The 56,242-nt window shown below is 44.5% G+C and carries 59 protein-coding genes and 1 tRNA gene (2 of these 60 running past the window's edge); 39 read left to right on the top strand and 21 right to left on the bottom strand.

Annotation, left to right across the window (positions count from 1 at the left end; genetic code table 11):
• The 4 genes from rpsD to mreB all read left to right on the top strand — a co-directional run.
• On the top strand, positions 1–75 hold the 3' end of the coding sequence (gene rpsD / locus AAIR98_RS09660) for a 30S ribosomal protein S4 (RefSeq protein ID WP_423971988.1). Its footprint begins 531 nt before the window's first position; 75 of the gene's 606 nt are visible here — the last part of the coding sequence; the start codon falls outside the window, past its left edge; it ends in the stop codon at positions 73–75.
• A 14-nt stretch (positions 76–89) separates the two neighbouring features.
• Positions 90–1,085 carry a DNA-directed RNA polymerase subunit alpha gene (locus tag AAIR98_RS09655; RefSeq protein WP_423971987.1) on the top strand — a complete coding sequence of 332 codons (996 nt, stop codon included), beginning with the start codon at positions 90–92 and terminating at the stop codon, positions 1,083–1,085.
• A gap of 80 nt (positions 1,086–1,165) precedes the next feature.
• A complete protein-coding gene (rplQ, locus tag AAIR98_RS09650; RefSeq protein WP_423971986.1) occupies positions 1,166–1,510 on the top strand; it encodes a 50S ribosomal protein L17 in 345 nt (114 codons plus the stop codon).
• Positions 1,511–1,597: 87 nt separating this feature from the next.
• On the top strand, positions 1,598–2,629 hold the full coding sequence (gene mreB, locus AAIR98_RS09645) for a rod shape-determining protein (protein ID WP_423971985.1): 1,032 nt from the start codon (positions 1,598–1,600) through the stop codon (positions 2,627–2,629).
• 64 nt (positions 2,630–2,693) lie between these two features.
• Here mreB and AAIR98_RS09640 read toward each other — a convergent pair whose 3' ends face one another.
• Complete coding sequence (locus AAIR98_RS09640) at positions 2,694–3,215, bottom strand: type IV pilin protein (RefSeq protein ID WP_423971984.1); 522 nt, start codon at positions 3,213–3,215, stop codon at positions 2,694–2,696.
• A gap of 60 nt (positions 3,216–3,275) precedes the next feature.
• The gene (locus tag AAIR98_RS09635; RefSeq protein WP_423971983.1) at positions 3,276–3,785 is read right to left on the bottom strand and encodes a type IV pilin protein; all 510 of its coding nucleotides are present in this window, start codon (positions 3,783–3,785) and stop codon (positions 3,276–3,278) included.
• 70 nt (positions 3,786–3,855) lie between these two features.
• Here AAIR98_RS09635 and AAIR98_RS09630 point away from each other — a divergent pair, with 70 nt between their 5' ends.
• From AAIR98_RS09630 to AAIR98_RS09590, 9 genes are all read left to right on the top strand, one after another.
• Positions 3,856–4,968 (top strand): DNA glycosylase AlkZ-like family protein, encoded by a 1,113-nt coding sequence (locus AAIR98_RS09630; protein WP_423971982.1) that lies wholly within the window; start codon positions 3,856–3,858, stop codon positions 4,966–4,968.
• Positions 4,969–5,035: 67 nt separating this feature from the next.
• Entirely contained in the window at positions 5,036–6,025 is a 990-nt protein-coding gene (msrA, locus tag AAIR98_RS09625) for a peptide-methionine (S)-S-oxide reductase MsrA (RefSeq protein ID WP_423971981.1), read from the top strand.
• A gap of 99 nt (positions 6,026–6,124) precedes the next feature.
• Positions 6,125–6,967 carry a rod shape-determining protein MreC gene (mreC, locus tag AAIR98_RS09620; protein ID WP_423971980.1) on the top strand — a complete coding sequence of 281 codons (843 nt, stop codon included), beginning with the start codon at positions 6,125–6,127 and terminating at the stop codon, positions 6,965–6,967.
• A complete protein-coding gene (gene mreD / locus AAIR98_RS09615; RefSeq protein WP_423971979.1) occupies positions 6,964–7,455 on the top strand; it encodes a rod shape-determining protein MreD in 492 nt (163 codons plus the stop codon). The genes mreC and mreD overlap by 4 nt, the downstream gene beginning before the upstream one ends.
• A complete protein-coding gene (mrdA, locus tag AAIR98_RS09610; protein ID WP_423971978.1) occupies positions 7,455–9,209 on the top strand; it encodes a penicillin-binding protein 2 in 1,755 nt (584 codons plus the stop codon). The genes mreD and mrdA overlap by 1 nt, the downstream gene beginning before the upstream one ends.
• Before the next feature lie 14 nt (positions 9,210–9,223).
• On the top strand, positions 9,224–10,576 hold the full coding sequence (locus AAIR98_RS09605; protein ID WP_423971977.1) for an FtsW/RodA/SpoVE family cell cycle protein: 1,353 nt from the start codon (positions 9,224–9,226) through the stop codon (positions 10,574–10,576).
• A gap of 11 nt (positions 10,577–10,587) precedes the next feature.
• Positions 10,588–11,262 carry a TIGR03936 family radical SAM-associated protein gene (locus AAIR98_RS09600; protein WP_423971976.1) on the top strand — a complete coding sequence of 225 codons (675 nt, stop codon included), beginning with the start codon at positions 10,588–10,590 and terminating at the stop codon, positions 11,260–11,262.
• A 13-nt stretch (positions 11,263–11,275) separates the two neighbouring features.
• Complete coding sequence (locus AAIR98_RS09595; RefSeq protein ID WP_423971975.1) at positions 11,276–12,727, top strand: Rne/Rng family ribonuclease; 1,452 nt, start codon at positions 11,276–11,278, stop codon at positions 12,725–12,727.
• A gap of 22 nt (positions 12,728–12,749) precedes the next feature.
• On the top strand, positions 12,750–14,366 hold the full coding sequence (locus AAIR98_RS09590; protein WP_423971974.1) for an N-acetylmuramoyl-L-alanine amidase: 1,617 nt from the start codon (positions 12,750–12,752) through the stop codon (positions 14,364–14,366).
• Positions 14,367–14,637: 271 nt separating this feature from the next.
• Here the strand turns inward: AAIR98_RS09590 and AAIR98_RS09585 are convergent, their stop codons facing one another.
• The gene (locus AAIR98_RS09585) at positions 14,638–14,793 is read right to left on the bottom strand and encodes a hypothetical protein (RefSeq protein ID WP_423971973.1); all 156 of its coding nucleotides are present in this window, start codon (positions 14,791–14,793) and stop codon (positions 14,638–14,640) included.
• A 241-nt stretch (positions 14,794–15,034) separates the two neighbouring features.
• Between AAIR98_RS09585 and AAIR98_RS09580 the strand changes: the two genes are divergently transcribed.
• A complete protein-coding gene (locus tag AAIR98_RS09580) occupies positions 15,035–16,072 on the top strand; it encodes a HEAT repeat domain-containing protein (protein ID WP_423971972.1) in 1,038 nt (345 codons plus the stop codon).
• A 419-nt stretch (positions 16,073–16,491) separates the two neighbouring features.
• Here AAIR98_RS09580 and AAIR98_RS09575 read toward each other — a convergent pair whose 3' ends face one another.
• From AAIR98_RS09575 to lpdA, 8 genes are read right to left on the bottom strand one after another with little or no spacing between them, the layout of a single operon-like run.
• Positions 16,492–16,695 (bottom strand): SEC-C metal-binding domain-containing protein, encoded by a 204-nt coding sequence (locus AAIR98_RS09575; RefSeq protein WP_423971971.1) that lies wholly within the window; start codon positions 16,693–16,695, stop codon positions 16,492–16,494.
• Entirely contained in the window at positions 16,685–16,882 is a 198-nt protein-coding gene (locus tag AAIR98_RS09570; protein ID WP_423971970.1) for a hypothetical protein, read from the bottom strand. The genes AAIR98_RS09575 and AAIR98_RS09570 overlap by 11 nt, the downstream gene beginning before the upstream one ends.
• Entirely contained in the window at positions 16,882–17,457 is a 576-nt protein-coding gene (locus AAIR98_RS09565; protein WP_423971969.1) for an ATP/GTP-binding protein, read from the bottom strand. Before AAIR98_RS09565 ends, AAIR98_RS09570 begins: the two co-directional genes overlap by 1 nt.
• The gene (locus tag AAIR98_RS09560; protein ID WP_423971968.1) at positions 17,457–18,701 is read right to left on the bottom strand and encodes a M23 family metallopeptidase; all 1,245 of its coding nucleotides are present in this window, start codon (positions 18,699–18,701) and stop codon (positions 17,457–17,459) included. The genes AAIR98_RS09565 and AAIR98_RS09560 overlap by 1 nt, the downstream gene beginning before the upstream one ends.
• Positions 18,702–18,745: 44 nt before the next feature.
• The gene (locus tag AAIR98_RS09555) at positions 18,746–19,663 is read right to left on the bottom strand and encodes a phosphate acyltransferase (RefSeq protein ID WP_423971967.1); all 918 of its coding nucleotides are present in this window, start codon (positions 19,661–19,663) and stop codon (positions 18,746–18,748) included.
• 14 nt (positions 19,664–19,677) lie between these two features.
• Entirely contained in the window at positions 19,678–20,790 is a 1,113-nt protein-coding gene (gene buk, locus AAIR98_RS09550; protein ID WP_423971966.1) for a butyrate kinase, read from the bottom strand.
• Between the two features lie 26 nt (positions 20,791–20,816).
• Positions 20,817–21,497, bottom strand: coding sequence for an RNA methyltransferase (locus AAIR98_RS09545; RefSeq protein WP_423971965.1), 681 nt, complete (start codon positions 21,495–21,497; stop codon positions 20,817–20,819).
• Complete coding sequence (gene lpdA, locus AAIR98_RS09540) at positions 21,497–22,849, bottom strand: dihydrolipoyl dehydrogenase (protein WP_423971964.1); 1,353 nt, start codon at positions 22,847–22,849, stop codon at positions 21,497–21,499. The genes AAIR98_RS09545 and lpdA overlap by 1 nt, the downstream gene beginning before the upstream one ends.
• A gap of 94 nt (positions 22,850–22,943) precedes the next feature.
• Between lpdA and radC the strand changes: the two genes are divergently transcribed.
• Positions 22,944–23,630 (top strand): RadC family protein, encoded by a 687-nt coding sequence (gene radC / locus AAIR98_RS09535; protein ID WP_423971963.1) that lies wholly within the window; start codon positions 22,944–22,946, stop codon positions 23,628–23,630.
• On the opposite strand, the gene AAIR98_RS09530 is transcribed toward radC, so the two are convergent.
• Positions 23,578–24,471 carry a D-alanyl-D-alanine carboxypeptidase family protein gene (locus AAIR98_RS09530; protein WP_423971962.1) on the bottom strand — a complete coding sequence of 298 codons (894 nt, stop codon included), beginning with the start codon at positions 24,469–24,471 and terminating at the stop codon, positions 23,578–23,580. The genes radC and AAIR98_RS09530 overlap by 53 nt on opposite strands.
• Before the next feature lie 140 nt (positions 24,472–24,611).
• On the opposite strand from AAIR98_RS09530, the gene AAIR98_RS09525 reads away from it, so the two are divergent.
• The 4 genes from AAIR98_RS09525 to AAIR98_RS09510 all read left to right on the top strand — a co-directional run bounded on the left by AAIR98_RS09525 (position 24,612) and on the right by AAIR98_RS09510 (position 29,149).
• Complete coding sequence (locus AAIR98_RS09525) at positions 24,612–25,628, top strand: hypothetical protein (RefSeq protein ID WP_423971961.1); 1,017 nt, start codon at positions 24,612–24,614, stop codon at positions 25,626–25,628.
• A 10-nt stretch (positions 25,629–25,638) separates the two neighbouring features.
• Entirely contained in the window at positions 25,639–26,625 is a 987-nt protein-coding gene (locus AAIR98_RS09520; RefSeq protein ID WP_423971960.1) for a hypothetical protein, read from the top strand.
• 106 nt (positions 26,626–26,731) lie between these two features.
• Entirely contained in the window at positions 26,732–28,123 is a 1,392-nt protein-coding gene (gene purB, locus AAIR98_RS09515) for an adenylosuccinate lyase (RefSeq protein ID WP_423971959.1), read from the top strand.
• A gap of 9 nt (positions 28,124–28,132) precedes the next feature.
• Entirely contained in the window at positions 28,133–29,149 is a 1,017-nt protein-coding gene (locus AAIR98_RS09510; protein ID WP_423971958.1) for an adenylosuccinate synthetase, read from the top strand.
• Between the two features lie 62 nt (positions 29,150–29,211).
• Here the strand turns inward: AAIR98_RS09510 and AAIR98_RS09505 are convergent, their stop codons facing one another.
• Positions 29,212–29,736 carry an ORF6N domain-containing protein gene (locus AAIR98_RS09505; RefSeq protein ID WP_423971957.1) on the bottom strand — a complete coding sequence of 175 codons (525 nt, stop codon included), beginning with the start codon at positions 29,734–29,736 and terminating at the stop codon, positions 29,212–29,214.
• Between the two features lie 258 nt (positions 29,737–29,994).
• Between AAIR98_RS09505 and rpsF the strand changes: the two genes are divergently transcribed.
• The 4 genes from rpsF to rplI all read left to right on the top strand — a co-directional run bounded on the left by rpsF (position 29,995) and on the right by rplI (position 31,648).
• A complete protein-coding gene (rpsF, locus tag AAIR98_RS09500) occupies positions 29,995–30,309 on the top strand; it encodes a 30S ribosomal protein S6 (RefSeq protein WP_423971956.1) in 315 nt (104 codons plus the stop codon).
• 7 nt (positions 30,310–30,316) lie between these two features.
• Positions 30,317–30,760 (top strand): single-stranded DNA-binding protein, encoded by a 444-nt coding sequence (locus tag AAIR98_RS09495; protein WP_423971955.1) that lies wholly within the window; start codon positions 30,317–30,319, stop codon positions 30,758–30,760.
• 29 nt (positions 30,761–30,789) lie between these two features.
• Complete coding sequence (gene rpsR, locus AAIR98_RS09490) at positions 30,790–31,119, top strand: 30S ribosomal protein S18 (protein ID WP_423971954.1); 330 nt, start codon at positions 30,790–30,792, stop codon at positions 31,117–31,119.
• A gap of 70 nt (positions 31,120–31,189) precedes the next feature.
• Positions 31,190–31,648 (top strand): 50S ribosomal protein L9, encoded by a 459-nt coding sequence (rplI, locus tag AAIR98_RS09485; RefSeq protein WP_423971953.1) that lies wholly within the window; start codon positions 31,190–31,192, stop codon positions 31,646–31,648.
• A 280-nt stretch (positions 31,649–31,928) separates the two neighbouring features.
• Here rplI and AAIR98_RS09480 read toward each other — a convergent pair whose 3' ends face one another.
• Positions 31,929–32,411, bottom strand: coding sequence for a type IV pilin protein (locus AAIR98_RS09480; protein WP_423971952.1), 483 nt, complete (start codon positions 32,409–32,411; stop codon positions 31,929–31,931).
• Positions 32,412–32,545: 134 nt separating this feature from the next.
• Between AAIR98_RS09480 and gcvT the strand changes: the two genes are divergently transcribed.
• The 14 genes from gcvT to AAIR98_RS09410 all read left to right on the top strand — a co-directional run bounded on the left by gcvT (position 32,546) and on the right by AAIR98_RS09410 (position 48,790).
• Positions 32,546–33,625 carry a glycine cleavage system aminomethyltransferase GcvT gene (gene gcvT, locus AAIR98_RS09475; protein ID WP_423971951.1) on the top strand — a complete coding sequence of 360 codons (1,080 nt, stop codon included), beginning with the start codon at positions 32,546–32,548 and terminating at the stop codon, positions 33,623–33,625.
• Between the two features lie 28 nt (positions 33,626–33,653).
• Positions 33,654–34,031 carry a glycine cleavage system protein GcvH gene (gene gcvH / locus AAIR98_RS09470; RefSeq protein WP_423971950.1) on the top strand — a complete coding sequence of 126 codons (378 nt, stop codon included), beginning with the start codon at positions 33,654–33,656 and terminating at the stop codon, positions 34,029–34,031.
• Between the two features lie 66 nt (positions 34,032–34,097).
• A complete protein-coding gene (gene gcvPA, locus AAIR98_RS09465) occupies positions 34,098–35,420 on the top strand; it encodes an aminomethyl-transferring glycine dehydrogenase subunit GcvPA (protein WP_423971949.1) in 1,323 nt (440 codons plus the stop codon).
• A 2-nt stretch (positions 35,421–35,422) separates the two neighbouring features.
• The gene (gene gcvPB, locus AAIR98_RS09460) at positions 35,423–36,865 is read left to right on the top strand and encodes an aminomethyl-transferring glycine dehydrogenase subunit GcvPB (protein ID WP_423971948.1); all 1,443 of its coding nucleotides are present in this window, start codon (positions 35,423–35,425) and stop codon (positions 36,863–36,865) included.
• A 35-nt stretch (positions 36,866–36,900) separates the two neighbouring features.
• Complete coding sequence (ptsP, locus tag AAIR98_RS09455) at positions 36,901–39,402, top strand: phosphoenolpyruvate--protein phosphotransferase (protein WP_423971947.1); 2,502 nt, start codon at positions 36,901–36,903, stop codon at positions 39,400–39,402.
• 10 nt (positions 39,403–39,412) lie between these two features.
• Positions 39,413–40,825 (top strand): N-acetylglucosamine-specific PTS transporter subunit IIBC, encoded by a 1,413-nt coding sequence (gene nagE, locus AAIR98_RS09450; protein ID WP_423971946.1) that lies wholly within the window; start codon positions 39,413–39,415, stop codon positions 40,823–40,825.
• Position 40,826: 1 nt separating this feature from the next.
• Positions 40,827–41,624 carry a glucosamine-6-phosphate deaminase gene (gene nagB / locus AAIR98_RS09445; protein ID WP_423971945.1) on the top strand — a complete coding sequence of 266 codons (798 nt, stop codon included), beginning with the start codon at positions 40,827–40,829 and terminating at the stop codon, positions 41,622–41,624.
• Positions 41,618–42,748, top strand: coding sequence for an N-acetylglucosamine-6-phosphate deacetylase (nagA, locus tag AAIR98_RS09440; protein ID WP_423971944.1), 1,131 nt, complete (start codon positions 41,618–41,620; stop codon positions 42,746–42,748). Before nagB ends, nagA begins: the two co-directional genes overlap by 7 nt.
• A 56-nt stretch (positions 42,749–42,804) precedes the next feature.
• Positions 42,805–42,876: transfer RNA gene (locus AAIR98_RS09435), tRNA-Phe, on the top strand.
• A gap of 441 nt (positions 42,877–43,317) precedes the next feature.
• Entirely contained in the window at positions 43,318–44,013 is a 696-nt protein-coding gene (locus tag AAIR98_RS09430) for a lipoate--protein ligase family protein (protein ID WP_423971943.1), read from the top strand.
• Positions 44,013–44,708 carry a hypothetical protein gene (locus AAIR98_RS09425; RefSeq protein WP_423971942.1) on the top strand — a complete coding sequence of 232 codons (696 nt, stop codon included), beginning with the start codon at positions 44,013–44,015 and terminating at the stop codon, positions 44,706–44,708. The genes AAIR98_RS09430 and AAIR98_RS09425 overlap by 1 nt, the downstream gene beginning before the upstream one ends.
• Complete coding sequence (locus AAIR98_RS09420) at positions 44,705–47,026, top strand: DUF748 domain-containing protein (protein WP_423971941.1); 2,322 nt, start codon at positions 44,705–44,707, stop codon at positions 47,024–47,026. The genes AAIR98_RS09425 and AAIR98_RS09420 overlap by 4 nt, the downstream gene beginning before the upstream one ends.
• A gap of 9 nt (positions 47,027–47,035) precedes the next feature.
• The gene (locus AAIR98_RS09415) at positions 47,036–47,617 is read left to right on the top strand and encodes a phosphoribosyltransferase family protein (protein WP_423971940.1); all 582 of its coding nucleotides are present in this window, start codon (positions 47,036–47,038) and stop codon (positions 47,615–47,617) included.
• Positions 47,618–48,790 carry a class I SAM-dependent rRNA methyltransferase gene (locus AAIR98_RS09410; RefSeq protein WP_423971939.1) on the top strand — a complete coding sequence of 391 codons (1,173 nt, stop codon included), beginning with the start codon at positions 47,618–47,620 and terminating at the stop codon, positions 48,788–48,790.
• Positions 48,791–48,861: 71 nt separating this feature from the next.
• On the opposite strand, the gene AAIR98_RS09405 is transcribed toward AAIR98_RS09410, so the two are convergent.
• Genes AAIR98_RS09405 through AAIR98_RS09385 form a run of 5 tightly spaced genes read right to left on the bottom strand, consistent with a single transcriptional unit; the run spans position 48,862 to position 53,752 of the window.
• On the bottom strand, positions 48,862–49,077 hold the full coding sequence (locus AAIR98_RS09405) for a DUF167 domain-containing protein (RefSeq protein ID WP_423971938.1): 216 nt from the start codon (positions 49,075–49,077) through the stop codon (positions 48,862–48,864).
• A 49-nt stretch (positions 49,078–49,126) separates the two neighbouring features.
• Positions 49,127–50,680, bottom strand: coding sequence for a 2,3-bisphosphoglycerate-independent phosphoglycerate mutase (gpmI, locus tag AAIR98_RS09400; protein ID WP_423971937.1), 1,554 nt, complete (start codon positions 50,678–50,680; stop codon positions 49,127–49,129).
• A gap of 34 nt (positions 50,681–50,714) precedes the next feature.
• The gene (locus tag AAIR98_RS09395) at positions 50,715–51,320 is read right to left on the bottom strand and encodes a 3'-5' exonuclease (RefSeq protein ID WP_423971936.1); all 606 of its coding nucleotides are present in this window, start codon (positions 51,318–51,320) and stop codon (positions 50,715–50,717) included.
• Positions 51,311–52,027: a DUF3307 domain-containing protein gene (locus AAIR98_RS09390; RefSeq protein WP_423971935.1), complete on the bottom strand. Its 717-nt coding sequence runs from the start codon at positions 52,025–52,027 to the stop codon at positions 51,311–51,313. The genes AAIR98_RS09395 and AAIR98_RS09390 overlap by 10 nt, the downstream gene beginning before the upstream one ends.
• A 9-nt stretch (positions 52,028–52,036) precedes the next feature.
• Positions 52,037–53,752, bottom strand: coding sequence for a sensor histidine kinase (locus AAIR98_RS09385; protein ID WP_423971934.1), 1,716 nt, complete (start codon positions 53,750–53,752; stop codon positions 52,037–52,039).
• Between the two features lie 151 nt (positions 53,753–53,903).
• Here AAIR98_RS09385 and AAIR98_RS09380 point away from each other — a divergent pair, with 151 nt between their 5' ends.
• Complete coding sequence (locus tag AAIR98_RS09380) at positions 53,904–54,215, top strand: hypothetical protein (RefSeq protein ID WP_423971933.1); 312 nt, start codon at positions 53,904–53,906, stop codon at positions 54,213–54,215.
• Positions 54,216–54,348: 133 nt separating this feature from the next.
• On the opposite strand, the gene AAIR98_RS09375 is transcribed toward AAIR98_RS09380, so the two are convergent.
• On the bottom strand, positions 54,349–54,942 hold the full coding sequence (locus tag AAIR98_RS09375) for a CYTH domain-containing protein (RefSeq protein WP_423971932.1): 594 nt from the start codon (positions 54,940–54,942) through the stop codon (positions 54,349–54,351).
• Positions 54,943–54,986: 44 nt separating this feature from the next.
• Between AAIR98_RS09375 and AAIR98_RS09370 the strand changes: the two genes are divergently transcribed.
• Positions 54,987–55,457 (top strand): PaaI family thioesterase, encoded by a 471-nt coding sequence (locus tag AAIR98_RS09370; RefSeq protein ID WP_423971931.1) that lies wholly within the window; start codon positions 54,987–54,989, stop codon positions 55,455–55,457.
• Positions 55,458–55,708: 251 nt separating this feature from the next.
• Here the strand turns inward: AAIR98_RS09370 and hydE are convergent, their stop codons facing one another.
• On the bottom strand, positions 55,709–56,242 hold the 3' portion of the coding sequence (gene hydE / locus AAIR98_RS09365; protein ID WP_423971930.1) for a [FeFe] hydrogenase H-cluster radical SAM maturase HydE. The gene runs 501 nt beyond the window's last position; only the last 534 of its 1,035 coding nucleotides appear in the window; the start codon falls outside the window, past its right edge; the stop codon is at positions 55,709–55,711.

Genomic DNA, 56,242 nt, shown 5'->3' with positions numbered 1-56,242 from the left:
GTTCGCGTTCCGGGAAGAACGGAAATTCCTGAAAACATTAATGAACAGTTGATAGTTGAACACTATTCCAAATAGTTGTGGAGGGAAAAATGGCTTTTAATCAGTTAGTTTTACCAACAAAAATTCAGTTGGACGAAAAAACAGCAACACCCTTTTACGGTAAGTTCACAGCGGAACCTTACGAAAGCGGTTACGGCCATACGGTAGGCAATTCTCTTAGAAGAATTTTGCTTTCCGGCCTTGACGGCGCGGCGGTAACAGCGGTAAGAGTTAAAGGCGCTGTGCATGAATACAGCACAGTAGCCAACGTTAGAGAAGACGTTATAAACATACTCTTAAACCTCAAGAAACTTAGAGTTAAACTTGACGGTAAAAATAAAGAATATGTTTATTTAACCGCTACCAAACCCGGTAAAGTCACAGCTAAAGAAATACAGGAAGTAACAGGTGTTGAAATTGTAAACAAAGATCTTGAAATAGCCAATTTAGAAGCGGGCGGCAAGCTTGAGCTTGAAATTGAAATTTCACAAGGCAAGGGTTATGTCCCGGCCGAAGATCTGAGCAAAATACAAAGGCCTGCCGGTTTTATCCCGGTGGACGCTATTTTCTCACCCATACTTAAGGTACATTATGACGTAGAACCTGCCCGTGTCGGCCAGAAGACCGACTATGACCGCTTGGTTTTACAGATCACCACAGACGGCACGTTAGAACCCGCTAAAGCTTTGCATAAAGCCGCGGTACTGTTATCACAGTCACTTCACATCTTCACAATAGAAGGTGAGGAAGTGCCGGCGGTACAGGCCCCGGTGGCGGATGAACCGCTTTCCTCAACAGGCAGCGTTTCAGGCGCGGCGGCGGTAAACAGCAAGCTGGAAGAACTTTTAAACCAGTCCGTTGAGTTTATAGAACTTTCATCACGCTCAATTAACTGCCTCAAGTCAGAGGGTGTAAACTCGGTACGTGACTTGGTCAGCAAGACTGAAGACGACCTCAAGATGATCAAGAACTTCGGCACACGTTCACTTGACGAAGTCAAAGAAAGACTTGCGGAAATGAATCTTTCCCTCGGAATGAAATTTTAAGTCTTTTGTTTCGCTTCGCGGGGCGCGGGCGATAGCCTAGCCCCCGTGATAAAACAAAAAAGTTTAAGGTATAAGGAAATATGATTAAGAATACAGGACACAGAAAACTTGGTAAAACAGGTTCACACAGAAGAGCGATGCTCAGAAATATGGCTACCAGCATTATTCTGCACGAACAGGTTACAACCACAGTTCAAAAAGCTAAAGAAGTCAGAAGAGTAGTAGATAATTTGATAACATTAGCTAAAGACGGGCAGCAGATGCGCGTACAAGATACATTAAAAGACAAAGATGCTTTTAAAAAGCTTTTTGATGTACTTGCGGGCAGATACGCCGAGAGACCCGGCGGCTTCACACGCATTTACCGCGCTGGCAGAAGACAGGGCGATAACGCTGAAGTTGCTATAATCAAGCTGGTTGACTAAACCAAACTAGGCTTTTCAGTTAGTTTATCAGCGCAGGGGCCTCATACAAAGCGGGCACCTGCGCTGAACCAAAATAAAGGTGATTTTATGTTTATAGATTATTTGGGCGGGCTTTTTTCTACAGACATGGGTATGGACCTTGGCACAGCCAACTGTCTTATTTATGTAAAAGAAAAGGGTATAGTTCTTAGAGAGCCGTCTGTCGTGGCGGTAGACCGTGAGACGGGTGAAGTTCGCGCCGTAGGCGCCAAAGCTAAGCAAATGTTAGGCAGAACGCCTGCCAACATTATAGCGGTTAGACCGCTTAGAAACGGCGTTATAGCTGATTTTGAAGTTACGCAGGAAATGATACGCTACTTTATACGTAAAGTACACAGCCGCAAAAGTTTACTGCGCCCCAGATTAATTATAGGCATACCCTCAGACATTACCGGCGTTGAAAGACGCGCGGTAGAAGACGCCGCCAGACAGGCCGGCGCCCGAGAGGTATACCTTATAGAAGAACCTATGGCCAGCGCCATGGGTGCTGATTTGCCTATTTCAGAGCCTCACGCCAGCATGATTGTTGACATTGGCGGCGGCACAACAGAAGTTGCCGTTATTTCACTTGGCGGCATGGTTGTGGCCAAATCCATAGACGTAGCCGGCGACGAGCTTACAGACTGCATTGTGCAGTATTTTAGAAGAAAATACAATTTAATAGTAGGTGAAACCACGGCCGAAGACGTTAAAATTAATATCGGTTCCGTTTTTCCGCTTAAAGAAGAGAAGACCATGGAAGTTAAAGGGCGTGACCAGACACAGGGTTTACCGCGCACTTTAACTGTAACGTCAGAAGAGATAAGACAGGCTTTAATGGAGCCTGTGCGTCTTATTGTAGACGTAGTAAAAAGCACGCTTGAAGAAACCCCGCCAGAATTGGCCGCTGACCTTGTGGACAGAGGTTTAGTGGTGGCAGGCGGCGGCTCGCTCCTTCGCGGTATAACTGATTTAATCAGGAAAGAAACCGACATCCCCGTGCACCGCGCGGCGGACCCGCTTAGCTGCGTTGTGCTTGGCACAGGTAAGTTTTTAGAAGAGCTTACGGTAAAAGGTTCCACTCTTATTAAGCACAGATAGTTTTAAACATAAAAAAGCCCCGCTCAATTTGAGCGGGGCTTTTTGCTATGATTGCAGTATGATTTTAAGGGAGTGATGGAATACAACCCATAAGCCTGCCGTCTGAAGCGTCGCCGTAGCCGGCGGTTTTTGCCAGTTGGCAGCCTGCTGATTTTGTGGTGAAATTTGTGCAATATAAACATACCATTTCTATACCGCTGTCACTAATATTACGTTCTAAATGGTAGAAGAACTCATTTGATTGCGGTTTGCTTCTTTCCGCTGTTATGCCGCATTTACTTGTATTGCAGGAAATATGGTAGGTAAAGTTTTTGCCAACGCTTTTTAACGCGGCGGGGCTGTCTTGCATTGTCCATGTGCCCGGCAAGTCTATATCTAAAGAATCTTGTATATCTGCGTTAGCAGGGTACCCCTGTGCTAAAATAACTCTTTCTAAAGCGTCAGAAATTGATTTTAATGTTAAAGTTGCTTCCGCCAGGCGTGATTTTTCCACCGCTTTTGTATACTGCGGCAAAGCAATCGCGGCCAATATGCCTATTATCAATACTACAACTAATAATTCTATTAAAGTAAAACCTTTTTTCATAATATTTCTCCTATTGGTTATTATACAAAAAAGGTTTTACTAAAATTATAAAAAGTTGAATCACGGCACTTCTTCCACGCACATTCCCGGGGGATTGCCCAATGGATACCCTATTGTTTTTGCCAAGTCACAGCCCAGAGGTTTGTCTACATAGTTAGAGCAGTATGTGCACTTCATTGCCCCGCCGGTATCATTCATAGTTTTGGTCAGTATATAGTAATATTTATCTGTTGAGGGCTTGTTTCTTACGGTTGTTATGGAGCATGATGTTGTAGAACAGGTAATAGTATATTTAAAATTCTTAGTAGTTCCTTTTAAGAATGTTCCCTCCAGGGCCCATGTGCCCGGCATTTCAATATCCAGCATGTCTTGCATATCTGCTATTTTTGGATATCCGTGCGCTAAAATTACTCTTTCTATAGCGTCACCTAAACTTTTCATGTTTAACGCCGCTTCCGCCAGGCGTGATTTTTCTACCGCTTTTGTATACTGCGGCAAAGCAATCGCGGCTAATATACCTATAATAAGAACCACAACCAGCAGTTCTATAAGTGTGAACCCTTTCTTCATGAGTTATCCTTTGTGATAATATTTTCGGGGATGTGTAAATAAGGTAGTGTTAATAGTATAATTTAAAAATATGCAAATTACAAGAGAGCAAATTTTCTTTTTACGTCTTAAAAAATCCGGCTTGGCGGTGCCGCACGAAAGCGCGGCAGATTGCGCTGTGCGCCTCTTTGGCGTGCAGTCACAGTTCCAGCAGTTTAGCGAGATAAGTATATTTAACCGCGTACAAAATATAACCGAAGACAGCTTAGCCGCGCTCTTTGACAGCAGAGATATTATTAAGTTATGGGGCCAGCGCAACACAGTACACTTATTTCATAAAAACGATTGGAAGTATGTCAGCGCGGCATATGGTAACAGAAATAATTTTGTAACAAATTTTTTTAAAGATAATATGGAATCGCTTAAAAAAGGCGTTGGGGCAATTGACCGCCATGGCGCCCTAAAACCACTTACCAAGCGCGATATAAGTGAGATTCTTAACGACGCAATCCCCCATGTAACGCATGAATACAGAGACTACGCTTTTATTTTAAAAGCCACGCTGGAGGGCATTTTATTCGCCGTGCCCGCGCGCCCGCATATTAAAGAATATGACCACGTAAGCAAAGTTTTTAAAGCAAAAGAAATAAAAGAATTTAAACAGTTAAAACAGGCCGACGCCATTAAATATATCATGCAAAATTACTTTACCCACTACGCCCCGGCCAGCTTTAAGGATTTTTTACACTGGAGCGGTTTAACCAAAAAAGAAGCGGAGCCCGTTTTTAATAAACTTAAAAAAGATTTAGCCGTTTTTGAGTATAACAAGACGCCGTATTATATGTTTAAAGATGACGAAGATATCAAAATTTTAAAAAATAAAACAAATAAAAGCGTAGTGCGTTTGCTTGGTAAATTTGACCCGCTTATGGTAAGCTTTAGCGACAAAACCTGGGCCATGCCTAAAGATAAATTTAAGCATGTCTGGCGCCCCGCGGCGCACGTGGAAGCTGTGGTTATTGCGGGGCAAAAAGTAGCTGGCACATGGCGCTACGCCATTAAAGGCAAAGAGATAAATTTTGAAATATTTTTATTTAATACGCTGGCCGAGGATGACAAAAAATTAATAAAAATTGAAGCTGAAAAAATAGCGAAATTTCTTAACAAAAAAATAAAATCAGTAACCTATAAAAAAGTAAAATAAAATTATGTTTCAAATAAATAAACCTATTTTTTTTGTAGCATTAGTTTTGCTGGCCTGGGGGATTTTTATGAACATTAATCCGCCAAAAACCACAGTTGTCAACAAGGGGGAAGTTATGGAACTTAGCAAACAGGAAGGCCTTAAAGATATTTATCTTGCCGGCGGCTGCTTTTGGGGCGTGCAGGCGTATTTAGACAAAATACCCGGTGTTGTAAACACGCAAGTCGGCTACGCAAACGGCAAAACCAAAAACCCTACATATGAGCAGGTTTGTAACGAAAACACCGGCCACGCCGAAACCGTGCACGTGCAATATGACGCTAAACAACTTTCGCTTGAACAGCTGCTGCATATTTTCTTTGAAATTATAAACCCCACAGTATCAAACCGCCAGGGCAACGATATTGGCGCGCAGTACCGCACAGGCGTTTATTACATTAACGATAAAGACGTTTACGCCGCCAAAAAAGTTTTTAGCGAGGAACAGCGCAAGTACGAAGCCCCCATTGTCACAGAACTTAAGCCGCTTGAAAATTACTACCCCGCTGAAAAATACCACCAAAAATATTTAGATAAAAACCCGGGCGGCTACTGCCATATTAATTTGGCGGGCGCGGACAAATACGCAAAAAAGCAGGATAAAAAAGACCTTAAAACGCTTTTAAGCCCCATTTCCTACGCCGTAACCCAGCAAAATGCCACTGAAGCCCCGTTCAGCGGGGAGTATGACAAGTTTTTTGAGGACGGCATTTATGTGGACATTGTCAGCGGCGAGGCGCTGTTTTCCTCTAAAGATAAATTTGACGCCGGCTGCGGCTGGCCGTCATTTTCCAAACCCATAGCTAACGTGACCGAAAAAGAAGATTCTTCACACGGCATGAACAGGACGGAAGTGCGCAGTAAAAACGCCGACTCACACCTGGGACATGTATTTGACGACGGCCCGGCGGATAAAGGGGGGCTGCGCTACTGCATTAACAGTGCGGCGCTTAAGTTTATACCGGTAAAACACCTTGAAAAAGAAGGTTACGGGGAATATAAAAAATTATTCAAATAGCGGCGGTATTTTTAGTTATTTAGGGCTATTTTAGGCATTTTTTACCGTACGCGCGCATAATAATTTCAAAAAGTAGTAAATATAAGTTAAAATGTTAACATGCGTAAGATTAATATAGACGCCTCCTCAGGCTCTAGAAAAGCTTTTATATTTTATTTTATACTTTCGGTGCTGCTTTTAATACTGCCCTTAAAGGGGTTTGTAAGCTCGGTAAAAGCGGTGCTTTCTTATGTGTTTATACCGCAGATAAGAGCCGCGCATTCCAGCGTGGAATACTTTGCCAATGTCAGTTCCACCGTCAGAGAACTTTTGGCCATACACAAACAAAAAACCTCTTATGAAGAAGATTTAAAAGAAACTTTACTAATAAAAGAAGAGGCCAGAGTAATACTGGAAGAAAACGAACGCCTTTCAGAAGCAATGCTCCTAAACCCCGAAAAACGATGGAACGGCGTTTGGGCTAAAACCGCCTACCGCGACCCTTCCCGCTGGACCAGCATTATCATAGACAAAGGCACCAATGACGGCGTAAGCGTAAAAAGCGCCGTAATAGGTTTTGACGGCACCAAAATAGGTTTAGTTGGCACTGTTATAGAGGAAGAATTAAACACCTCCAAAGTTTTGCTTTTAAATGACGAGGAGTTTTCCGCCGCCGCGCATCTTGAAGGCACTAGCGAAGACGGGCTGATAACAGGGTCCAAAAGCGGCATGTTAAAACTGCGTTATGTGCCGCTTGGCACGGAAATTTTAGAGGACGAGCTTGTTTATACCTCTAAAAGCAGTGTGATATTTCCGGAGGGCATAAGCATAGGCAAAGTAATTTCCGCCGAAAAAGGCGAAGAAATTAAAACCTCTCTCACGCTTAACGTACGCCCGATAGTGCGCCCCGGTGCGGTTAAAGAAGTGTTTGTCATAACCGGTATTAAGGCGGGTAAAAAATGAAATCAGCTTTACAATTAATTGTTATTTTTATTCTTTGCACGGTAATTCACTGGGCGTTCGCGGCGTTTGGTTCCAGTTTTAATATAAGTATAAATTTTATGCTTACGGTGTGCGTGATAGTGTGCGCCCGTTATAATAAATGGGCGGGTTACACGTTCGCGTTTTTTGGCGGCATGTTTTTAGATTTTTTTGGCGTAAATATGTTTGGCGCTTACGCGCTTACGTTCACTTTATGCGCGGGTATAGTTTATCTTGTTAAGAAACTTCTTGATTTTGAAAGCGTGCTCCCGCAGATGGTGCTGATTTTTTGTATCACTATAATTAGTGTTTTGCTTTATAATTTTACAGGACTTATATTTTCAAAAGGTACGGCCTGGCACGGATTTCAAAGTTTGGTATTTGGCGCGGTCAGTAATTCTATTATCGCGCTGTTTGTGTTTTCTACATTTAACGCTTTGTCTTTGCCCGAGGCTGAAAGCTTCGTTTAATGAAAAAGATTGACGTCTCACCCAGATTAAAAGGTTTATGGATATTAGCCATGGCGGCCTGCGCCGTTATAGCCGTGCGCCTTATTGACATACAGGTGGTGAGGCACAGCTACTACCAGCAGCAGTCGGAGCGTAACCGCACGCAGACAATTTACCAAACGGCGCCGCGCGGGCGCATTATTACGGCGGACGGCGCGGTAGCCGCGCAAAGCGCGCCTGTTTTTAACCTCTACTTTTTTCCTAACAACACTCTCTCCCAGCCGGAATATATAGAAACTTTATCAGATGAAATCGCCGCCGCTATAAACCAAAAAAAGGAAGATGTTTTAAAAAAATTAAAAAACGCCGCCAGAAGCGGCAAGGCCTCTGTCATAGCGGAAAACCTCTCCCCCCAATATACTCTTCCTCTTGCCGAGCTGCAGGTGCACTACAACGGCATTTATCTTATTGAGGAAAGTAAGAGGACATACCCGCTTAAAACATTTGCCAGCCATCTTATTGGCTATCTTGGCAGTATGGAGGGCGCCGCCTGGCGTGACAGAGACAAAAGTCTTGATTACCGTTTGGACAGCCGCATAGGCCGCTTTGGCATAGAAAAGAAATTTGAAAAATATTTAAAAGGTACCGATGGCGGACTGTTTTTGGAAGTGGACCACCGCGCGCGTCTTAAAAGCGTTATTGAAGATAAAAAAGGCCGCCCGGGCGCCGATATTTATCTTACTTTAAACTCTAAAGTACAACAGGCGGCGGACGCGGGGCTTGCGGCCTCTAACACAGGTATAGGCGCAGCCGTGGCGCTGGACCCTAAAACTGGCGCGGTGCTGGCGCTATCTACGTCTCCCGCTTTTGATCCTAATATTTTTGTGCCTTATAATAACGAAGATACTGAAAAAGAAAGAAAAGCCATAAAAGAGTTTAACCTTGCCGTGCAGGGTGTTTATCCTCCGGCGTCTACGTTTAAAGTTATTACGTCCATGGCGGCTATGGACGAGGGGAAGCTTAATGTTAACTCTTCAATCAACTGCCCCGGGTTTTATGATATAGGCGCCAGGGTTTTTAAATGCTGGGGCGTGCATAACCATGTTGATTTTTTTGACGCTATGGCAAAATCATGCGACACCTATTTTTATATTTTAGGTAATCAGATAGGCTCCGCCGCTATAGAAAGAATGCAGCGCAAATTTATGATAGGCGAACCTACCGGCATTGATATTGTTGGTGAAAGAAGCGGCAACCTTTTCGGCCCCACCCGCCGCGCTAAAAACAGAACATATTGGTTTGCCGGCGATACGCTTAACCTTGCCATAGGCCAGGGCGAACTTTTGGTCACGCCTGTTAAGGTAGCGCAGTTTGCGGCGGCTATTGCCAGCAAAGGCAAACTTTGGCGGCCTTATTATGTTGAAAAAATAGTTTCCCCCTCAGGTGAAGTTTTAGTGCAAGGCGAACACAAAGTTATTAAAGAAGTTCCCGCGGCGCCGCAGGCTTGGGAGGATATTTTTAAAGCTTTAAAACAAACTACGGATAAAGGCACCGGCAGAGCCACAAGAATACCGGGCTATGATGTTTACAGCAAAACAGGCACCGCTGAAAACCCGCACGGCAATGACCACGCCTGGATAATGGCCTTTGCCGCGCCCAAGGGCGGCGAGCCTGAAATAGCCGTGGCTGTTTTTATAGAGCATGGCAAACACGGTTCCACAGTGGCCGGGCCCGTGGCTAAAAAAATGATACAGGCGTATTTTGATATTGAATAATTTAAGAGGTTTTAATGTTTAGTTTAAATTCATATTCGGACCAAAGTATTAAAAGAACCCGCGTTGACTATGTGTTTGTCATAGCGGTGCTGTTGCTTGTGCTGATAGGTTCGCTGGCGGTGATGAGCGCGGTGGCGGGCACCAGCCTTAGCGGCGTTGTTGTTAAAAAGCATATAGTGGCTATTCCTGTTGGCATAGCGGCGTTTTTATTCGGCTGGTTTTTTAATTACCAAATTTATGAGGAACAGTGGAAGTGGCTGTACGGGTTTGTAATTTTACTGCTGGTAGGAGTGCTTATATTTGGCAGTTACCAGCGCGGGTCAAAGTCTTGGTTTAATTTTGCAATGTTTTCTATGCAGCCGTCTGAAATTTGCCGTGTTGCCATGATTTTGATAGCGGCAAGTTTTTTACAGCGTAATATGCGGCGCATTAAAGAGCCTTCAGTCATATTTGTACTGTTTGCCATAATGGCGCCGATATTCGGCCTTATTATGAAACAGCCGGACTTTTCTTCCGTAGTTATTTCCCTGCCCGCGCTGCTTATGCTGATGTACTGCGCCGGGGTAAATATATTTTATTTGATACTAATATTTTTGTTTGGCTTTTTCGCGGGTATATTCCCGCTTATTTGGACATATCTTTACCTGCACCCCGATGCCATGGCCGCAAGCGGGCTGCTGCGTTTTGTGGGCGGTATGTCTTCAAATGTTTGGTATATGATTTTATTTTGCGCCCTGGTTATGCTTATAGGATATCTTGTGTGGACGTTGCTTAAGCAATTTAGAATTTATATAGGGTATATTTTCGTGCTTATTGTTTGCGGGGTTATAATAGCGGGTTTTTTAAGTGGTATGGTTGTGGATAAACATGTTAAACCTTACCAGCGTAAACGCGTGGAAGCGTTTTTAGCGCCAAAATCTGACCCTAAGGGCGCGGGGTATAATGTGTTGCAGGCGCAAATTGCCATGGGGTCCGGCGGGGCGCTTGGCAAAGGTTTATTTTCGGGCACGCAGTCACGCCTTGGTTTTGTGCCGGAAAAACATACTGATTTTATTTTGGCCGTGGTAGGCGAGGAAATGGGCCTTTGGGGCACGCTTGGCGTGCTGGCTTTATATTTTATTATACTGTGGCGCATAGTTATGATAGCGTACTCCGCCAGCGACGGTTATGGCTATTTAGTTTGCGCGGGCATATTTAGTATGTTTCTAATTTACGCCATAGTTAATTTTGGCATGCTTATAGGGCTGGCGCCGGTGGCGGGCATACCGCTGCCGCTTATATCGTACGGCGGGTCCAATTTTGTTGCAAGCATGTGGGCGTTTGGCATAGTGCAGTCTATTTATTCAAGGCGTATTTCGTTTAGGTGAGCCACCCAAATATGTTAAAAATTTATAAAATGCGTATTAGGTACGCGCGCGCAAACAGCCTGACGCAGGGGCAAACGGCAAATATTTGGCGTGAGATGCTGTTGTCCTCAGGCCTGCCGATAGCTAAGATGGACAGCGACGCCAGCCGCCCGCGTTTAACATTTGGCCCGCCGTTAGCGCTTGGGCAGGACAGCGAGTGCGAGTACATAGATTTATATTTTACAGATTTTGTTAAAGATACAGAAGCGTTTGAAGCGCTTAAAAAAGCGGAAAAAGGCGGTATAAAAGTGCTGGAGTCTAAAGAGATTCCTTACCAATTCCCGTCTATAGCAAGTTTATCTGATGTGGTGGAGTATGAGGTAATTGGGGTTGATAATTTTAACCCGCCGCCGCTTGAGGATTTTTTAGGCAGTAAAGAAATAATTGTTACCACCGTGCATGAAAACGGGCTTAGAGAGACAGTTGACATAAAACCGTATATTCTCAGCGCCAAATTGGACGGCGGTGTTTTAAAAATAACACTTTGCAAGGTTAACGGACGCAGCGTAAAAGTTGAGCTATTTTTAGCCAAGTGGCTTAATTTGGGCGGGAACGGACAGTGCAATAGTTTTGAAAGTTCGGCAGTAAAAATAATTAAAAAGAATTTATACTACAGTAATTCTCTTGGCGGATATACTTTGGTGTAACTAAGGATTTGATATGAGTAAACATGAAGAAAATGTAAAAGTAGAAGTGCTGGCAAACACGTCGTTTGAAGAAACAAGAGTGGCAATACTGGAGGGCGGCCGCCTGGCCGAGCTTATGTGGGAACGCCGCGGCGCGGTAAACATAGTGGGCAATATTTACAAAGCCACTGTTGAAAACGTGCTGCCCGGTATTTCAAGCGCGTTTGTTAACATAGGCTACGAAAAAAACGCCTATCTCTATATTTCAGACGTGCTTGGCGATGAAAAAAAGAATATAGAACGCGTGCTTAAAAAAGGGCAGGAAGTTATGGTGCAGGTTGTTAAAGACGCCATAGGCACCAAAGGCATGAAGATAACTATGGACGTAACTTTGCCGGGCAGATTTTTAGTTTTAACGCCGCACCAAAGTTTTGTGGGAGTATCCAAAAATATTGAAGATAATTCAGAAAGGCATAAACTTAATGACATGGTGCAAGACCTTGCCGCCAAGCATTTACACGGCATGGGCTGTATAGTGCGTACAGAGGCTGAAGAAGCTACCAAAGACGAGCTTGAACGCGAAGTTAAATACCTCTACCGCCAATGGCAGAGCATAATGAGCAAGTTTGAGTCTTTACCGTCTCCTTCGCTTTTGCATGAGGATATGGACGCTGTGCTGCAGGTTGCGCGCGACATACTTTCCGAAAATATAGAAGTATATATGCTGGACAATAAAAAAGATTATGAAAACGTGATTGATTTTGTTTCCAAAAACTCACCGGAACTTGTGGGCAAAGTAAAACTTTACAAAGGCAAAACACCCATTTTTGAAGCGTTTGATATTGAAGAGGATATTAACAACTTACGCAAAACAAAACTGCCTCTGCCAAACGGCGGCAGTATTATTATACAAGAGGCCGAGTCTCTGTGCGCCATTGACGTAAACACAGGTAAGTTTACCGGCAATAAATCACAGGAAGAAACAGTAACCCAAACCAATATTGAGGCCGCCCAGGAAGTGGCGCACCAGCTGCGCCTGCGCAATATAGGCGGTATTGTGGTTATAGACTTTATCGACATGAAAAAAGCTTCCAGCCGCCACCGTGTGGTTGAGGCGCTTGGCAACGCTGTACGCCGCGACAGGGCAAAAATAAGAATACTGCCCATCACGCGTCTTGGTCTTGTTGAAATGACCAGAGAAAGAAAAAAGGAAAGCACCGGCAGTCTGCTTACGGATGAATGCCCGGAATGCCATGGTTCAGGGCGCGTACTTTCGGCCGAGAGTATGCGTATTAAAATACAGAGAGAAATTTACGACCTTACGCAGGGCCGCCCCGGCGGTAACCTGCGCATAGTGCTGCACCCGCAGCTGGCGGACCAAATAAAGCCTAAACAGTCTATAATAGAGCAAAATATTCACCGTTCTATGAAGATACAGGCGGACCCGCAGCTTGCGTGGGAAGACTATAAAATAGTGCTTGAGTAGTATTTGCGCTGAGAGAGTTTTTATGAAGAAGCTTCTTGCTGTGCTGGCATTTATATTTGTACTGCTGGCCCCCGCTTTTGCCCAGAAAACATATTTGTTTAATGAGGGCAAAAGCAAGGGCAGTGTGCCGTCTATTATCTTAAACGCCACAGTGTTTGTGGACGCGCAGGCAATGGCGCGTAAGTTGGGCGGGGAGAGTAATTACTACTCGCAGTCCCAACAGTTAAGGGTAAAGATAGGTTCTTTTTCCGCGTTATTTACAGCGGGCAAACGCGAGGTAACTGTAAATAATGAGAATACGCTTTTACCGCTGCCCGCCCAGGTTGTAAAATCTAAAATCTATGTTCCGGTGGAGTTCTTTTTAGATAAAAGGTTGTCAGAGGCCTTAAATAAACAACTTAGTTTTTCTGACGGTAAATATTCTTTAGAAAAGTTTTATAATGTGGAATATGTGTCGTCCTCCGCCACTAAAGACGCTTCTTTTGTATTCTTTGCCACGCAGGGCACACTGTCATTTAAAACCAACCAGAAAAACAGAAATATTGTTGAGGTTGAGTTGGAAGGCGCCATTGCAAAACGCCTGGGTACCTTTAAGGTGAAAGATGATTTAATAAATACTTTTTACATAAAATCCTGCGGTAAAAATGAGTGTTTGCGTTTTGTAATGAAGCCCAAAGCAAAAGGCTGGGCTTTTGAGTATGACAACGGAATGTTAGTTTTTAAAGCGTTTGCCAATGCGCAGGCCGCAGGCACCGCGCCGCAGGCGCCTGACGCGCCAGTCATCGCGCCAGCGCAGCCGCAAACGCCTGATGAGGATGATGAAGATGACGGCGACGCTGAAGAGTTAGATGCGGGAGCCTTTTTCTCAGGGCCCGTAATAGCAGCGGCAGAGCCCGCTGTCAAAATTTCCGCCGGTAAGCCGGCTGCTGTAATAACAGCAGCGCCGGCTAAAGGCAAAAAAATGCGTATTATGATAGACCCCGGCCACGGCGGCAAGGACCCGGGCGCCGTCAGAAAATACAGCACGCAGGAAAAAACTATTAACCTTATTATAGCCAAAGAAGTTTACGATATATTAAAAAAGAAAGGCTTTGATGTAAAAATGACCCGCAGCGACGACAGATTTTTAGCGCTTAGCGAGCGTTCTAAATTGTCTAATGATTTTAAGGCCGATTTGTTTGTGTCCATACATACAAATGCCTCGGCCAAGACGGCGGCCAACGGGTTTGAGGTTTACTTCCGCTCAGAAAAAGCGTCCGACGCGCAGGCGGCTGAAATTGCCGCTTTTGAAAACGAATCTTTACAGTATGAGGAAACGCACTTTAACTTTGCCGATATGTTGCTGCGCTCGCTGGCGGTTAATGAGTATGTTAACGAGTCTTCCAAACTTGCGGGTTATGTGCGTAACAGCGTTAAAAATACCAAAGGTATAGGTATAACGGTAAACCCTAACAACAGTATAAAACAAGCTAATTTTTATGTGCTTAAGGGTGTGGATTCCCCGGCAGTGCTTGTTGAGTGCGGTTATATTAGTAATCTTAATGACCGAAAGCAGCTTAACACAAAACTTGTCAGACTTAAAATAGCGGACGGCATAGCCAAGGGCATAATGGCCTACGCCAAAGCCGAAGGTTTTTAAAAATGCCCGCTCTTTAGAGCGGGCATTTTTTATCCCCAAATCTTTGCATATATTTTGAATTTTTTTCTTTTCAACACACCCGCCGTGTCCGCTGCGCTACCCGCCCCAAGTGTGCTGAAAAGAAAAAAATTCAAAATACATGCAAATCTTCGGGGCCCCTGTACGCGGCTTTCAATATATCCACTCTTTAGAAAAATATAAAATTTACTCAAAAAAAGGCTCTCCGGGGTTAGCGGAGAGCCTAAAGTAGGAGGGGATGTAAGGGTAAAATCTATTGTTTAACAAAGGCGGATGCTATGCGTCTGACAGAGCTGCCGCTTTTCTGTATGGTTTGGCCTGTAGCGTATATTTCCTGTGACTGGGTGTTATCAAGTACTACCATTTTAGTATCGCCAAGCGCCAGTAAAAACTTTAGTGTGTGTTTCATAAGAACTCCTTTTCTATATTTATAGGATATCGCATTATTATGATCAAAACCAGGGTCTAAAGACCTAAAAGAGTATAGGCCTTTGGACCTACAAAAATAAGCTGTCACGACGGTAAAATAAAAAAACATTTTTGATGGGTTGTTTTAGATATAAAAGATTTTAAAATTGGCGGATATAGGCCCTTTTATGTGTTGCGCCGCCCTTATTTTGTACAATGGTATTAACTAACCGGGGGTGTTTATGAAAAAGTTTTTATTGGTTTTGACTATGGTGTTGTATGTATCGTTTTCCTTCTCTTTGGAAAATACTTTGCCGGCAGCCGTACAAAACCGTAATTTAGTAACGGAACAGGATTTTTTTGAAGCCGTGCAATCTTTTGCCAAAACTACAGACAGTTCTGAAGTTTTTATGCTTGCCGTAGCGCTTATAGACAGCCCGCCGCCCTTAAAATACGAAAATACGTTGTTTAATGTTATTATCTCAAACACGGCGCAGGATATGAAAAAGTTTTTTGCCTCGGTTATTCTCTCTTCTATGAACGGTAAAAATGTGGAACTTATACCTATGACAAAAGACGTTTTTGCCAGCACGGGGGACGCTGTTATAAAAGGTTACGCGGCCGCTTCGCTTGCCATACTGGCCCCAAAAGAAAAAACTAATGTTGACAGTATTGTAGCGCTTTATCCGCATGATAAAATATTCGCCCTCAAAGCCGTTAACGCGCTTTACAGTGATGAAAACAAAATAATTGCCGCCCTTAAAAAAGCTTCTAAAAATTCTTCCCCTTTAGTGCGCCGCGGCGCGGCGCAGATGCTGGGCACATTTGCTGGTGAGAAGAGTAATAAAATTTTGCTTTCTATGTTAAAGAGCGAGCGTGACTCCGCCGTAGTATCAGACGCGGCGTTTTCCGCCGGGCGTACGCCTGTGCTAACGCTTAAAGAAATGAATAAATGTATTAAGACGGATTTTACTAAGCCCTACGCTTTTGCCTGCGCCCTTACAATAGGCTTTATGACGGGCGACGGGTTTAGCTTAGTTAAAGACGGCATAAATTCTGATAATGAAAATGTGCAGATTAACGCCTTGCGCGCGGCGTCTGTAATGGCCAATACTTTGGCGGGTGATAACGCCAGCGTGTTTTCCCGCGACATAGCTTTTGATAAACAAAATTTAAAAACGCTTATTCCCGCCGTAGCGGCCTTAAGCGGCAGCGGTAAAACAGATAATATAAAAAAATATGCCGAGCAAACGGTAAAAGACTTTAGAAAAATGTTATAACTAAAGTATGAGCGCGATGACAAAGCTGTTTATAGAGTTGTTTTTAGGTTTGGTTATTATAGCTATTGTTGTATACATTTTATTTTGGGTAGCTATAACGTACCTACCCATGCTTTTAACGTAAAAATCCCCCAACACAGCTTGGGGGATTTTCTTTTTTTTGTGCTTCGCATTCCGGTTGTGTCGCTCTCTGCGTTCGCTTGGCTTTCATCAGCGGTTTAAATTTTCTTCGGATTTTGGTGGATTTTTGTTTTTCTTTGCACTCACCGTACGCTTCGCCTTAAGTACTTGCTCGCGCAAATAAAAACAAAAATCCACTCAAACTCCTGTGAAAATTTTCTTCTATAACGGCATTTTATAAAGGCATTTAAAAACAAAATCCCCGGTTGGTTAACCGGGGGTTTTTATTGTCTAAATAACTATTTAGCGCCGCAGCATTTTTTGTATTTTTTGCCGCTGCCGCAGGGGCAGGGCTCGTTGCGGCCGGTTTGTTCATCGTCAGACTTTCTTACCGTTTCAATCTTAGGGCCGTTGGCCTGCTCTTCTTTAAGTTCGGCCTCGTGTTCTTTAATCCACTTTTTCATAGCTTTTACATTTTTAAAGTCCACGCCGTCACGTTCCATACGTTTGGCTATTTCTATACGCCTTAACCTCGGGGTTAGACATTTGCTTTTTAAGCGGGCCGGGTAAGCTTTGCAGTTCGCGCTCTATGCGCTCCTCTATGGTTTCTTTTTTGTTTTCCTTAGATGGCGCAGCGGCGGTGCCTTCGGCCTTTTTGTCTTCTTTCTTTTTAAATGGATTCCAAATCATTATTTCTTAATCTCCTGTAAAATATTAGCTATTACTTCTTTTATAATTTTTGCTTTATCAAAATAGGTTGCGTGTTTGTCTATTACTAACCTGTTGGGGTGGCCGGCCCAAATATCTAAAATCTTTTGGTCTATTTGCAGCGCGCCCTCCAGCGTTTCCGTTCTTACGGCGGTGGCTTGGTAAAAAGACTCGTCCATAGGCGGGGACAGGTGGATAATCATGTCATACCTGGCAAACTCGGCTTCTTTGGTGGTGCCCATGTTTTTTAAAAAATCTTCCTGCCCGTAAGGCCAGTATACCGCGCCGTCAAGGGTGCCGCGGTCGCACACTACAATAGGCGCCTGTGACGACTCGTCCGCCAGTTCTTCAAGTTCTTTTGATACATAATAAATTATTCTCTGCCCGTGGTAGGTGTGTTGGGCGCTGCCGTCTTTTCTGGGGTAGCCGCCGGAGTATATAAGCGTGGCCGCTTCTTTAACAAGTTCAACGTCGTGGCCAAAGCTTTCTTTAATTATGGATAACGCCGTTGTTTTGCCGCCGCTGGGGCCGCCTGTAAGTACGATTCTTTTTTTCATTAGTCGCTCTCTTGTATAGAATTTAAAATTTTTAAATATTTATCGCGCTGCGCTTCAAAATCTTTCATTTTTTCTTTAGGTATTTCTTTTAAGGCTGAGTTGCGGTTTTTCATTTTTAAAAAATCTATATATTTTTTACCCTCGCGTATTCTAAAGTCTAAGTGCGGGCCCGTGCTTAAACCGGTGGAACCAAGGTACGCTATAACTTTACCCTGTTTAACTTTTTCGCCAACTTTAACGTTCATGCTTTTAAGGTGGCCGTAGGTTGTGGTGTAATTATTGGCGTGCGCAACTTCTATATAATTGCCAAAGCCGCCTTTCCAGCCTGAAAATTTAACAGTGCCGTCCGCTATGGCTTCTATAGGGGTGCCAACGGGCGCGGCGTAGTCTATGCCGTGGTGCGGGCGTTTTATGCGTAGTATTGGGTGCATGCGGCCATTGCTAAAGCGTGATGTTATTCTCACGCCTTTAAAGCTTATGGGGGATTTTAAAAACATTCTTTTGGTTACTTTGCCGGATTCGTCATAAAAATCATCTTCAAAATCAAAAGCATAGTTTTTGCCGGCCGAGGCGCCCTCATATTTAGCGGCCAAAATACGCTGGTCCACAATCATGCCGTTGGCTGTAAAATCTTCTTCCCATACAAGCGCGTAGGTATCGCCTTTACGCGTTTCGGTATTAAAGTCTATATTCCAGGAAAATACGTCTGTAAACGCGATGATAATGGGCACCATCATGCCTTCACTCTGCATGGATGCGAAAAGCGAACTCTCTATACTGCCGGCGGCGTTTTGGGTGCGGGTTTTAATTTCGATATCCAGTATGCCTGCCACCAGATCATTTTCCACGGCGGCCACATAGTAGCGGCTTAAATCACGCGTAACAACAAGCATTTTAAACTCTCCCTCTTCGCCTGTTACAAGCATAAAAGAGTCCTGGGGGCGTATTTTACGCGTGTTCATAACAGTGTCAAGCTTGTTGGTTATAGCGTGTATTTGTACGCGGCTCATGCCGGTTTGTTCCAGGCGGGTGTAAAGCGGGGTTTTTTGCATACTGTCTTCTTGCACTGAGGTTACTGGCAGCGGAAGGATGGCGGCTTTTTTAGCTTCTTTATCTTTAACTATAAAATAGATAGAGCCAATGCATACAATTATACAGACTATGAGAAAATAAAACAGAATTTCACTCACTTTTAAGTAGTGGTGATAACAAGTTTTAGCCGCGTTTTTTATTTTATTTTTCATATTTACAAAAAATTAGGGGGACGGGCGCGTCCCCCTAAACTAAACTATTTTTGGTCTTTTAAGAAAGAGCAAAGCGCGATGGAGTTAAGTTTAACTTCCGGCGCGTCGGCCCTGGAGGGTAGCACCACCGGTATTTTAGAACCTACTAAAACAGCGGCGGCTTTTACGCCTTCGGCAAAAAACGCTAAAGTTTTGTAAACCGGGTTAGCTGCGTCTAAGTCAGGAAATACCGCCAGGTCAACATCGCCTGGTACCTGCGCGTTTGTAATGCCCTTTTCAGCGGCAAGCTCTTTAGAGAATGTCATGTAAATATCGTACGGGCCTTCTACCACACAGTTTTTAATTTTACCTTCTTTGTTCATTTCAACAAGAGCATTAGCGTCAACTGTGCTGGGGATCTTTTCGTTCACTTTTTCTACGGGGCATACCATAGATACTTTGGGGGTTTGAACGCCAAGTTTATTAAGCACGCCTACGGCGTTATCTATGATTTTTACTTTTTGCTCAAGCGTTGGGGAAATTAAAATGGCGGAGTCTGACACCGCGAACATTTTTTTGTATCTGCTTGTTTCAAACAAAACAAAGTGGGTAAGTATGGCGCCCTCGGGCACCAGGCCGGCTTCTTTATTTAAAATAGCCTTCATGTAATATTTTGTGTCAACTAAACCTTTTACTAAAAAGTCGCCTTTGCCCTCTACAATCTGCTGCACTGCCAGGTTGCACATGGTGGGAACGTCTGTACATTCAATAAAGGTAAATTTATCTTCTTTAAGGCCTACTTTTGCCATCATTTCTTTAACTGTGGCGGTGGGGCCTATTAAAATACCGCTGCTTATTAAGCCGTTTTCATCGGCCATTTTTATAGCTTCAAGGGCTTCGCTGTTGTTGGCCCCGGGTACTACCACTCTGTTGCTTTTGCCTTTAACTTGATTAATAAGGTCAGCAAAATTTTTGAATTTCATTTTAATATTATCTCCTATTTATATTCTTTTATTATACCAGGGTTGTTTAGGGCGCGGGTGGCGGCCTCTCTTAAGGCAGCTTTCTCGTCCCCGCCGGGGTATACGTAAAAGTTATTTGTAATAAATCTGGTTTTCTTTTCTAATTCTTCTACAAGATAATCGCTGTAGGCAAGGCCGCCGGTAAAAATAATGGCGTCCACTTTACCCTCAAGCACGGTTGCCATGGCGCCTATTTCTTTGGCTATTTGGTAAATCATGGCGTCTAAAGCTTCTTTAGCTTCTTCACGGCTGCAATTAATTGTAGATTTTTCTTTTTTTGCGCCATCGGCTATATAATTTCTTAAATCTTCCATGTCAGATGTGCCGGTATGGGCAATCATGCCGCCGTGGCCGCGCATTTTTTTGCGTATGGCCTGCATAGTGTACTGGCCGTTAAAGCACATACCTACAAGCTCAAGGCCGGGTAAAATACCGCTGCGCTGCGGCGTCATAGGGCCCGATCCTTCAAACCCGTCCGTTACATCTACCACGCGGCCCTTTTTATGCGCGCCTATGCTGATGCCGCCGCCGCCGTGCATGATAATAAAGTTAAGGTCTTCATATTCTTTACCCATTTTCTCCGCCGTAAGCCTAGCTACGCGTTTATGGTTAAGCGCGTGGAAAATAGATTTCCTTTTAATTTCTTTAAACCCTGTATAACGGGCAAGCGGCTGCATTTCATCAACCACAACAGGGTCGGCCGTAAAGCTGGGCTTGCCGATAGGGTCGGCTATTTCGCGGGCTAAAATACCGCCTAAGTTGCTGGGGTGGTGGCCGTTGTAGCCCCTTTTAAGGTCTGAGAGCATAATGTCGTTAATGGCGTATACGCCGCCCTCAATATGTTTTAACAGCCCGCCGCGGCCTATAACGGCGTCTATCTCGTTTAAATCCACATTATGTTCTTTAAGGGTGTTTAGCAAAAACTTGCGTCTTAAAGGTATTTGTTCTGATAGTTCTTTACCGGCGAAGGAATCTAACTCTTCCTGCGAGTATCTTGAGGATGCTTCAAAAACTGTTTTACCGTCTTTGTAATAACCAATATCGTCTGATGTTGAGCCCGGATTAATGACCAGAATATTGTATTCCATAAATACCCCTGATATTATTTATATTATCATTCTATCAAATTAGCGTATTTTTTGATTATAAAAAGCTGCTTTTTTGTTAAATTTGCCGCGTTTAATATACTTCTTACCAAATTTTGCTGGTCTTGCACAGTAAGCGCGGTTTGAAAGTTTAGTTTTGTAAATGTACCCTGTAAGATTTGTGTGACAATATCTATATCTTTGGCTGAAGGTAAATCAGCCAGTTTATTTATTTTTAACTTTTTAAAGTTGCTTGATTTTGATAATTCATAACATGTCAAAACAACCGCTTGCGCCAGGTTTATAGACGGCTGCGCCGCCGCTGTAGGAATGTTTAATATGGTGGTGCATAACGCGATATCTTCATTGCTAAGGCCCGTTTTTTCCTGCCCGAATACTATTGCTGTTTTACCTTTGCCCATCACCTTTTTTATGTCAGGCAGAGAAATTATTTTCTGCTCAGCTTTTCTGTTTTTTAAACTTGTGGCGGCCAGCGAAAAGTTGGTGTCCGCCAAAGCCTCCGCCAGAGTATTAAATGTTTTCGCTTTTTTCAGTATTTTTTCCGCGCCGACTGCCGCCACCGCTTCTTCCAGTACAGGCGGGTGGGCGGCAACTATACGCAGGTCCGCCAGGCCAAAGTTGGCCATAGCGCGGGCGGCGGCGCCGATATTGTTGGGGTTACGCGGACGTACCAAAATTATGGCTGTCATTATTTAGACAGCGCTTCTGTAATTAATTCCGATAATGTCGGGTGCGCGAACACTATGTCACGCAGCTGCGCTGTTGTCATAGCAGCCGTTATGGCTACACTAAAAATGTGTATCATTTCAGACGCGTTTGCGCCCGCTATAGCTGCGCCCAGTATTTTGCCGGAGTCCGCATCAGATATTATTTGCAGTTGGCCCTCAGTTTCTTCTTGTGTAAGCGCACGGCCGTTTGCCATGTAAAAAGCCTTGTTTACTTTTACTGTTTTGCCCAGCTTTTCAGCCTGTGTTTTGTTAAGCCCAACGGAAGCTACTTCAGGGTGAGTGTACATTGCTTTGGGTATTAAATCATTATTGTAAACTTCTTTATGGCCCATGGCGTTGGCGGCGGCAACTTCGCCCTGTTTGCTGGCGGCGTGCGCCAGCAGGCACAGGCCGTTAACGTCGCCTACAGCGTAAATATTATCAACAATTTCAAGCGTTTGCGGGTTAACTTCAATGCCCTTTCTTGTCCAGCCTATGCCTATATTGTCCAGGCCAAGGTCGCCAAGGTGTGCCTCTCTGCCTACGGCTACAAGCACGCAGTCACTCTCCAGCTTTTCGCCGGACTCAAGCGTGATGATTTTTTTATCGCCGTCAACTGTCATATCCACGGCTGTTTTGGATGTCATTATGTTTATGCCGCGTTTGGTAAAAGAGGTTGTAAGTACGCGGATAGAAGTTTCATCTTCGCCCGGTACAAGCGTGGGCTGCATTTCAACAATATTGACTTTTGTACCCAGTGAATTAAAAAGAGAGGCAAACTCGCACCCTATTACCCCGCCGCCGATAATGGTGATAATATCAGGGCGTTTTTGCATGCCGAACACAGTTGAGTTATCTACAATATGGTGTTTGTTGTCGGCAAATAATTTTGGTAAAAAAGCGTGCGTACCGGCGGCTATTATGGCGGCGTCAAAGTTAATTTTTTGCTTAACGCCATCTGTGGTAACTTCTATTTCGTTTTTAGCGGTAAAGGCCGCTTGGCCGCGTATAAAATTAACTTTTTTAGCTTTAAAAAGCGACATTATGCCCATTTTTAGTTTTGATATTACGGCAGCGCGTCTTGCGGAAATCTTTTCCCAATTTGGTGTGGCGTTTACGGCCTCTTCATTAGCTAAAGCCGCAATACCTTTAACAATATCAAAGCGGTGCGCCGCGTCTAAAAGTGATTTGGAAGGTATGCAGCCGCAGTTAAGGCATACCCCGCCTATTTCGCCCTTTTCTATAACTGTTACGTTAGCGCCCAATGCCGCCGCACGTAATGCCGCCGGGTAGCCGCCCGGGCCGGAACCTATTACCACAATATTTTTTGTCATAAATTACCTCATGAAATTTGAATACTTTCGCAGGAAAAAAATCTAAACATATTTTATCATTAAAAATATCATAACAAAAAACTATAATACAAGTATGGATGAAAAAGAAAAACCAAGCTATCACGGCCATAGAGAAAGGATAAAAGCAAAATTTCTTGCCCACGGGCTGGACGGATTTTTAGAGCATGAGGTGGTGGAACTTATGCTTACCTACTCTATCGCGCGTAAAGATACTAAGCCTATCGCGTGGGATTTATTAAAAAAGTTTGGTTCGCTTTCGGGCATTATGGACGCCACGGTGCAAGAGCTTATGGAAGTTAACGGCATAGGCAAAGAGACCGCTGTGTTTATAAAGTTTGCCAGAGGTTTGGTTAAAAAGTATTCCTACGATGTTATAAAAAATACCGATATTATAAGAACGCCTGAAGACGTGGCTACCTATTGCCGCGCGTCGCTTGCCAGCGCGAAAGAGGAAGTGTTTGAAGTAATTTATTTAACCGTAAGAAATACAATTATTAAAACAGAAATTTTATCTATGGGCGAGATTGACCGCGCCAGCATTTCGCCAAGAAAGATTATTGAGGGCGCCTTAAAAGCCAAAGCCGTAGGCATGGTGCTTGTTCACAATCATCCCTCTGGCGACCCAAGCCCCTCTTCAGAAGATATTTCCTTTACGCGGGAAGTTATAAAGGCCGCTTCCGTCATGGGCATTTTAGTGCACGACCATATTATTGTTGCGCGCGGCGGATATCATAGCCTGCGGGCAAAGAATCATATATAGGCTGCGTAAGCACACCAATTTTTGCGTTGTCTATACTATTGGAGGGCGGAATATAATCCAACAGCGGTATCTCGTCAAAATATTCAAGGTAAGTTAAAATGTCATCAATATGAGCGTCTATAAACTTTAACGCTTCCTTCCAACTGCCGTCAAAAATGTTGTTTTTAAGGTAAACGCCTTCACGCCCCATATACCTGTAGTGCCAGGGTTCGTATGGGTTGGCGTCCGGGCCAAGCGTCATTACAAAACCGTATTTTTCGCTGTTCTTGGCAAGCCAGGCAACCTCTTTGCCGTTTTTAATAAACGGGCGTTTTTTTCCTCTAAAATCTACGGTTGTGCCAAGTAAATGTTGTGATGTGTAGCCGCTGGCGGCGTATTTGGCCATGCCTCTTCTGGCGTATTGCTTTTTAATTTGTTTTTGCTGCGCTGGCGTGCGGGTGGCGGAGAGTATGGAAAGAGTAAGCTTTTCTCTTTTAGCGTCACGCATCAGGCGGTCCAGGTCCGGCATGGTGGCGGCCGTTAACTCCAGCCCGGGCCTGCACACGGGTATTTTGCCGCCGTTAGAATTATGTTCGTCTATCTGCATAAGGCAGACTGGTTCGTACTGGTCACCCACAGGGTACTGGTCTATTCTTCTAAAAACTTCTAAATTGCCCACAACAAAGCGCAGGGCAAAAGCAAAAGCAAATTCGTCCGCCAAAACAGCTTCCGCGTTTATCCCCTCAAACGCCAAAATTTTATTAAGCGCTTTGGTACGCGCCGGGTTTGTATGTTTGTTTTGGGCAAACACTGCTGATGTTATAAATATAACAATAAATGTAAACAAGATGTATTTTTTCATAATTTTAATGTACACTATAATTGTAATTTGGGAAACACCCACTTATAATTATAATGATAATTTTTAAATAGTGTATACGTAGTATGGTGTATTAAATTTATTTGTGATATATTTATTATGCTGTGCTTATGGAGGGAAAAATGGTAAGAAACATCAAGATTTTTGCTGTGCTTTTGGCGGGGGTATTTGTTTTTGCGGCTTGTGATTCAAGCAGTGACAGTCCTTCCACCCAAATATTTTCTGTTTTAAACACACAAACCGCAACCGTATACAGAGATAATTCCGTAACAATTTCTTCTATGGACGCCAGTGTGACCACAGACGGTAAAGGCGGGATGACCGTTTCCACCTACGTGCCTGTTGTAAGCGGCGGCACCATTGCCTGGACTAAACAGAACGAAAACTTCCAGCATGAAGATCTGGTAAATTCTTACTACGACGCGTACAGATTTAAAAGAGAAGTGTCAGACACCGTAACAAGCGGCGGCACAACCATAGATTATACCGCCACAAATTACCTGCTTGTAGGCGGCAGAAGAGCGGGGCTTAAATATGGTGATTTTGGGTATTGGTCGGAAACGGTAAAAGCCAATGTAACGGGCGACACTGTTGAGGCAAACCCTAATTATTCCGTGACCAAAAGAGATTGGGCCACATTTTTAGTCTATGACCCGGCCATGAAACCCACAAATTTACCTACAGATAATGAAAATGACTACACTTTCTCCGGCCGTGTGCTGGGTGGTGTGGACCTGTATAACAGCAACGGCGATTTTGTGGAAACCTCAGCCATGTCAGGCGACGTTACGCTTAACGCTAATTTTAAAGACAGAACCATGAGCACAGACATGAGCCTGACCGTAGGCAGCGACAAATGGTATGACCTTAACGTAAGCACCACCAACGGCGTGCAGAACGACGGGTCCTTCACCAACGCTTCGGGCGGTACAATTAACATAACCGGCGACTACGACCAAAATAACAAATACGCCAAACCTATTACAGGCGGGTACAGCTCTGAGTTTAACGGGCAATTCCTTGGCGAAGACGGCAAAATACCGGCGGAAGTTATAGGCCAGTTTAACCTGCTTTTCAACAGTCTTAACGAGGCCGGTTACAGGCCGGAAGTTTACGGCGTATTCGGCGCTAAAAGGTAATTAAGTTTTGATGAACAGATTAAAAATATTTTTAAGCATTGCTGTGGGGGCGGCTGTTTTGGGGGCTTGTGATTCAGGCTCTTCCGGCCCCTCACAGCAAATTTTTACTGTTCTAAACCAACAAAACGCTATTGTTTTTAAAGACGGCGGCGTAAGCGCCAGCACTATGGACCCGGGGCAAACAGCCGGCGGTAAAGGCGGCGTTATCGTAAACGGTTATGTACCTACAATATCTGGCGGCGTGTTAAATTGGGTTAATAAAGAAGTTTCTTTTGAACAATCTGAGATGTCAGGCGAAACCGCCAACGCTATGGTTTTTAGCAAAATTGAGCAGGGCAGTGAAGTCAGCTCAGGCTCAGTTTTAGATTATACAACAACCAGCGTTCTTACGCTTGGCGGCGTTAAAACAGGCCTTAAGTACGGCGACTTTGGCTATTGGGCGGAAACAATTGCCGTTGACATACGCGGTAATTTAGAAACCCAGATGACAAAAGATTTTTGGGCCACAATGTTAATTTATGACCCTGCTTACAGGGCCAGCATGATACCGGAAGACCCATCTACATACGCTTTTAGCGGCAATGTGCTTGGCGGGGTGGACCTTTACAATGACCAGAATGAAGTTGAAGAGACTTCCGCCATTTCAGGCAGTATAACGCTAAACGCTAATTTCAGAGACAAAACCGTAGACGCGCAAATGGATTTAAATATAGGCACTGATAAATGGTACACCGTTAATTACATGGGTAACAGCGGTATAGGCGCGGACGGCCAGGTGCAGGATAATGACAGTTTGACATTAACCGGTTATGATGATAACCAAAAATACTCCGCCCCAGGCACAGGCAATATGAGTTCGTATTTCCAAGGGCAGTTTATGGGGGAAGCGGGCTACGTGCCGGAAGAAGTTTTGGGCCACTTTGACATACATTTTGACGCGTTAAATAAGATGGGCTACAGGCCCGATATATACGGCGTTTTCGGAGCAAAAAGATAAAATATTTCTACAAAACCCTTATATCCTAAGGGTTTTTTTATGCGCGGCGCACAGGCTGCGGCGATGGGTCGCGTAAAGTTGTTAAACATAGTATAATGGACAAGGCATGTTAAAAAGTTATCTAAGCCCGCTTGACGGGCGCTACTTCAACAAAACATATAATCTGCCCCAGGTAATGGGGGAGCACGCTCTTACGCAAAACCGTGTAAGGGTAGAGGTGGAATATTTTAAAGCACTCTGTGCGCTTGGCCTGCCCGGGCTGCCCAAGCTTAAACCCGCGGAAATTAAAATACTTGATTCTATTTTACCGCTGAAAGAGGCCGACTACCAGGTTATAAGAGACATTGAATTTAAAGGCTATAAAGATATTAAGGCAACCAACCATGATGTTAAGGCTATAGAGTATTTTCTTAAAGATAAGCTTGTCAAAACCAGCCTTAAAAACCGTCTTGAGTGGATACATTTTGCCTTAACCTCAGAGGACATTAACTCCACCACCTACGCGCTTATGCTGCGTGACGGGCTGGAAGCGGTAATACTGCCGGAACTTAAAAAAATACAAAAAGTTTTAGACCAAATGTCTAAAAAATACGCGGGTACCGTGCTTTTGGCACGTACTCACGGCCAGGCCGCAGTGCCCACAACTTTTGGTAAAGAATTTAGAGTTTTTGAGTACCGTTTAAGACGCCAGATAGAGCAGTTAAGTAAAATGGCGGTTTCGTGCAAGCTTGGCGGCGCGGTGGGTAATTTTAACGCGCACATGGCCGCTTTTGAAAAGATTAACTGGCAGCGTTTCGCGGCCAAGTTTATAGAGTCTTTTAATAAAGGCCATAAAAACAAAATTTTCTTAAACGAAGTCTCCACGCAGATTGACCCGCACGACACTTACGCCGAACTTTTTGACAACCTGCGCCGCGCCAACACAATACTGTTGGATTTCAGCCAAGACGTTTGGCGTTATATAAGCGACGATTTTATTAAACAAAGAACTATAGACGGCGAGGTAGGTTCTTCCACCATGCCGCAAAAGGTTAACCCGATAGATTTTGAAAATGCCGAGGGCAACCTAGGCCTGGCAAACGCTATGTTTGGGTTTTTCTCGGGCAAACTGCCTATCTCAAGATTACAAAGAGACTTGTCGGATTCCACCGTATGCCGCAATTTTGCCAGCGCGTTTGGTTACTGTATGGTAGCGTACGCCGCCTTACTCAAAGGGCTTAGCAAGATTGAGGTAAACCAGGCTAAAACCAAAGAGGCTCTGTTGGCGCACCCGGAAGTATTGGCCGAAGCCTACCAAACAATACTGCGCGCGGGCGGCGTTAAAAACCCGTACGAAAAACTTAAAGCGCTTACAAGGGGCCAAAAGATAACGGACGCCTCTTTAAAAGAGTTCATAGACAATTTAGACGCAGACGTAAAAATAAAAACAAAACTTAGAAAACTTTCAGTACAGAATTACACCGGTATAGCGGCGTTTCTGGCTAAAGGTACAAAGTAAGGGGACAAGATGATAGACATAGTTAGCGGCGGCCAGGCCGGTGATGAGGGCAAAGGTAAAATATCTGCCTATCTTTCTTATAAAGGCAATTATTCTTACTGCGTGCGCGTAGGCGGGCCAAACGCCGGACATACGGTAATTTTTAACGGTAAGAAATATACCTTAAAAAATATCCCCTCCGGGTTTCTTAACCCTAAAACAAAGCTGGTTTTGGGCGCCGGGGCATATACTAAACTGGAGTGGTTAATGGCGGAACTTGAGGCAACAGGCACCCATGACAGAATCATAATTGACCCGCACGCCGTGCTTATTAATGACGACCAGACCAATGCCGAAAAAGGCGACGAACATTTTATGGGCAGCATAGGCAGCGTGGGCACAGGCCTTGGCCAGGCGGTAAAAGACCGTATTGAACGCCGCAAAATTACATTTGCCAAAGACGAACCTTTGCTTAAACAGTATATCCAGGACGTGCCGGAACTGCTTAACAAAGCCCTTCTTAATAATGAGGATATTTTGCTTGAGGGCACACAGGGCATTAAATTATCCTTATTACACGGGGAATACCCGTTTGTAACCTCACGTGATACAACGGCCTGCACATTTTTGGCCGAAGCCGGTTTAGGCCCCAAAGCTGTTAGAGACGTGTACGTTATATTTAAACCTTATGTCAGCCGCGTGGGCCCGGGCCCGCTTACGGGTGAAATAACGGAAGAAGAAGATCTGGAAGTTTACCACACCAAGGGCGGGGAAGTAGGCTCCGTCAGCAAACGCTTAAGACGTATTGGTGATTTTGAACCTTACTACGCTAAGCGTGCGGTTGCCATAAATAACGCAACCAAAATTGCCATTACCCACATAGACATGTTTAAAGGTAATGATAATATTAAGTCTTATGCTGATTTTACGCCCGAAGCCAAGCAGTTTATTGAGGGCATAAACGACATGATGAAAGATATTTACCCCAGCCCAAAGGTTGGCATGGTATCATTCGGCGCGGAATTAGAAGACGTTATAATGTTATAAAAAAGATATTAATAAAGCCCCGCTTACAAGCGGGGCTTTTGTATTTGCTATTTCTTTAAAAACTAAGGCTTAAATCCTATTTTTTTAGATTCTTTTTCGTCCGCCTGTAATAGTGCGTTAATAGCGGTAATTACATCATCCACCCGCTTATCATTCTTCTCCATATAAAGAAAAAGCGTTTTTTCTAAGGCGGTCAGGCGGCTGTCCGCCCTATCGGCAAATTGTTTGCTGAGCGCGTATTGGCGCAGCGCTACAAAGGTTCTTATTATTTCTATATTTATAGCAATTGCGCGTTTGCTGTTAAGCACGCTTGAAAGCATAGCTACACCATGTTCTGTAAAAACATAGGGCAGCTTTCTGCGGCCGCCGTGTGAACTTGATATTCCAGTTTGGAATCTCAAGTTTTCCCATTCGTCTTTTGTTAACCTAAACATAAAATCCTCCGCAAAACGTTCGATATTTCTTTTAACGGCTTTATTTAGGTTGAATGTTTCCACCTGGTAAAGGGCAGCTAAGTCGCTGTCAAGCATAACCCGCTGCCCGCGCACAAATAAAACTTTGTTTTCTATTTTTATAATATCCGTCATGTGTTAATTATATGAAAAAGATTAAATATGTGTCACTATTTTGATACTATTGTTACTTATATGGACCGGTCACAATTTGTGACCTCAAGTTTGCTAATCGTTATTTGACACTTTTTGGTATTTTAGTTATAATAATAACAAGGAAAAAGCAGGCCCGGGCGTTAGGTGAACAGCCCAAAATTGCTTAGAGATCCGCGAGATAACAAAAAATGTACAGTTATCTTGCAGGGTTTTTTTTATTAAAAATGAACAAGGACTATGAGAACTTACGAAACAGTAACAATAGTTAAACCTCAGCTTTCAGACAACGAAGTGGCTGAGTTTTTAAACTCTGCAAAAGAGTTTGTAACCAAAGCAGGCGGGGAAATTGTCTCCGAGGAAAAGCTTGGGAGAAGAAGATTTTCCCACGAAATAAACCACGTCAGAGACGGGTTTTATGTGTACTTAAAGTTCAAAGCTGAACCTGCTTTCATTAAGAGCTGGGACGATATGGCCAAGTTAAATGAAAATATTCTCCGCTCTATAGTTATGCTGTCTGTTGAAGTTAAAGCCAAACAGCCGGCTGTAAAATAGGTTTATTATGGCAGCACAAATAAGAATACCGGAACAAAATTTAGTTCTGCTTACGGGAAGACTGACAAGAGACGCTAACACGGCATTTACCCAAAAGGGCCAGGCCGTAAGCCGTTTTGACATAGCAGTCAACCGCAGGTATATGGACGCCGGCGGCAACTGGCAGGATGAAGTAACATTCGTCCCCGTTGTGCTCTGGGGCCCTTCTGCGGAACGCTCAAAAGACAGACTAAAAAAAGGTGTGCCTGTGCATGTTGAGGGCCGTCTTATACTTAATGAATATACAGGTAAAGACGGGCAGCAGCATAAAATAATGCAGGTTAACTGCAGAAGAATACAGATTTTACAGTCTGGTTTCTCAGATTCGCAAGAGTCAAATTCAAGTGCTGCATTTAGGGACGACGCTCCCGTAGACAATGAACCATCTATAGACGATGATGTTCCTTTCTAAAAATTTACAAATAACAAGAGGGAAGTAAAATGTCAGAAGAAAACGTTAAAACAACTGAAACCGCCGCTCCCGCAGCAGCCAGATCAGAAAGGCCGGAAAGAACAGAAAGACCCGCAAGAGCTCCTTTTGCCAAAAAACGCTTTGAAAGCAGAAGAAAAGTTTGCAAACTTTGCGCTGATAAAGTTGACCATGTTGATTACAAAAACTTTCAGTTTATCAAGTCTTTCACAATGGAATCAGGTAAAATCCTGTCCAGACGCATTACAGGCACATGTGCCAAGCACCAGCGCCAAATTGCGTCCGCAATAAAAAGAGACAGAAACTTGGCAATCTTGCCATACTCACTGCCCAAAAAATAATTTTGGTATTGCCGGGCGGTTTATAGTGATATAAACGGTGCAATATCTAATCTAAGGAGACAGAATTACAATGAAAGTCATTTTAAGAAAAGACGTAAAAAATTTAGGCACGGTGGGCGATGTTGTTGAAGTTAAACCCGGTTACGGCAGAAACTTCTTATTACCCCAGGGCCTGGCTGAATTAGCTACCCCCGGCGCCATAAAAAATTGGCAGCTTGGCGCGGAAAGAAGAGCTAAAAAAATAGAAGCCGACCTTAAAGCCGCCCAGGCCGTTGCCGCTAAGCTTAAAGACGTTGTGCTCACATTTAACAAAAGCGTAAACGCTGACGGCGTAGTATTCGGTTCAGTTAACAAGGCCGACATCTACAAAGCTCTTACAGAACTTGGCCATACAGTCGCCAAAGAAAACATTGAACTTGATATGCCTATAAAGAAACTTGGCGAAACAGATGTTAACATCTATTTCAAACCCACGGTTTCTGCAGTAATCAAAGTAAAAATAGAGCCCGTAGTAGTAGAAGCCAAATAAGCATTTAAAAAAAAGCCCGCTCATTTGAGCGGGCTTTTTTATCCCCAAATCTTTGAGTTATTTTTGATTTTTATTGTTTTGACACACCCCGTCCGCCCTGTGGGCTCCTCGCGTCAAGTGTGCCAAAACAATAAAAATCAAAACTAATCTCAAATCTTCGGGGCCCCTATATATAAAACTTAATTTTTCACTTTCAATTCTCGTATCCCCCGAAGCGAGCTAAAATCAAAAGAGCCCCTTATTGGGGGCCCTTTTGATTTATCTTAATTTTTATCTTAAACTAGTATGCTTTTATAAGGTCATAGCCTGCGTTTTCTAAGGTGGAACGGTAGGCTTCGCCGTCTTTAACGTCTATAGTACAGTCTTTAGCTCCTATGCCGCCGCTGCTTTCAATATAAAGCCAACAGGCAAACTCGCCTTTTTGGTCATTAAAGTTAACCTCAAAGCGTCCGTCTGGGTGGCAAGCTATGCCATAGGTAAAATATTTTGTTTTATAGCCGCTCACATCCGCCGCGTAAGTGCCGCCGCTAAGGTCAATATCCAGCATATCCACACAATCTTTATCATATGCTATTGCAGAGGGCGCTATGCCTGCCATGGCATACCGCTGGCCTGCCTTTTCAAGCGCGCTTATAGTTGTTGCCACTTCGGCCGCGCGGCTTTTTTTAACGGCTTTTGTGTATTGCGGCAGCGCTATGGCCGCCAAAATACCTATAATAAGCACTACAACCAATAACTCTATTAATGTGAAGCCCTTTTTCATATTGTTCTCCTTTAATTCCCTCTTTTAATGAGTATAATAAATTATCGGTTAAATAAACAGGGCATATATTGTCTTGCATGTGCAAAAATATGGTTTATTTTATAGAATATGATTACGATATCAATGGGGGACAAATGTCACACACTAAACACTTACAAAGAACGCCGCTTTTTGACGCCTGTGTTAAGGCTGGCGGCAAGATGGTTGACTTTCACGGCTGGGAGCTTCCCATACAATTTGCAGGTATTATAGCTGAGCACAACGCCGTGCGTGAAAGCGCCGGTATGTTTGACGTTTCGCACATGGGCCAGCTGCTTATGACCGGCAGTGACGCGCACAAATTTTTAGAATATACTACCTCAAATAAAATTAAAAACACTCCCGGCGCGGGCACCTATACCCACGTGCTTAACGAGAACGGCGGCGTAGTGGACGATGTTGTCGCGTTCTGTCTTGAGCAGGACAAATATATGGTTGTGGTAAACTCCGCCACTACCAACAAAGATTTTGAATGGTTTACCAAGCAAACCTCAGGCTTCAATGTTTCTATTGAGGATGTTAGCCAGCATTTTGGCATGATAGCGCTGCAGGGCCCCAAAGCGCTTGAAATAGCGGATGAACTGGAGGAAGAAACCTCAAAACTGCCCAGGTTTAATATTAAGGAAGAGGTTATTTTTGGCCAAATTTGTTACATTACCCGCACAGGCTATACTGGGGAAGACGGTGTTGAAATTATGGCGCCCGCCAAAGCAATACAAAATATTTGGGATTTCTTTTTAGAACGTGAAGTCGCGCCTTGCGGCCTTGGCTCTAGGGATGTGCTGAGGCTGGAGGCCGGGTATCTGCTGTACGGCACGGACATTGACGATAACCATACATCCTACGAGGCAAACTGCGGCTGGGTTGTTAAGTTAGATAAGCCGGACTTTGTGGCCAAGCAAATATTACAGGCGCAAAAAGAGTTTGGCGTTAAAATAAAATTAACGTCATTTAAACTCACGGGCGCGGGCGTGCCAAGGGGCGGCTGCAAAGTTTTGTTTAAAGGGGAAGAAATAGGCAGTTTAACCAGCGGCACATACTCTCCTTTATTTAAAGGTATAGGTAAAGGTTACGTAAAAAACATTTTGCAAGAGGGTGACGAGGTGGAAATACTGGCTGGGGAAAGAAAAATGCCGGCTGAAGTTGTAAAAAGTTTTTATAAAAATAAAGTTTAGAGTTTGGCGACAAACCACAGGAGAGAATATGTTTGACCAAGAAAAAGCTAAATACGCAAAAACCCACGAATGGGCATTTATAGACGGCGACCACGCCACCATAGGCATTAGTGACCATGCCCAGCATGAAATCAGCGACATCGTTTTTGTTGAACTGCCCAAATTAGGCGCCAAAGTAGAAGCGGGCAAGCAAGCCGCTGTTATTGAGTCAGTAAAAAGCGCGTCAGACGTTTACTCCCCTTTGTCAGGCGAAGTTGTTGAGGTTAACTCACAGGCCGCTAACGAGTCTTCTATAGTAAACAAAGAACCGCACGGTTCGGGCTGGCTGTTCAAAATTAAAATGTCAAACCCCAAGGAAGTTGACTCTCTTCTGACATTTGACCAGTACAAAGAAATGATAAAATAAATTTTGTTTCTTATACCCCCTGTAAACTTTGCAGGGGGTTATTTTCCAGTTACAGCAGAGGTTTTTATGTTTATATCAAACAGCGCGGAGCAAAGGCGTGAGATGCTTGCCTTGCTTGGCCACAACACAATAGAAGATTTAATTAAGCAGGCGGCCCCGGGCCTGGCGGAAGTAAAATATAATTTGCCCGCCGCGCTTACCGAGGCCGAACTTTTTGCCCATATTGACGCCGTAGCCGCTAAAAATAAAACAGCGGTTAACTTTGCCGGTGCGGGAGCGTATGAACATTTTGTTCCCGCCGCGGTTAACGCAATCAGCGGCAGGGGCGAGTTTTTAACAGCTTACACCCCTTACCAGGCCGAGGCCAGCCAAGGCACCCTGCAAGCTATTTACGAATACCAAAGCTGCATTTGCGCTTTGTTTGACATGGACGTATCCAACGCGTCCCACTACGACGGCGCTACAGCACTGGCCGAAGCTGTGATAGCGGCGGTAAAAATAAAAAATAAAAACACCATTTTAATACCGCAGGCACTCCACCCGCATTATAAAGAAACTTTAAAAACTTATTATAAAAATACGGATATTAAGTTTGTAGAAGTTTCCTGCGCTTCCGGCCCTATGGACGCGGCGGATTTAAAAGCAAAGCTTAATGACGGCGTTGCCGCTGTTGTTCTGGCCAACCCCAACTTTTTTGGCGCGGTGGAAGATGTAGATACTCTTAACGCGATAGTAAAAGAAGCTGGAGCTTTGCTTATAGCGTCCGTCAACCCTTTAAGCCTTGGCGTGCTTAAAACCCCGGGTTCTTACGGCGCGGATTTTGCCGTTGGCGAGGGCCAGGTGCTTGGCAATAAACTTAACTTTGGCGGGCCGTTCCTTGGTATTTTTACATGCAAAAAGGAACACGTGCGCAGTTTGCCCGGCCGTGTTGTAGGCATAGCCAAAGATAAATATGGCGAACGTTCTTTTGTGCTTACTTTGCAGGCCAGAGAGCAGCATATAAGACGTGAACGCGCCGCCTCCAACATTTGTTCTAACCAGGCTTTGTGCGCATTAAACGCCGCTATTTACCTTACGCTTTTAGGCGCTGAAGGCGTTAAAGAAGTGTGCGGGCTTAACCTTGAGAACGCGCATTATTTAAAAGATTCTTTGGCCGCTTTACCCGGTTATAAAATTAAATTTAACAGCCCGTTTTTTAATGAGTTTGTTGTAGAGTGCCCCGTGCCCGCAAACAAGGTAATTAAAAAACTTGCCAAAAAGGGTGTTGTGGCGGGATATTCTTTAGAAAAATTTGGTAAAGAATATAAAAACTGCCTGCTTGTATGCGCTACGGAAACTAAAACAAAAACGGACATTGACGCTTACGCCAAACTTATGGGAGGTATTTAATTATGAAGAAACTTATTAAACATAACGAGCTTTCCATAGAAAAATCAGTACAAGGCAAAAGAGGGATTGTTTTTAGTAAAGCCTCAGCGGCGGATAAATATTTGCCCGCTTCCGCGCTTAGAACAAGCAAAATTAATTTGCCAGAACTTAGCGAGTTTGAAGTGGTGCGCCACTTTACCAACCTGTCCCGCTTAAATTATTCTTTAGACACGCATTTTTACCCGCTTGGTTCCTGCACTATGAAGTACAACCCCAGAGCGTACGAAGCCGTTGCCGCTATGGCGCCGTTTACAGACGTTCACCCATATGCGGACGAATCTTTAGCGCAAGGCACCTTGGAGTTTATGTATAACTTAGAGCGTGATCTTAGCGATATCTGCGGCCTGCATTCATTTACGCTTCAACCCGCAGCTGGTGCGCATGGCGAGTGGACAGGCGTGCTTATAGCCAAAGCTTTCCACAATGCTAACAAAGACAAACAGCGTACCGAAGTTATTATCCCCGACACAGCGCACGGCACCAACCCGGCTACCGCCAACATGGGCGGGCTGACTGTTGTTAACATAAAATCAGGCGCGGACGGTTGCGTGGACTTAGAAGCTTTAAAAGCTGTACTCGGCCCCAAGACGGCGCTTGTCATGTTAACAGTGCCCAATACGGCTGGTTTATTTGAAAAAGATATTAAACAAATATCACAAATGGTGCATGACGCCGGCGCTTTGCTTTATATGGACGGCGCCAACTTTAACGCGCTTATAGGCATAGCCAAACCGGGCGAGCTTGGCGCGGATATTTTGCACCTTAACCTGCACAAAACATTTTCCACCCCGCATGGCGGCGGCGGCCCGGGCTCTGGCACTGTCGGCGTGGCGGAGCGTTTGGCGCAGTTTTTACCCGGCCCCGTGGTTGTTAAAAAAGGCGATAAATATACCTTTGAAACGCCCAAAAAATCTATCGGCCGCGTAAAAGCGTTTCACGGTAATATAGGCGTACTGCTTAAAACATACTGTTATATCAGGCAGCATGACGGCGATACTCTTAAAAATATCGCGCACAACGCTATACTTAACGCCAATTATATTAAGGAAAAACTTAAAGAGTTTTACCCCGCTTTCTTTGACCGCCCGTGCATGCACGAGTGCGTGCTTACAACAGACGGCAGCAAAATGCAGGGTGTAAAAACATTGGACGTAGCTAAACGTCTTTTGGATTACGGCTTTTACGCGCCTACGGTATATTTCCCGTTAATAGTGCCGGAGGCTATTATGATAGAGCCTACGGAAACGGAATCCAAAGATATGCTGGATAAGTTTATTCTTGCTATGGAAAAAATATTTGAAGAGGCCGTACAGTCACCCTCATTGGTGACGGACGCGCCGCAAACACAACCCGTAAAAAGAATAGACGAAGTAAGCGCGGCCAGAGAGCCTAACTTACGCTGGTAGTTGTTTACAGTAAATTTAAATTAAGGAACACCGATATGAATTTAGAAATTTTTGCCCCTGTCACAGGGAAAGTAACTCCTATAGAACAAGTGCCTGACCCGGCGTTTTCAGAAAAAATGCTTGGCGACGGTATCGCTATAGACCCTGAAGCTGGCGTAATTGTAGCGCCGTTTGACGGCACCATTTCCAGCCTGAACGAGAACTTGCACGCCATCAGCGTGACAAGTGCGGGCGGGGCGGAAATTCTAATTCATATCGGCGTAGAAACAGTAGCGCTTAAAGGCAAAGGTTTTAAAGCTTTTGTTAAGCAGGGAGACACCGTTAAAAAAGGTGACAAAATGCTGGAAGTTGATTTTGACTTTATCGGCGCCAACGCGCCCAGCAAGCTTGTTATAGTAATTGTCACTAACCCTATGGAAACAGAAGTGCACAAAACCACGGCCGCGACGGTTGAAGCGGGCAGAGATTTTATTTTAAATATAGGCGAACGCAGACAAGCGGCGGAAGATTCTTCCGGCCCCGAAATAATTTCAACACCTGTTAAAATTATTAATAAAAACGGCATTCACGCCCGCCCGGCCGGCGTAATGGCAAGCATTGCCAACAAGTTTTCTTCTAAAATAGAAATTGCCAAAGGCGACAAAAAAGCCAGCGCCAAAAGTATAGTTTCAATAATGGGCCTGGGCTTAGGTTATGAAGATACTATTACCATTCACGCCGCAGGCCAGGACGCTGAGGACGCTATAAAAGCGTTAATGTCCGCCATTAAAGAAGGGCTTAACGAAACCGAAGAAGACCACGCCGCGCCCGCCCCGCAGGCCGCCGCGCAAAACGACGGCGCGGACTTAACTAAAGAAGCCAAACTGGGCGGCATCAGCGCAAGCGCTGGTTTTGTAACAGGCAAGGCCGTGCTTATTAAAGAAGAAGAACTTGCCATTCCCGCAACCAACCAAGGCCCTGCCAAAGAGGCCGAAATACTTAACGCCGCCATCAATAAAGTAAAAGAAGATATTAAGGCTGAATTAGCGGCTGCCGGCGGAAAACAAAGCTTTGAAGAAATTTTAAAAACACATATGGGCATTTTGGAAGACCATTATCTTTTAGACAGCGCAAAGTCTTTTATCTCATCTGGCCAAAATGCCGCGCAGGCTTTTGTAAGTGCTGTATCAAAAAGTGTGGAAATACTTTCCGCCGCCCAAAATGCGCTTATTAAAGAGCGTGTGGCGGACTATAAAGATTTACAAAAACGTGTTGTTATGGCAGTAACGGGCGCCAAACCCAAAGCGTTAAATATAGCGCCCGGCAGCATTTTGGTAGCGCAGGAATTTTTGCCTAACGATATTTCTAAATTAGACAGTAATGTAGCAGGCGTAATATCCGCCGCAGGCTCGGCCACTTCACACGCTTCTATCATGCTTAGAAACGCGGGCGTGCCGGCTTTGGTAAACGTGGGCGATGTTGTGCTGGGCATAAAAGGCGGCGAGGATATTGTACTTAACGCTACTGACGCTTACGCTGTATTCAACCCGTCTGACTCTGTAAAAAAAGAAGCGGCGGCGCAGGTAGAAAAAAATAAAAAAGCGTCAGAAGAAAACCTGCTCAACGCGGGCAAAGAAGCCAAAACTACCGACGGTGTTTTAATAGCCGTTGAGGGTAACGTAGGCAGCTTGGAAGAAACAGAGAAAGCCGCCAAAAGCGGCGCCGACGGCCTTGGCTTAATAAGAACAGAATTTATTTTTGCCGCTTATAAAACAGTACCCACAGAAGAAGAACAGTTTAAAGCGTACAACGATATTTTAACCGCCATGAACGGAAAACCCGTTACCTTCAGAACATTTGACGTAGGCGGCGATAAACCTGTGGCTTACATGAATATCCCCCACGAAGAAAACCCGATAATGGGCCTAAGAGGCGTACGTAACTACGAGGCCAACAAAGAGCTTATCACCAACCAAATAAGAGCTTTGCTCCGCCTAAAACCGCAGTCAAACGTGCGTATTATGATACCCATGATTTCCTCCGCCCGTGAACTTGACTATATGATAAGCGTATTTGAGCAGGAAAAGAAAAACCTTAACATGACCGAAAACTATAACTTGGGTATTATGGTAGAAATACCGTCTGTGGCTATTTTGGCCGACAGGTTTATAAAGCATGTAAATTTCTTTTCAATAGGCACTAACGATTTAACGCAATATACCGTTGCCATAGACAGAGGCAACGCGCAGCTGGCCAAATACTCCAGCAGTTTTAACCCCGCTGTACTTACATTAATTAATATGACCGCAAACGCCGCTAACAAGGCAGGTAAAAAAGCGGGCGTATGCGGCGGCATGGCCAGCCAGGTAAACGCCGTAGCTTTATTAATAGGCCTTGGCGTAAGAGAGCTTGCGGTATCCGCGCCGGAAATTGCTAATATAAAAGCATTGATAAGAACATTAAGCGTTAGCGAATGCGAAGCGTTCGCGCGTGAAGCCATGAGCCTTAGAAGCAGTGTAAACGTAAGAGAATTAGTTAAACAAAAATACAATCTGTAAAAGGATAAGTATGAAAGCGATATTTTCAAAAGTAGCCGGGGTGTTTAGCACGCTTGGTAAAGCGTTAATGCTGCCCATAGCCGTACTGCCGCTGGCAGGACTGCTGTTGGGTATTAGCCAAAAAGAAGTTTTGGATATTCCGTTTTTGGCGGCGGCGGGGCAGGCGGTTTTTACTAACCTTCCCGCTATATTCGCGCTTGGTGTTGCCATAGGGTTTTCTAAAGACAGTAACGGCGCGGCGCCGCTGTCTGCGTTTGTGGGTTATATAGTGCTGATAGAGGGGCTGCGCGTGCTTAACCCGGCCGTTGATATGGGTGTGTTCGCGGGTATTATAATGGGTATTTTAGCGGGCGTGTTTTACAACAAGTTTTATAATATCAACCTGCCGCAATATTTAGCGTTCTTCGGCGGTAAAAGATTTGTTCCCATTGTTACGGGCGCAAGCGCCGTTGTTGTGGCATTTTTGGCAAGTGTGCTGTGGCCGCCAGTGCAAAACGGTATTTCCGCGTTGGGCACATGGATTATAGAATCTAAAGAAGTCGGGTTATTCTCCTTTGGTTTTGCCAACAGGCTGTTAATACCGCTTGGTTTGCACCATATCTTAAACAATCTTGTCTGGTTTGTATTTGGTGATTTTACAGTAGTAAGCGGCGGCGTAAGCACTGTAGTGCATGGGGATTTGACCAGGTTTATGTCCGGCGACCCAACGGCGGGCGCGTTTATGGCGGGCTTCTTTCCGGTAATGATGTTTGGTTTACCTGCCGCTTGCCTTGCTATGCTGCTTAACGCTAAAACGGCTAAACGTAAAGCCACGCTTGGTATTTTGGCTTCTATGGCTTTTACCAGTTTTCTTACTGGTATTACAGAACCTATAGAATTTAGTTTTATGTTTTTGGCTTTCCCTCTTTACTTGCTGCATGCTTTGCTTACGGGTATTTCCATGGTGGTTATGGATATGCTTAATATTAAGCTTGGCTTCGCCTTTTCAGCCGGGCTGTTTGACTTTGTGCTTAACTGGAATAAATCTACCAACCCAAGCGGGCTCTTGATAGTTGGTTCCATTTACGCCGTGGTTTACTTTGTGGTGTTTTATTACGCCATTAAAATATGGGATTTAAAAACGCCCGGTAAAGAAGATGATGATATTACGCCTGTGCCGCAAAATACCGCAAGCTCCAACCCTAATTCCCGCGGGTGTTTATATTTAGAAGCGCTTGGTGGTAAAGAAAATTTAAAAGTAATAGATAACTGCGCCACACGCCTAAGGCTTGAAGTAATTGATAATGAAAAAGTTAAAGACGCCGTGTTAAAATCACTGGGCGCGCGCGGCGTGCTTAAACCTGGCGAAGGCGTGGTACAGGTTGTAATAGGCCCCCAGGCAGACGTTATAGCCAGCGAAATTAAAAAAGAGGCGGGTAAATAATATGCGTCTTATAGTGCCTGAAAATATCGGCCGTTACGCGGCGCAGCTGCTTAAAGAGAGAATGCATGGCAAAAAGAAGTTTACTCTCTGCCTGCCCACGGGCAGCACGTCTGTTGATATGTACAAAAACTTCCGCGCTTTGGTTGACGCGGGCAAAATGAGTTTTAAAAACGTGACAACGTTTAATATGGACGAGTATATTGGCATAGAGGCGGACTGCCCGCAGTCTTACTGTACATTTATGCGCCAGCACCTTTTTAATTATGTCGATATCAAACCCGAAAACGCGCACATGCCTGACGGCAACGCCAAAGATGTTGCGGCGGAGTGTATTGATTATGAAGAAAAAATAAAAAAGGCCGGCGGTTTGGATTTGGTTTTTGGCGGAGTGGGGGAGAACGGGCATATAGCTTTTAATGAGCCGTACTCATCACTCAACGGCCGCACGCATAAAGTATTTTTGACCGAGAGCACAATCAAAGCCAACTCACGCTTTTTTACCCCGCCCGATATGCCGCCAACCACAGCTATTACAGTTGGCATGGGTACAATAATGGACGCTAAAGAAGTTGTAATTTTAGTAACCGGTTTTAAAAAGGCCGAAGCCTTGCGCGCAGCTATAGAAGGCCCCGTTTGCAGCAAGTGGGTAATATCGGCATTGCAGCTGCACCCCAAGGCGGTTATAGTGGCTGACCAGGCGGCTTGCACTAATTTAGAGCCGTCCACCTTCGAGTACTTTAAAAATTTGAAAGACGAATATTCTGAAATTGAAGAGCTTTGTAAAAAAGATTTATGTTAATAAAAAACGCCAAATTAATTTTGCCTGACACTGTGCGTGATGGCGCCGTTTTGATTAAAAACGGGCGCATAGAGCGTGTGATTACTGAAGGTAATTTGCCGCAGGCTGAGCATGTGTATGACGCCTCCGGCGCCTACTTGGCCCCCGGGTTTGTAGACGTGCACATACACGGCACAGGCGGCCACGGCACGGAGGACATGACGGCGCAGTCTTTGCTGGATATGTCGCTAACGCTGGCGGGGCTTGGCGTAACATCGTTTTTCCCCACGCTTTACCCGGGCAGCAAAGCGGAGATGATTAAAAATTTAAAAGGTATTGTGGGCGCTTTTGGTAAAGAGCAGGGCGCTAAACTGCGCGGTCTGCATCTTGAGGGGCCGTTTATCTCGCCCGAGAAACCCGGCGTAATGAAACCGCAAGATATTTCACCTGTAGATATAGATTTTATGAGTGAGCTTGTTGAAGCGGGCGAGGGTAAAATAAAAATAATGACATTCGCCCCGGAGGTTGACGGCGCGGATAAATTGATAGACTTTGCCGCTAAACACGGTATATTTTTACAAGCGGGCCACACAAACGCCACTTATGAACAAATGATGGCGGCACGCGCTAAAGGCATTAGCCATGTTACGCACTTATTTAATGCTATGTCACCATTCACGCACCGCGCCCCCGGCGCGGCGGGCGCGGCTATGATGGAAGATTTCAGCGTTGAAATTATAGCCGACGGCGTGCATGTACACCCAGCCGTAGTATCCTTTTTAGGCAGAATAAAAAAGCCTGAGCAAATTGTGTTGGTGACAGACGCTCTTAAACCTACCGAGCAGCACGGCGGCCCCATGCTGGCCAACAGAGAAGCGGTTAAACTTGACGGCGGCGTATTTAAAAGACTAACGGACAATGTTATAGCAGGCTCCGCCCTTACAATGTTACACGGTATAAAAAATTTAGTTTCTTACGGGTTCCCGCTTGAAAACGCCATTCTGGCGGCGGCAAGCAATCCGGCTAAAATACTCGGCGTTAAAGACTGCGGGGTGGTTATGGCGGGTATGGCGGCCGATATCACATTGTTTGACGCTTCCTTCAATCTTCAAAAAGTATTTATCGACGGCAAAATTCTCTCATAATTAAATTTATTTGCGGGTAAACTTATTATTTGATATTATGTATATATAGTTTTAAAGCCGAGGTAGCTCAGTGGTAGAGCACTGGTCTGAAAAACCAGGTGTCGACAGTTCGATCCTGTCCCTCGGCACATTTTATTTTTATTGCATTTAATGCAATAAAAATAATCCCCAAACCTTTGGCCGTTTTTGCATTTTTATCAGTTCGGACACACACTTCACTCGCATAGCTCGTTACGGACAAGTGTGCCCCAACTGATAAAAATACAAAAACGGCTCAAATTTTTGGGGCCCCTGCCGCCATATTGGCGGCCTTAATTTTTTTGTGCGCTTCGCGTCCCAGCCAGTCGCTCTCTGCGCTCGCTTAATTTTCAATAAACGGAATAAAATTTCTTCGGCTTTTGGCGATTTTTGAATCTTTTCGTTTTCACCACATCCACCGTGTTGCCCGCACCAAATGTGCCGAAAACGAAAAGATTCAAAAACCACTCAAAATCCTGTGAAATTCACGGGCACAACGGCACTTATAATTATCTAATAACGCGTACGGCGTTTTTATGTAGAATAATCTTATGAACGGGTTTCTTATACAATCGCAGCCTTTAACGGTGCAGCAGCATATGGCGCTTGACGAAGCGCTCGCTCTTGCCATGCCTAAAAGCGAGGAGCAGTTTTTCCTGCGTTTTTATAACTGGGGCGGCGTTAACAACGCCATGACATTTGGCTACGCCCAGTTTTGGGCGGATATTGAGCGCGAGGCAGAGGCTAAAAATTTTACCGGCCCCATGGTGCGCCGCCCAACTGGCGGCGGCGTGGTTTACCATAACGGCGACTTAACTTTCAGCTGTATTTTTACTTCGCCGCTGCGCCGCGCGCAGGAATTATACGACAAGCTGCACGGCGCTATAAACAATAAAATTAATTTAAGTATGGCCGGTAAATCTGACGCGGGTATGTACGCCCCGTCGCTAAACGGCGCGGCTAACGCCTGTTTTGCCAACCCTGTGGAAAGTGATATTGTGGACGCACAAGGACGCAAAATACTTGGCGGGGCGATAAGGCGCTTTGATAATGTTATTTTATACCAAGGTTCTTTGCAGGACGCCGGCGCGCGTGATAATGAGGACCTGCAGGATAAAATAAAGCAGGCGGTTGCCCGTGAATGGGGTTTTATTTTCGCGCCCTACAGCATAACGCCGCAGTTAAACGCGCGTATGGAAGAAGAGTCTAAAAAATATTTAACTGATGAGTGGAACCAGAAGTTTTAATGAAGAACATTGTAAAGTTTTTTATAGCCGTATTTTGCTTGCCGCTGGTCTTTTTCTTTTTAAAAGAGATCAGCGTGTTGGCGTGGCATATAACATTAAATTTTAAAGTGGCTTTATTTTTTATCGGGGGCGGCATTCTATATTTACCGCTGCATTTTTTTGTGTACGATTTTTCGCGCCCGTACGTGGCCGCGCATGAGTTTACGCACGCCATAGCGGCGTTATTTTTTGGCTACCAGGTAAAATCCGTAAAAATTAAAAAACGCAGCGGCGCGGTTAAATTAAATGACTATAACGAGGCCGTTGTGCTGGCGCCGTATGTGCTGCCGTTGTATTTTGTGATGTGTTTGTTTGTTTTCGCCGTGCTTACCTACAACGGGTTTAACGGGGAATACTATAAAAACGCCTATTCTTTTGTGCTGGGGTTTTTGTTCAGTTTTCATATAACACATACGGTTATTACTCTGACCGAGGTTACCCAGCCGGACCTGCGTATGGCGGGCGGGGTAGTTTTTTCTCTGTTTTGTATAACGCTGTTTAACCTGCTGTTTATAATGCTGTTTATAGCGCTGATATTCCCTGAAAATATAGCCGTTTGGCCCACATTAAAGAGCGTTTTTACGCAAACATTTGTATTTTGGCAAAAAGTGCTAAACTATATTATATACCACGTTATAGAAATTTTACGGTTATGACAAAAAAAAGTGAACCTAAAAAAAGAAGTTTTTTAACTACATGTTTTATAATCACAGGCAAAGCAATAAAAATTTGCCTGGGGCTTGCCATAAAAACATTAACTTTTTTTATGCTTTTGATGGTGGTGTTGTCGGCGTTGTCATGGTTTTTATTTATTAAATATTTTAACGCGCAGCAGGTGTCGGAACTGCTGGCGGTGGAACTCCAGAAGGTAGTGGGCCGCCCGGTTGCCGTTGGCGCGGTGGAATTGCAGTTTTTCAATTTTGCCAAAATAGACAATGTAGTTGTGTTTGACGAGGAAATTACATCTGGCGCACCTATTTTAGAAGCCGGCGAAGTGTTGCTGCAGTATGACTTGTTGCCGCTGCTCAAAAAACATATTCATATTGAAAGCGTTGTTTTAAAAAACCCCAGGTTTGTTATCACAAAATCCCCGGAGGGCAATTTTAATGTGCCGCAAATTAAAGTTGCCGCGCCAACCGTAAGCGCCCCGGCCGCGCAGGCACAGGACTTTGCCTCCAGGCCTATTACATTTAAAATAGACGACTGGGAGATTGATAACGGCACATTTGTTTTTCGCGATATGGCCACAAATCATACGCAGTCTATTTACAGTGTAAACATGAAGTTTACGGATCTGGACCTTAACAAACGCTCCCGTTTTGAGACAGACTTTACCGTGCGCAATTCTTTTGGCAATACCATGACGGAAGTTTTGGTTAAGGCGGGCGGGCATGTGAATTTTGCCAATTTTAACTGGCAAAAATTTAACCTTAGAAATACCGATATTTCGCTTTCTTTTTTTAAAAAACCGGTTACTATAAATATGGATATGGATAACCTTAAAAACCCGTTTATATCGCTAACTATGAACATACCCGCGCTTAATGATGAGGACCTTTCTTTATTTTTAACAAAACCTATGGGCATTAATTTCCCGGCGGCAAAGGTGTCTGCCAATACTTCGCTTAAAAACGGTTACCAGCAGTTTGCCGTAACCAAACTTAGTTGGGCGGGTGCTGATATAAAGGCCACGGCGTCGGCCAATTTGCAGTTTGAAAAGGACAAACCCGTAAAAGGGGATTTTACCGTTAAGACGGACTATTTTAATCTTGCGGATAAACACAATATTTACGGTGAGATAAAACAATATAACCTTACAGGCCAGGCCAGTGTAAATATGAAGGCGGATTTTGCCGAAGGCAAGTTTAATATCCCTAATCTTGAGGTGCAGCTCAAAGAAGCCGCTGGTAAAGCAGGCAAATTAAACGGCGGGTTTAATATAGGCGCTGTTACGGGCACCGCTTACGCCAAAGATAATTTTGCCGTGTTGGGCGCTAAAACAACCACGGGCACGCTAAAAATAGGCAAGCAGACATTTACCGAGGTCGCGGGTACCTGTGAATATAAAAAGAATACTTTAAACGGCTTTGTTACGCACGCTAAAATAAACAATGTCCCCATGAAGCTGGCGGTGGATATTTTTAATTTTAAAAGCGATGTAAGACGCAGAATTACAACTAAGCTTTATATGCAGGAAATTGATATTATGCCGTTTTATGAGGTTATTGAAGACTTTGTTTACGCCATAGCTAAACCTTCTAAAACCAAATTCAGCGCGAAATATGAGGGCGACGACCTGGGCTGGCTGCATATGTTTAAAGACGGCATACCCAACTTTATGCGCAATTTTAAAGGCTTTATTACGGCGGATTATTTTAAATCAACGGTGCTTTCCGGCAGAGATTTACTGGTGGAGTTTGACCTTACGGGCCTATTGCCGGGGTTGGGGAAATTAGACGGTAAGTTAGACGCGCAGCTTGAAAACGGCACCATATACCAGCTGGAAAAAAAGGCCGAGCAGGAAAAAGCTTTGGGCATAGTATTTCAGCCGTTTATCGTCATGCACAGGATGGAAAAGGCCGGAAGTTTTAAGATTAACCAGGCTTTAAAAGACGTTAATTATAAAAAAATACTTCTCTCAACAGATTTTAAAAACGGTAAAATGGATATATTAAACGTTTACAGCGACGGCGGCACATTAGGCGTGGCGGCCAAGGGCAATGTGGACTGGGCGCAGGAAAAAATGGACGCTACCATATGGACTATATTCCGTAACACATCGCGCTCAGGCGCTTTGGCGGAAAATCTGACCGACGCTTCCGGCGCGCCCGCGCTGTCATTTAGAGTGCATGACAGAATGAGCAGCCCCAAGGTGGAGATGCTCCGCCCCAGAACAAGCGGCGCGGAAATAAAAAGTTCTATAGAAAAGGGCATAAGAACAGATTTTTCAGACGCTAAAAAATTTAAACCCTAGAGGATTATGATGAGAAATAAAAAACTGGATATTCTATCGCTTTTGCAGGAACACGGCGCACTTTTGGACGGACATTTCTGCCTGCCCTCAGGTATGCACAGCCAGCTTTATATACACGCAATTTCTCTTATGGCCCGCCCGCATATAGCGCAAAAAGTAGCACGCGCGATGTCTGATAAATTTACTAAGGAAGTGGACATTATCTTTGCCCCAACGGCGGAAACCTCGGTAATCGCGCAAGAGGTGGCCCGTGTGCGCGGGGTGCGCTCAATGTTTGCCGAAAAGTGCGAGCAAGGCTACCTTACACTTAAAAGAAATTTTATTATTAAACCCGGTGAAGCAGTGCTTATTGTAGACGACGTGTCAGTATCGGGCAAGAAAATAGAACGCGCCATTAACCTGGTACGCCAAATGGGCGGCAAGGTTATTGGGGTGAGCGTGATTGTAGACAGGTCCAGCGGATATTTGACCATCAACGTGCCATTGCGCGCGCTGGTGTCTTACCCGCTCAAGTCTCACCCGCCGGCGCAGTGCCCGCTGTGCAAAAGCAATATACCTTTAAATAATAAAGAAGATAACAGAGGAAAATAAATGATAGATATAAAACTAAAAGCCAGAGAAGAAAAACGTGTGTCCGCAGGCCACCTTTGGATATTCTCTAACGAAATAGAAAATTTGGACAAAACAGCCCAGCCCGGCACCTTATGCCGCGTGTTAAGCTCTGACGGCAGAACTGTGGGGCATGGCTACTTTAACCCCGCCACATTAATAGCGGTGCGCTTACTTAAGCGCGGGCCGGAACCCTTGGAAGATGACTTTATTTTTGAATATATAGACAACGCTTACACCTACAGAAAAGAAATAGGCATAAGAAAGTACGGCCGCATGGTATACGGAGAGGCCGACATGCTGCCCGGTCTTGTTATAGACCGCTATAACGATATTTTAGTTATAGATATTTTAACCGCCGGCATGGAACTGCTTAAAGACGATATTTTAAAAGCGGTTAAAAAAATATTTAAACCTAAAGGCGTTTTACTGCGTAACGACAACTCTTTCCGCGCTATGGAAAACTTGCCCTTAAAGCAGGAAATAATCGGCACTGTGCCGGAAACACTGACGGTAGAGGAAAATAAAGTTAAATATGAAATACCGGTATTAGACGGCCAGAAAACAGGTTTTTATTTTGACCAGCGTGAAAATAGGGAATTTTTAAAACCGTATTTTAAAGATAAGTTGGTGTTGGATTTATATTCTTATGTTGGCGGTTTTGGCGTATACGCGGCCGCTAACGGCGCGGCGCAGGTATGGGGTACTGATTCCTCCGCCCTGGCTGTAGAGTACGCCAATAAAAATGCCGAGCTTAACGGTGTTGCGGATGTTGCCGTTTACAGACGTGACGACGCTGAAAGAATACTTTCCGCCATGGGCAAAAAAGAATTGCCCGACCAGCCCGACATGGTGTTGCTTGACCCGCCGCCTTTTGTTAAAAACCGCAAAAGTTTACCGCAAGCCATTCAGCTTTACGTTAAGTTAAACCGCATGGCTTTAGAAGGTTTAGAGCCTGGCGGCTATCTGGCTACATCATCTTGCTCACACCATATTACAAGAGAAGTATTTGTGGATATTATAAGACAGGCAGCTTTCAAGGCCGGCAAGCGTGTTGTTATGCTGGAACTTAGAGGCGCGGCTAAAGACCACCCGGTGTTAGTAGGCATGCCGGAGACGGAGTATTTACACTTTGCGCTATTGCAGGTAAGGTAAGATTTAAATAAAAAAAGCCCGCCAAATTTTGGCGGGCTTTTTTGTGTCTAAATATTCAGTTTATTGATAAATCAATACTCAAATATTTTGGCGGGGGAGGTGGCGCCTTTTATCAGGCGCAGACGTTTGGCTTCTATGTTTATTTCACGGGAAATAATTTCACGTACGGCGTCGTTAGCAAGGCCGCGCTCCGCCGGGGCTTTTACCCATACCTCGTAGGCGTCTTCGCTTTTTTTAACAAGTTTATTTTGCTTAGAATCAGCGTGTACTTTTACTTTTATGTACATATTGTTCCGTGGGTAAAAATCCGCGCCTTTGCGGGCGCGGTATTATTTGTTATTTGCCTATTAAAGAATGTCTTGTCATTTCTTTAGGTTTTTCTACGCCCATAATCTCAAGTATTGTAGGCGCTACGTCACCCAGGCAGCCGGTGGCTTCCAGCGTAACGCCTTTGGTGTCTTTGGCTACGTAGATAAGCTCTACTAAGTTGCAGGTATGCGCTGTTTTGGGCATATCCGTTTTTTCGTCCCACATCATTTCTGCGTTGCCGTGGTCTGCGGTGATTAGGACGGTGTAGTCATTGGCTAAAGCGGCGTCTACTACTTTACCCGTGCATTCATCGGTGACTTCCACCGCTTTGATTACGGACTGCATATTACCTGTGTGGCCCACCATGTCGCAGTTGGCAAAGTTAATTAAAATAAAATCATATTTGCCGCTGTTAATGTGCGCTACGGTTTTGTCTGCCACAATATAGGCTTCCATTTCCGGGTGTTCTGCAAATGTAGCGGGGTCAAAGCGGCCTTTAATTTCTTCTCTGTCTTCACCGGGGAACGGTTTGATAAGCTTACCGTTGAAAAACGAGGTTACGTGTTTAAACTTTTGTGTTTCAGCTATTCTAAGCTGCTTTAAGCCTTTTGCGCCAAGCACCTCGCCAAGCAGGTTGTTCATGCCGTCGCCGTCTGTCATAGATGGCAAAGCGTTAAACTCAAAAGCGTCGTAATATTTGGTAAGCCCGCAGAAAATAACTTTGGCAAATCTTTCTCTTTTGCCTGGATACTGCGGGTCAATAAAAGCGCGGGTAAGTTCTATAGCTCTGTCTTGGCGGAAGTTAGCGAATATCACGCTGTCGCCGTCGTTTACGCCTTTGTAATCACCAATAACGGTTGTAGGTATATATTCGTCCGTCATATCCGAACCGTCGGGCGTTTTGCCTGTGTCGTAAGCGGACTGCACGGCTTCTTCAGCCGTGGCGGCGGTTTTTTCGCCTTTGGCGGATACGATAAGGTCGTACGCTTTATTAACAAGCGCCCAGTCCTCGCTCCTGTCCATGTTGTAGTAACGGCCTGATACTGTAGCTATGCGGCCCGCGCCGTATTCTTTCATTTTGGCTTCCATTTGGCGTACAAAGCCAATGGCGCTCCTGGGCGGGGTGTCGCGGCCGTCAGCAAAAAAGTGCAGGTAAATTTGTTTAACGCCTTTTTTAGCGGCGTGTTCTATAATTGAGTACATATGGTCTTGGTGCGCGTGCACGCCCTCATCCTGTACAAGGCCCATTATATGTAATGCGGTGCCATTATTTACGCAGTTATCAATAGCGTCTTTAAAAGGTTTTGAATTAAAAAGCGAGCCGTCTTCAATAGTGTCTCTAAGTCTCTTGAGTTCCTGCACTACTATTCTGCCCGCGCCAAGGTTAAGATGGCCAACTTCGGACGAGCCCATATATCCGGCAGGTAAGCCTACCATTTCGCCGGAGGCTTCTATAAAGGTGCTTGGGTAATCGTTAAGATATTTGGTTACGTTGGGTGTTTTGGCTAGTTTAACTGCGTTGTGGCTGCACTGCTCTCTGCGGCCCCAGCCGTCGCGTACTATAAGAACTACTTTTTTCATATGTCTGTGTCTCCTTAGGTTGCTTACTATAATGTTAAATTTGTTTTACACCGCAAATTTTGCGGGTTTGAAATTCTTCCAGGTCCGCAATGGTTTTGGCGCCGTGCTCTTTAAACTTGGCTAAAAAGTGGTAGAACACTTTCTCTGTCATTTTAACGTCTGCCATAGCTCTGTGCCAGCCTTCATTGCTTAGGCCAAGCTCGGTCACTATATTACCAAGATTATTTTTTTTAAACGTGCCGTTTTTTCTGGCGAATTTAAGCGTGTCCAGCACAACCGCGCGCGGCAGCCTTAAGCCGCACAGGCCAAGCTCGTACGCTAAAAAAGGTATATCAAAATCAGCGTTATGGCACACTATCACGCTGTCTTCAAGTATGCTGATAAGCTGCGGGGCGATGTCTATAAAATACGGCGCTTCCGCCGCCATGGCGTTGGTTATGCCGTGTATGGCGCTGGCCTCGGCCGGAATAAGGCAGCCCGGGTTTATAATTGTGGAATATTCACTCTTGGCTATCATAGCGCCGTTGGTAACAACGGCCACTTCGCATAGTCTTGCGCCTTGCTGTGGGGAAAGGCCGGTGGTTTCAGTATCTAAAAAAGCGAATTTTACTTCGTGTATAAGTTTATCTCTTAATTCCATATATAAATAGCCGCCCTGGCAATTACCCCTATAAGCACCGCAAAGGCGGAACCTACGTATAAGTTAAAAGGTGAAAGGTCCAAAATACGCTTTTTGCTGGCGTATATTGACATTAAAAACCACGCCGGCACAAACAACAGCCACAAACTGCCGGGTATCAGACATAGCATATAAAGCACCGCGCGCTGTAGAGTGGTTATGTATGTTTCGTTAGGCGCCGTAAGGTCCAATAAATTTTTGTCTATTTCATAGGCAAATATAGCCAGCGTCATCATTCTGGTAACCGCTATTAATCCCACAAGAAAGCTTACCCACCTTTCCGGAAATAAATTCCACCCTTCCGTTAAATCAACATCGGGTGAAAAGACAAAAACAGTTAACAGCATAAGCAGGTGGTGCAACACAAGTTTTTGAAATCTGGTTAATCTTACCGCGTGTAAAACATTTTTTTCAAACATTTTATCTATGATGTAATGCAACAGTGTAATTACCGTAATAGCGGCGTACCCTTTTATGGATATCCCCGCAAGGCTGAACCAGGTTAAGCCCAAATATTGCCAGGTTAAGGCAAGCGCCAGTAATACAAACACAAGCACATGCGCCGCGCGGCCTTTGTGCGAGTCCGCCTTCCACTGGTAAAATTTGTTTGGCTGCAGCACAAAGTCCGTCAGCATCATAGCCAAAATTAAACGCCAAAATACTATCATAATCTCACCTTATTTAAGAGGTAATGTAAAACTTATCACGGCGCCCTTACCCGCCGCCGCGTTAGCGGCCTTAATAGCGCCGCCGTGCGCGTTAACTATCTGCCTTGATATCGTAAGGCCCAGGCCGTAGCCTTTTATTTCAGAATCTGTTGTTTTGTGGTACTTGTCAAAAATTGCTTCAAGCTCGGCCTCTTTTATGCCGGGGCCGGCGTCCACCACTTCAACATAGGCGTTTTTATCGTCTGTCTTATACGTCAGCATTATAGCGCCTTTGTCCATAAACTTTATGCTGTTAGACAGCAGGTTGGTTACAACGCGGCTAAGCTGCGTTTCATCGCCTAAAATTTGTTTGTCGCTAAGCAGGTTTAGCGTTATGGTAATGTTCTTTTTTTCAGCTGTCGGGCGCAGCAAGTCCGCCGTTTTGGTAAACATGGCTTTTGCGTCAAAAAGTTTTTTGTCCGGGCGCAGCATACCCGCTTCCAGCTTAGAGGCGTCCAAAATATCCTCAAGCATACCCGAAAGGTTGTTTACAGACAGTTTTAGCGTGTCTATATATTCTTTTTCTTCTTCTTTGCTGAATTTGCCGCTGGCCAGCAGGTCAACATAGCCCTGCATGCCCAGCACGGGCGCGCGCAGGTCATGCGCCACTGCCTTAAACACAAATTCTTTCATTTCGCTTACCTGCTGTTTTATTTGCAGGTCACGGTAGTCTTTAAGGCTGGCCATCATGGAATTAAACGAATCTATAAGCCCGTTAAACTCCCGCCAGTCATCATCTTTTTCAACAGGTGTTTCCAGGCTGCCTTTGGATATTCTTTTAGCGCCCGCTATGAGTGACGCTATCGGGTTAGCTATGCTGCCCGCAAAGGAGTACGCGGCAAAATATGACAGCACCGCTATGGCCAGTATAAAGAAAATTAAGAACGCCGTAATTGCGTCTAAGGAGGCGTAGGCTTCGTTTTTCTGCTGCAGTACGGCTACGTAAGCGTCGTTTATCGGCAAAGGCTCTATTGCGCCTATATATTTGATTTTGTTGTAACCTTTAAGGTCTTTTTGTAAATGCTGGCCGCTTAATATAGCCGAGTTAAGGTAGTACTGCGAAATTATTTGCTCGGGCTTGCGGTCAGATATAAAAATGTCGCCGCTTTCCGCCACCAGGTAAATGCGGCCAGTACCGCCGATTGTCTGGCTTTCCAGGCGGCCCCAAAATTTGTAAAAGCTTACCACGCCAAAAAGGAAGTTGCCGTCTTTAAGCGGGTAAAGCATTTCTGATATAGGCAGGCCGAGGTGCACGTCAAAACTGCTAAGGTTGAGCTTACCCGCGTGGCGTATGTCCTCTAGCGAGGTATCTTGTGACAGGTCAATATAGCCAAGGCGGTCTAAAATATTTTTTGGGCCGGCTTTGTAAAGTTCTTTACCGTCCTTATCAAGTACGGCAAGCATAATAAAATCCGGGTTGACGGCGAGGGCGGAGTCTAACTCTCTCTCAACATTTTTTTTGTTTTTAAGGGCGGCTTCAAGAGAGTCCGCGAAAATAAGGCGCCAGGTAATATTGTCTATATGCTGCTGCGTGGCGGAGGCGGCCATTTTTGCCAAATTGTCGTGGGTTTCTAAAATGTTATTTTTGGCGTAGCCCTGGTAGTAGAACACAAGCATGCTTACAGGTATAAGCGGGACAAATACCACAAACAGAAACATCCTGAAAAGGCGTGAGAATATTGTCATAATAATCATTATACTTTTTATGGGGCGCTATAGACAGGGTGGTTTGGGGGTGGAGAACGGCTTTTTTCGCTTCGCGTCCCGGCCAGTCGCTCTCCGTGTTCGCTTGAGTTTCAATTAGCGCAATGGAATTTCGTCGGCTTTTGGCGGAATTTTGCAAATCAAAAAACCCCGGCTGGGCCGGGGTTTCACTTATTTAAAAACTTATTTCTTTTTTGCTGTTTTTTTGGCTACTTTTTTAACCGGTTTTTTTGCGGCTTTTTTAGGAGCGGCTTTTTTTACGGTTTTTTTAGCAACTTTTTTTACAGCTTTTTTTGCCGCAGCTTTTTTAGCAACGGGTTTTTTAGCAGCAACTTTTTTAGGAGCAGCTTTTTTAGCTACTACTTTTTTGGCTACTTTTTTTGCGGGCTTTTTAGCAGCCGCTTTCTTTGCAACTTTTTTAACAGCCATGGTTTATCTCCTATAAGATATTAGTTTTAACCTCACAAAAATAATACAACAAAAATATTCAAATTGCAACAAATTTATTTGCGTTTTGTATTGGTAAAACTTACCGGGTTGTCAAAACTTTCCCTTCTGAAAAACAGTTTTTGTGTTTTTTACGACGAGGATTTGAGTAAGCGCAACGCGCCGGCAACCTTAGACACTGTGGCAAAATTAAGTTTTGTTTTTTGCGAAATTACTGTTGCAAAAGTTTTTAAATTTTGCGTATTTCCTTTTTTCAGTTCCAGCTCAATTTCGTATCTGTGTAATTTTTTTGCGCCCGCTGTGATAAAAAAATTATCAAAACAAAGTTCCGCTTCAATTTTATTTTTAATAATGTAAACGGTTCTTTTGTTGTTAATTGAAAATATTTTTTGAATATTTTTTGATGGCAAATATTTTTTTGCTTCCGCGCACGCGGTTTTTAAATTTTGGGATTTTAGCGTAATATTTTTTTCGCTTCGCACGGCAAGGCCGTTAACAATTTTACTCATGCCTTTTAATGTTAAGGTGTAGGCGCCGTCCTGCCGTCTGATGCGGCAGGATATTTTGTTTTTTGAATAGTATTTATCGTCAGAATCATAGTAAACGTCGCGTATGTTTTGCTTTGCCGGCGCACAAACCCGCGCAAGCGTTTTTACTTCGCTTAAAAAAAGTTTAAAATCCTGCGGGCCGTCAGCCGCCCATTTAAATTCCTGTTCATTTGCCATAATAAAATTCTACAATATCATTAAATACTTTGATTGGAGGAGTTATGGTAAGACAACCTACATCGCTTGGCTGCTTTTTATGCGGCAAAGATAACCCGCGCGGTATGCACGTGCACTGGGTGGAAGACAAAGAAAATAAAACTGTAGTGTGTGAGACGGAGATATCGGAAGACTACCGCTCTTACCCCGGCATAGTACACGGCGGCATAGTGGCCGCGCTGCTGGACGAAACTTCCGGCCGTGCCATACTTATGGACAACGGGCACGACGCCTTGATGGTAACCTTAAAGCTTGAAGTAATTTATAAAAAAGTTACCCCGACTAATACCAAAATAAAAATTGTTGGCCGCGTGAAAAAAACCGGTAAATCTAAGGCTATAGTTGAAGGCGAAGTTGTGCTGCCCGACGGTTCCATCAGCGCCACTTGCAGCGCCATTCTCATGCGTCCGCCGCAAAATATACTTTCCGGATGGACTGAGGAAGAAGAAGAGTGGAAAAGAACCAGCACCTATTAAAAAAAGAGAGCCATTTGGCTCTCTTTTTTTATCCCCAAATCTTTGGCGGATTTTTGATTTTTCCCGGTTTGGACACACACTTCACTCGCGTAGCTCGCTGCGCACAAGTGTGCCCGAAACCGGGAAAAATCAAAAATCCACTCAAATCTTCGGGGCCCCTTTTTTTATTGGGAAAATTTAACTTATTAATACGGCCGTCCGGTTGGGCGACCTTTTTCTGCTTTAAATAAAACGTAGTTAAATACCTAAAATTACTTCTGTTTGTTTTGGAAGTGTTTGGAATCGCCGCCTTGGCCGTAGGCTATGGTCTCGCCATACTTTTGCAGCTCTGATAAAATATCTTTGTCTAAACTTTCCTGCGGGCGCTGGTACAGCGCGTAGTTGGGGCGCTCTTCGCCGGGGGTAAGGTTTATCATAATAACATTTGCGCCGGCGCTTACCGCAAGTTCTTTGCCTTTTGGGTTAAGCGCGTCCAGCGATGTTGCGGCCGCTATGTTAACATCCGGCATGCTTAAGCGTATGCAGGCAATGGTATTTAGCGTTAACACCAGGCGTTCATCATAGGACAGCAGTTCTTCTTTATTATTATAAAGGGGGGTCTCTGCGTGTTCAACAAACGGGCCTATACCGCACATGTCTATATTAATGTTTTTAAAAAATAAAATATCTTCCGCTATAATTGCGGACGTTTGCCACGGCAGCCCCACCATAATGCCCGAGCCCAGCTGGTAGCCCAACTCGCCAAGAGTGTGCAAGCAGTTTATGCGGTGTTTTAAGCTGTGGTT

The organism is Elusimicrobium simillimum (assembly GCF_049639735.1).
Taxonomy (GTDB): domain Bacteria; phylum Elusimicrobiota; class Elusimicrobia; order Elusimicrobiales; family Elusimicrobiaceae; genus Elusimicrobium; species Elusimicrobium simillimum.
The sequence above is the reverse complement of the archived record's forward strand: the minus strand, read 5'-3'. Positions and strand labels throughout refer to the sequence as shown.

Coding starts and splice junctions, on each gene's coding strand:
- AAIR98_RS09385 (WP_423971934.1), bottom strand. CDS start 53,752: ATGACAATATTCTCACGCCTTTTCAGGATGTTTCTGTTTGTGGTATTT.
- AAIR98_RS09595 (WP_423971975.1), top strand. CDS start 11,276: ATGAGTAAACATGAAGAAAATGTAAAAGTAGAAGTGCTGGCAAACACG.
- AAIR98_RS09575 (WP_423971971.1), bottom strand. CDS start 16,695: ATGGAACGTGACGGCGTGGACTTTAAAAATGTAAAAGCTATGAAAAAG.
- AAIR98_RS09405 (WP_423971938.1), bottom strand. CDS start 49,077: ATGTACATAAAAGTAAAAGTACACGCTGATTCTAAGCAAAATAAACTT.
- AAIR98_RS09525 (WP_423971961.1), top strand. CDS start 24,612: ATGGTAAGAAACATCAAGATTTTTGCTGTGCTTTTGGCGGGGGTATTT.
- AAIR98_RS09395 (WP_423971936.1), bottom strand. CDS start 51,320: ATGGAATTAAGAGATAAACTTATACACGAAGTAAAATTCGCTTTTTTA.
- AAIR98_RS09570 (WP_423971970.1), bottom strand. CDS start 16,882: ATGATTTGGAATCCATTTAAAAAGAAAGAAGACAAAAAGGCCGAAGGC.
- purB (WP_423971959.1), top strand. CDS start 26,732: ATGTTAAAAAGTTATCTAAGCCCGCTTGACGGGCGCTACTTCAACAAA.
- AAIR98_RS09590 (WP_423971974.1), top strand. CDS start 12,750: ATGAAGAAGCTTCTTGCTGTGCTGGCATTTATATTTGTACTGCTGGCC.
- buk (WP_423971966.1), bottom strand. CDS start 20,790: ATGGAATACAATATTCTGGTCATTAATCCGGGCTCAACATCAGACGAT.
- AAIR98_RS09545 (WP_423971965.1), bottom strand. CDS start 21,497: ATGACAGCCATAATTTTGGTACGTCCGCGTAACCCCAACAATATCGGC.
- AAIR98_RS09495 (WP_423971955.1), top strand. CDS start 30,317: ATGGCAGCACAAATAAGAATACCGGAACAAAATTTAGTTCTGCTTACG.
- nagA (WP_423971944.1), top strand. CDS start 41,618: ATGTTAATAAAAAACGCCAAATTAATTTTGCCTGACACTGTGCGTGAT.
- mreB (WP_423971985.1), top strand. CDS start 1,598: ATGTTTATAGATTATTTGGGCGGGCTTTTTTCTACAGACATGGGTATG.
- AAIR98_RS09510 (WP_423971958.1), top strand. CDS start 28,133: ATGATAGACATAGTTAGCGGCGGCCAGGCCGGTGATGAGGGCAAAGGT.
- lpdA (WP_423971964.1), bottom strand. CDS start 22,849: ATGACAAAAAATATTGTGGTAATAGGTTCCGGCCCGGGCGGCTACCCG.
- gcvT (WP_423971951.1), top strand. CDS start 32,546: ATGTCACACACTAAACACTTACAAAGAACGCCGCTTTTTGACGCCTGT.
- AAIR98_RS09415 (WP_423971940.1), top strand. CDS start 47,036: ATGAGAAATAAAAAACTGGATATTCTATCGCTTTTGCAGGAACACGGC.
- AAIR98_RS09630 (WP_423971982.1), top strand. CDS start 3,856: ATGCAAATTACAAGAGAGCAAATTTTCTTTTTACGTCTTAAAAAATCC.
- AAIR98_RS09375 (WP_423971932.1), bottom strand. CDS start 54,942: ATGGCAAATGAACAGGAATTTAAATGGGCGGCTGACGGCCCGCAGGAT.
- AAIR98_RS09410 (WP_423971939.1), top strand. CDS start 47,618: ATGATAGATATAAAACTAAAAGCCAGAGAAGAAAAACGTGTGTCCGCA.
- AAIR98_RS09655 (WP_423971987.1), top strand. CDS start 90: ATGGCTTTTAATCAGTTAGTTTTACCAACAAAAATTCAGTTGGACGAA.
- AAIR98_RS09390 (WP_423971935.1), bottom strand. CDS start 52,027: ATGATAGTATTTTGGCGTTTAATTTTGGCTATGATGCTGACGGACTTT.
- AAIR98_RS09505 (WP_423971957.1), bottom strand. CDS start 29,736: ATGACGGATATTATAAAAATAGAAAACAAAGTTTTATTTGTGCGCGGG.
- AAIR98_RS09640 (WP_423971984.1), bottom strand. CDS start 3,215: ATGAAAAAAGGTTTTACTTTAATAGAATTATTAGTTGTAGTATTGATA.
- AAIR98_RS09430 (WP_423971943.1), top strand. CDS start 43,318: ATGAACGGGTTTCTTATACAATCGCAGCCTTTAACGGTGCAGCAGCAT.
- rpsR (WP_423971954.1), top strand. CDS start 30,790: ATGTCAGAAGAAAACGTTAAAACAACTGAAACCGCCGCTCCCGCAGCA.
- gcvPA (WP_423971949.1), top strand. CDS start 34,098: ATGTTTATATCAAACAGCGCGGAGCAAAGGCGTGAGATGCTTGCCTTG.
- AAIR98_RS09370 (WP_423971931.1), top strand. CDS start 54,987: ATGGTAAGACAACCTACATCGCTTGGCTGCTTTTTATGCGGCAAAGAT.
- AAIR98_RS09580 (WP_423971972.1), top strand. CDS start 15,035: ATGAAAAAGTTTTTATTGGTTTTGACTATGGTGTTGTATGTATCGTTT.
- AAIR98_RS09585 (WP_423971973.1), bottom strand. CDS start 14,793: ATGAAACACACACTAAAGTTTTTACTGGCGCTTGGCGATACTAAAATG.
- rplQ (WP_423971986.1), top strand. CDS start 1,166: ATGATTAAGAATACAGGACACAGAAAACTTGGTAAAACAGGTTCACAC.
- gcvH (WP_423971950.1), top strand. CDS start 33,654: ATGTTTGACCAAGAAAAAGCTAAATACGCAAAAACCCACGAATGGGCA.
- gpmI (WP_423971937.1), bottom strand. CDS start 50,680: ATGAAAAAAGTAGTTCTTATAGTACGCGACGGCTGGGGCCGCAGAGAG.
- AAIR98_RS09480 (WP_423971952.1), bottom strand. CDS start 32,411: ATGAAAAAGGGCTTCACATTAATAGAGTTATTGGTTGTAGTGCTTATT.
- AAIR98_RS09420 (WP_423971941.1), top strand. CDS start 44,705: ATGACAAAAAAAAGTGAACCTAAAAAAAGAAGTTTTTTAACTACATGT.
- gcvPB (WP_423971948.1), top strand. CDS start 35,423: ATGAAGAAACTTATTAAACATAACGAGCTTTCCATAGAAAAATCAGTA.
- rplI (WP_423971953.1), top strand. CDS start 31,190: ATGAAAGTCATTTTAAGAAAAGACGTAAAAAATTTAGGCACGGTGGGC.
- mreD (WP_423971979.1), top strand. CDS start 6,964: ATGAAATCAGCTTTACAATTAATTGTTATTTTTATTCTTTGCACGGTA.
- mrdA (WP_423971978.1), top strand. CDS start 7,455: ATGAAAAAGATTGACGTCTCACCCAGATTAAAAGGTTTATGGATATTA.
- AAIR98_RS09425 (WP_423971942.1), top strand. CDS start 44,013: ATGAAGAACATTGTAAAGTTTTTTATAGCCGTATTTTGCTTGCCGCTG.
- nagE (WP_423971946.1), top strand. CDS start 39,413: ATGAAAGCGATATTTTCAAAAGTAGCCGGGGTGTTTAGCACGCTTGGT.
- AAIR98_RS09605 (WP_423971977.1), top strand. CDS start 9,224: ATGTTTAGTTTAAATTCATATTCGGACCAAAGTATTAAAAGAACCCGC.
- AAIR98_RS09555 (WP_423971967.1), bottom strand. CDS start 19,663: ATGAAATTCAAAAATTTTGCTGACCTTATTAATCAAGTTAAAGGCAAA.
- AAIR98_RS09560 (WP_423971968.1), bottom strand. CDS start 18,701: ATGAAAAATAAAATAAAAAACGCGGCTAAAACTTGTTATCACCACTAC.
- AAIR98_RS09565 (WP_423971969.1), bottom strand. CDS start 17,457: ATGAAAAAAAGAATCGTACTTACAGGCGGCCCCAGCGGCGGCAAAACA.
- AAIR98_RS09600 (WP_423971976.1), top strand. CDS start 10,588: ATGTTAAAAATTTATAAAATGCGTATTAGGTACGCGCGCGCAAACAGC.
- radC (WP_423971963.1), top strand. CDS start 22,944: ATGGATGAAAAAGAAAAACCAAGCTATCACGGCCATAGAGAAAGGATA.
- nagB (WP_423971945.1), top strand. CDS start 40,827: ATGCGTCTTATAGTGCCTGAAAATATCGGCCGTTACGCGGCGCAGCTG.
- ptsP (WP_423971947.1), top strand. CDS start 36,901: ATGAATTTAGAAATTTTTGCCCCTGTCACAGGGAAAGTAACTCCTATA.
- mreC (WP_423971980.1), top strand. CDS start 6,125: ATGCGTAAGATTAATATAGACGCCTCCTCAGGCTCTAGAAAAGCTTTT.
- rpsF (WP_423971956.1), top strand. CDS start 29,995: ATGAGAACTTACGAAACAGTAACAATAGTTAAACCTCAGCTTTCAGAC.
- msrA (WP_423971981.1), top strand. CDS start 5,036: ATGAACATTAATCCGCCAAAAACCACAGTTGTCAACAAGGGGGAAGTT.
- AAIR98_RS09635 (WP_423971983.1), bottom strand. CDS start 3,785: ATGAAGAAAGGGTTCACACTTATAGAACTGCTGGTTGTGGTTCTTATT.
- AAIR98_RS09530 (WP_423971962.1), bottom strand. CDS start 24,471: ATGAAAAAATACATCTTGTTTACATTTATTGTTATATTTATAACATCA.
- AAIR98_RS09520 (WP_423971960.1), top strand. CDS start 25,639: ATGAACAGATTAAAAATATTTTTAAGCATTGCTGTGGGGGCGGCTGTT.